Origin of the sequence: Mediterraneibacter gnavus ATCC 29149, from assembly GCF_008121495.1 — a bacterium.
Classification (GTDB): Bacteria; Bacillota; Clostridia; order Lachnospirales; family Lachnospiraceae; genus Mediterraneibacter; species Mediterraneibacter gnavus.
This window is the reverse complement of the sequence record NZ_CP043051.1, coordinates 686,426-744,096: the sequence shown is the minus strand read 5'-3', so window position 1 is coordinate 744,096 and position 57,671 is coordinate 686,426. Positions and strand designations below refer to the sequence as shown.

General features: G+C 43.5%; 50 protein-coding genes, 1 pseudogene, 1 riboswitch and 2 other annotated features (1 of these 54 cut by a window edge). Of the genes and pseudogenes, 36 read left to right on the top strand and 15 right to left on the bottom strand.

The annotated features are described in order from the left end of the window. Positions 1-184: 184 nt before the first annotated feature. Both FXV78_RS18770 and FXV78_RS18145 read right to left on the bottom strand, forming a co-directional pair. Positions 185-433, bottom strand: a pseudogene (locus FXV78_RS18770) (transposase); the annotation flags it as partial. A gap of 166 nt (positions 434-599) precedes the next feature. After that, positions 600-866 (bottom strand): hypothetical protein, encoded by a 267-nt coding sequence (locus FXV78_RS18145; RefSeq protein WP_226970776.1) that lies wholly within the window; start codon positions 864-866, stop codon positions 600-602. A 241-nt stretch (positions 867-1,107) separates the two neighbouring features. Here FXV78_RS18145 and FXV78_RS03665 point away from each other — a divergent pair, with 241 nt between their 5' ends. The 7 genes from FXV78_RS03665 to FXV78_RS03635 all read left to right on the top strand — a co-directional run bounded on the left by FXV78_RS03665 (position 1,108) and on the right by FXV78_RS03635 (position 9,065). After that, positions 1,108-3,768 (top strand): sigma 54-interacting transcriptional regulator, encoded by a 2,661-nt coding sequence (locus tag FXV78_RS03665; RefSeq protein ID WP_023924019.1) that lies wholly within the window; start codon positions 1,108-1,110, stop codon positions 3,766-3,768. Positions 3,769-3,783: 15 nt separating this feature from the next. Beyond that, entirely contained in the window at positions 3,784-5,112 is a 1,329-nt protein-coding gene (gene rpoN, locus FXV78_RS03660; protein WP_004842341.1) for an RNA polymerase factor sigma-54, read from the top strand. Positions 5,113-5,522: 410 nt separating this feature from the next. Further along, positions 5,523-5,927, top strand: a complete 405-nt coding sequence (locus tag FXV78_RS03655) for a winged helix-turn-helix transcriptional regulator (RefSeq protein ID WP_009245180.1) — start codon at positions 5,523-5,525, stop codon at positions 5,925-5,927. Between the two features lie 137 nt (positions 5,928-6,064). Further along, positions 6,065-6,454 carry a transposase gene (locus tag FXV78_RS03650; RefSeq protein WP_009245178.1) on the top strand — a complete coding sequence of 130 codons (390 nt, stop codon included), beginning with the start codon at positions 6,065-6,067 and terminating at the stop codon, positions 6,452-6,454. Positions 6,455-6,803: 349 nt separating this feature from the next. Further along, the gene (locus FXV78_RS03645) at positions 6,804-7,349 is read left to right on the top strand and encodes a biotin transporter BioY (RefSeq protein WP_004842351.1); all 546 of its coding nucleotides are present in this window, start codon (positions 6,804-6,806) and stop codon (positions 7,347-7,349) included. Positions 7,350-7,418: 69 nt separating this feature from the next. Then, entirely contained in the window at positions 7,419-7,850 is a 432-nt protein-coding gene (locus tag FXV78_RS03640) for a DUF2383 domain-containing protein (protein WP_009245176.1), read from the top strand. Between the two features lie 120 nt (positions 7,851-7,970). Next, positions 7,971-9,065, top strand: coding sequence for a helix-turn-helix domain-containing protein (locus FXV78_RS03635; protein ID WP_009245175.1), 1,095 nt, complete (start codon positions 7,971-7,973; stop codon positions 9,063-9,065). A gap of 50 nt (positions 9,066-9,115) precedes the next feature. Here FXV78_RS03635 and FXV78_RS03630 read toward each other — a convergent pair whose 3' ends face one another. The 5 genes from FXV78_RS03630 to pckA form a co-directional block, all read right to left on the bottom strand. Continuing rightward, entirely contained in the window at positions 9,116-10,165 is a 1,050-nt protein-coding gene (locus tag FXV78_RS03630) for a DUF5692 family protein (RefSeq protein WP_039959598.1), read from the bottom strand. Between the two features lie 25 nt (positions 10,166-10,190). Beyond that, positions 10,191-10,535 carry a hydrogenase maturation nickel metallochaperone HypA gene (locus FXV78_RS03625; RefSeq protein ID WP_004842360.1) on the bottom strand — a complete coding sequence of 115 codons (345 nt, stop codon included), beginning with the start codon at positions 10,533-10,535 and terminating at the stop codon, positions 10,191-10,193. Between the two features lie 11 nt (positions 10,536-10,546). Then, entirely contained in the window at positions 10,547-13,243 is a 2,697-nt protein-coding gene (locus FXV78_RS03620) for an FAD-dependent oxidoreductase (RefSeq protein WP_004842363.1), read from the bottom strand. Next, a complete protein-coding gene (gene hypB / locus FXV78_RS03615) occupies positions 13,240-13,926 on the bottom strand; it encodes a hydrogenase nickel incorporation protein HypB (protein ID WP_004842365.1) in 687 nt (228 codons plus the stop codon). Before hypB ends, FXV78_RS03620 begins: the two co-directional genes overlap by 4 nt. Positions 13,927-14,153: 227 nt before the next feature. Then, the gene (gene pckA / locus FXV78_RS03610; protein ID WP_004842366.1) at positions 14,154-15,758 is read right to left on the bottom strand and encodes a phosphoenolpyruvate carboxykinase (ATP); all 1,605 of its coding nucleotides are present in this window, start codon (positions 15,756-15,758) and stop codon (positions 14,154-14,156) included. Between the two features lie 378 nt (positions 15,759-16,136). Here pckA and rpmG point away from each other — a divergent pair, with 378 nt between their 5' ends. The 10 genes from rpmG to FXV78_RS03560 all read left to right on the top strand — a co-directional run bounded on the left by rpmG (position 16,137) and on the right by FXV78_RS03560 (position 28,281). Next, on the top strand, positions 16,137-16,286 hold the full coding sequence (rpmG, locus tag FXV78_RS03605) for a 50S ribosomal protein L33 (protein WP_004842370.1): 150 nt from the start codon (positions 16,137-16,139) through the stop codon (positions 16,284-16,286). A 21-nt stretch (positions 16,287-16,307) separates the two neighbouring features. After that, positions 16,308-16,517 carry a preprotein translocase subunit SecE gene (gene secE / locus FXV78_RS03600; protein ID WP_004842372.1) on the top strand — a complete coding sequence of 70 codons (210 nt, stop codon included), beginning with the start codon at positions 16,308-16,310 and terminating at the stop codon, positions 16,515-16,517. A 26-nt stretch (positions 16,518-16,543) separates the two neighbouring features. Beyond that, a complete protein-coding gene (gene nusG / locus FXV78_RS03595) occupies positions 16,544-17,062 on the top strand; it encodes a transcription termination/antitermination protein NusG (protein WP_004842375.1) in 519 nt (172 codons plus the stop codon). Positions 17,063-17,115: 53 nt separating this feature from the next. Continuing rightward, positions 17,116-17,541: a 50S ribosomal protein L11 gene (gene rplK / locus FXV78_RS03590; RefSeq protein ID WP_004842377.1), complete on the top strand. Its 426-nt coding sequence runs from the start codon at positions 17,116-17,118 to the stop codon at positions 17,539-17,541. 158 nt (positions 17,542-17,699) lie between these two features. Further along, entirely contained in the window at positions 17,700-18,392 is a 693-nt protein-coding gene (gene rplA / locus FXV78_RS03585; protein WP_004842379.1) for a 50S ribosomal protein L1, read from the top strand. A 35-nt stretch (positions 18,393-18,427) separates the two neighbouring features. Then, positions 18,428-18,564, top strand: a sequence feature (ribosomal protein L10 leader region). Positions 18,565-18,598: 34 nt separating this feature from the next. Then, on the top strand, positions 18,599-19,144 hold the full coding sequence (rplJ, locus tag FXV78_RS03580; RefSeq protein ID WP_004842382.1) for a 50S ribosomal protein L10: 546 nt from the start codon (positions 18,599-18,601) through the stop codon (positions 19,142-19,144). Positions 19,145-19,253: 109 nt separating this feature from the next. Further along, the gene (gene rplL, locus FXV78_RS03575; RefSeq protein WP_009245166.1) at positions 19,254-19,631 is read left to right on the top strand and encodes a 50S ribosomal protein L7/L12; all 378 of its coding nucleotides are present in this window, start codon (positions 19,254-19,256) and stop codon (positions 19,629-19,631) included. Positions 19,632-19,911: 280 nt separating this feature from the next. Then, a complete protein-coding gene (gene rpoB, locus FXV78_RS03570; RefSeq protein ID WP_004842386.1) occupies positions 19,912-23,769 on the top strand; it encodes a DNA-directed RNA polymerase subunit beta in 3,858 nt (1,285 codons plus the stop codon). Positions 23,770-23,783: 14 nt separating this feature from the next. Next, on the top strand, positions 23,784-27,449 hold the full coding sequence (rpoC, locus tag FXV78_RS03565; RefSeq protein ID WP_004842389.1) for a DNA-directed RNA polymerase subunit beta': 3,666 nt from the start codon (positions 23,784-23,786) through the stop codon (positions 27,447-27,449). 11 nt (positions 27,450-27,460) lie between these two features. Continuing rightward, a riboswitch (TPP riboswitch) is annotated at positions 27,461-27,567 on the top strand. A 48-nt stretch (positions 27,568-27,615) separates the two neighbouring features. Beyond that, on the top strand, positions 27,616-28,281 hold the full coding sequence (locus FXV78_RS03560) for an energy-coupled thiamine transporter ThiT (protein ID WP_004842391.1): 666 nt from the start codon (positions 27,616-27,618) through the stop codon (positions 28,279-28,281). Between the two features lie 79 nt (positions 28,282-28,360). Here the strand turns inward: FXV78_RS03560 and FXV78_RS17805 are convergent, their stop codons facing one another. The 3 genes from FXV78_RS17805 to FXV78_RS03550 all read right to left on the bottom strand — a co-directional run bounded on the left by FXV78_RS17805 (position 28,361) and on the right by FXV78_RS03550 (position 30,410). Beyond that, entirely contained in the window at positions 28,361-28,510 is a 150-nt protein-coding gene (locus FXV78_RS17805; protein ID WP_004842394.1) for a hypothetical protein, read from the bottom strand. A gap of 123 nt (positions 28,511-28,633) precedes the next feature. Beyond that, the gene (locus FXV78_RS03555) at positions 28,634-29,347 is read right to left on the bottom strand and encodes a response regulator (protein ID WP_004842397.1); all 714 of its coding nucleotides are present in this window, start codon (positions 29,345-29,347) and stop codon (positions 28,634-28,636) included. Then, the gene (locus FXV78_RS03550; RefSeq protein ID WP_009245163.1) at positions 29,340-30,410 is read right to left on the bottom strand and encodes a sensor histidine kinase; all 1,071 of its coding nucleotides are present in this window, start codon (positions 30,408-30,410) and stop codon (positions 29,340-29,342) included. Before FXV78_RS03550 ends, FXV78_RS03555 begins: the two co-directional genes overlap by 8 nt. Before the next feature lie 385 nt (positions 30,411-30,795). Here FXV78_RS03550 and FXV78_RS03545 point away from each other — a divergent pair, with 385 nt between their 5' ends. Then, positions 30,796-32,778 (top strand): sodium-translocating pyrophosphatase, encoded by a 1,983-nt coding sequence (locus tag FXV78_RS03545; protein ID WP_004842401.1) that lies wholly within the window; start codon positions 30,796-30,798, stop codon positions 32,776-32,778. Positions 32,779-32,959: 181 nt separating this feature from the next. Here the strand turns inward: FXV78_RS03545 and FXV78_RS03540 are convergent, their stop codons facing one another. The 4 genes from FXV78_RS03540 to murC all read right to left on the bottom strand — a co-directional run bounded on the left by FXV78_RS03540 (position 32,960) and on the right by murC (position 37,744). Then, positions 32,960-34,144 carry a ribose-phosphate pyrophosphokinase gene (locus FXV78_RS03540; RefSeq protein ID WP_004842403.1) on the bottom strand — a complete coding sequence of 395 codons (1,185 nt, stop codon included), beginning with the start codon at positions 34,142-34,144 and terminating at the stop codon, positions 32,960-32,962. Beyond that, a complete protein-coding gene (locus tag FXV78_RS03535) occupies positions 34,144-35,142 on the bottom strand; it encodes an ATP-binding protein (protein WP_004842405.1) in 999 nt (332 codons plus the stop codon). The genes FXV78_RS03540 and FXV78_RS03535 overlap by 1 nt, the downstream gene beginning before the upstream one ends. A gap of 15 nt (positions 35,143-35,157) precedes the next feature. Then, positions 35,158-36,222, bottom strand: a complete 1,065-nt coding sequence (locus FXV78_RS03530; RefSeq protein WP_004842407.1) for a DnaD domain protein — start codon at positions 36,220-36,222, stop codon at positions 35,158-35,160. A 145-nt stretch (positions 36,223-36,367) separates the two neighbouring features. After that, the gene (gene murC / locus FXV78_RS03525) at positions 36,368-37,744 is read right to left on the bottom strand and encodes a UDP-N-acetylmuramate--L-alanine ligase (protein WP_039959601.1); all 1,377 of its coding nucleotides are present in this window, start codon (positions 37,742-37,744) and stop codon (positions 36,368-36,370) included. A 258-nt stretch (positions 37,745-38,002) separates the two neighbouring features. Here murC and FXV78_RS03520 point away from each other — a divergent pair, with 258 nt between their 5' ends. From FXV78_RS03520 to FXV78_RS03505, 4 genes are all read left to right on the top strand, one after another. Beyond that, complete coding sequence (locus FXV78_RS03520; protein WP_004842413.1) at positions 38,003-39,277, top strand: glucose-1-phosphate adenylyltransferase; 1,275 nt, start codon at positions 38,003-38,005, stop codon at positions 39,275-39,277. Further along, entirely contained in the window at positions 39,274-40,392 is a 1,119-nt protein-coding gene (gene glgD, locus FXV78_RS03515) for a glucose-1-phosphate adenylyltransferase subunit GlgD (RefSeq protein ID WP_004842415.1), read from the top strand. Before FXV78_RS03520 ends, glgD begins: the two co-directional genes overlap by 4 nt. A 45-nt stretch (positions 40,393-40,437) precedes the next feature. After that, entirely contained in the window at positions 40,438-40,722 is a 285-nt protein-coding gene (gene spoVG / locus FXV78_RS03510; RefSeq protein ID WP_009245160.1) for a septation regulator SpoVG, read from the top strand. A 137-nt stretch (positions 40,723-40,859) separates the two neighbouring features. After that, positions 40,860-42,473 carry a potassium/proton antiporter gene (locus FXV78_RS03505; RefSeq protein WP_004842418.1) on the top strand — a complete coding sequence of 538 codons (1,614 nt, stop codon included), beginning with the start codon at positions 40,860-40,862 and terminating at the stop codon, positions 42,471-42,473. Here FXV78_RS03505 and FXV78_RS03500 read toward each other — a convergent pair. Next, a complete protein-coding gene (locus FXV78_RS03500) occupies positions 42,409-43,095 on the bottom strand; it encodes an RluA family pseudouridine synthase (protein ID WP_050785331.1) in 687 nt (228 codons plus the stop codon). The two genes, FXV78_RS03505 and FXV78_RS03500, sit on opposite strands and share 65 nt — an antisense overlap. 173 nt (positions 43,096-43,268) lie before the next feature. Here FXV78_RS03500 and FXV78_RS03495 point away from each other — a divergent pair, with 173 nt between their 5' ends. The 14 genes from FXV78_RS03495 to FXV78_RS03430 form a co-directional block, all read left to right on the top strand. Beyond that, entirely contained in the window at positions 43,269-44,495 is a 1,227-nt protein-coding gene (locus FXV78_RS03495; RefSeq protein ID WP_004842425.1) for a 5-bromo-4-chloroindolyl phosphate hydrolysis family protein, read from the top strand. After that, entirely contained in the window at positions 44,495-45,625 is a 1,131-nt protein-coding gene (locus FXV78_RS03490; RefSeq protein WP_039959602.1) for a toxic anion resistance protein, read from the top strand. The genes FXV78_RS03495 and FXV78_RS03490 overlap by 1 nt, the downstream gene beginning before the upstream one ends. A gap of 49 nt (positions 45,626-45,674) precedes the next feature. Then, positions 45,675-45,883, top strand: a binding site (T-box leader). A 93-nt stretch (positions 45,884-45,976) separates the two neighbouring features. Then, the gene (gene proS / locus FXV78_RS03485) at positions 45,977-47,419 is read left to right on the top strand and encodes a proline--tRNA ligase (protein WP_039959625.1); all 1,443 of its coding nucleotides are present in this window, start codon (positions 45,977-45,979) and stop codon (positions 47,417-47,419) included. 2 nt (positions 47,420-47,421) lie between these two features. Next, complete coding sequence (locus FXV78_RS03480) at positions 47,422-48,330, top strand: AEC family transporter (RefSeq protein WP_004842431.1); 909 nt, start codon at positions 47,422-47,424, stop codon at positions 48,328-48,330. 189 nt (positions 48,331-48,519) lie between these two features. Continuing rightward, entirely contained in the window at positions 48,520-48,939 is a 420-nt protein-coding gene (rpsL, locus tag FXV78_RS03475) for a 30S ribosomal protein S12 (protein ID WP_004842433.1), read from the top strand. A gap of 232 nt (positions 48,940-49,171) precedes the next feature. Further along, positions 49,172-49,642: a 30S ribosomal protein S7 gene (rpsG, locus tag FXV78_RS03470; RefSeq protein WP_207383034.1), complete on the top strand. Its 471-nt coding sequence runs from the start codon at positions 49,172-49,174 to the stop codon at positions 49,640-49,642. A 147-nt stretch (positions 49,643-49,789) separates the two neighbouring features. After that, complete coding sequence (gene fusA / locus FXV78_RS03465) at positions 49,790-51,859, top strand: elongation factor G (protein ID WP_004842436.1); 2,070 nt, start codon at positions 49,790-49,792, stop codon at positions 51,857-51,859. A gap of 118 nt (positions 51,860-51,977) precedes the next feature. Then, positions 51,978-53,171, top strand: a complete 1,194-nt coding sequence (tuf, locus tag FXV78_RS03460) for an elongation factor Tu (protein WP_004842437.1) — start codon at positions 51,978-51,980, stop codon at positions 53,169-53,171. Between the two features lie 293 nt (positions 53,172-53,464). Beyond that, a complete protein-coding gene (locus FXV78_RS03455) occupies positions 53,465-53,713 on the top strand; it encodes a type II toxin-antitoxin system prevent-host-death family antitoxin (RefSeq protein ID WP_004842438.1) in 249 nt (82 codons plus the stop codon). A 1-nt stretch (position 53,714) separates the two neighbouring features. Further along, positions 53,715-54,014 (top strand): type II toxin-antitoxin system RelE/ParE family toxin, encoded by a 300-nt coding sequence (locus FXV78_RS03450; protein WP_004842441.1) that lies wholly within the window; start codon positions 53,715-53,717, stop codon positions 54,012-54,014. Between the two features lie 131 nt (positions 54,015-54,145). Continuing rightward, complete coding sequence (locus FXV78_RS03445; RefSeq protein ID WP_009245150.1) at positions 54,146-54,547, top strand: GNAT family N-acetyltransferase; 402 nt, start codon at positions 54,146-54,148, stop codon at positions 54,545-54,547. Positions 54,548-54,569: 22 nt separating this feature from the next. Further along, positions 54,570-55,040, top strand: coding sequence for a methylated-DNA--[protein]-cysteine S-methyltransferase (locus FXV78_RS03440; protein WP_004842445.1), 471 nt, complete (start codon positions 54,570-54,572; stop codon positions 55,038-55,040). Positions 55,041-55,201: 161 nt separating this feature from the next. Beyond that, positions 55,202-56,716 carry a helix-turn-helix domain-containing protein gene (locus FXV78_RS03435; RefSeq protein WP_004842447.1) on the top strand — a complete coding sequence of 505 codons (1,515 nt, stop codon included), beginning with the start codon at positions 55,202-55,204 and terminating at the stop codon, positions 56,714-56,716. A gap of 113 nt (positions 56,717-56,829) precedes the next feature. Further along, positions 56,830-57,671: the 5' end (the start) of an ABC transporter ATP-binding protein gene (locus FXV78_RS03430; RefSeq protein ID WP_004842448.1), read on the top strand. It continues 865 nt past the right edge of the window; 842 of the gene's 1,707 nt are visible here — the first part of the coding sequence; it begins with the start codon at positions 56,830-56,832; the stop codon falls past the right edge of the window.

The window sequence follows — 57,671 nt, the reverse complement described above, 5'->3', positions numbered from 1 at the left end:
CTTTTCTCTACTTAACCGGTCAGCTTAAGGCAGAGTTGACGGCATGCCGGACGCTTTGTCCGGAACCACAGTCGGACACCTTCTTTTGCATACGACAGTATGCCGGAGATGCCTTTCGCCAGCCGATAATAGCAGAAGCTTACTTTCTCTTTGATCGGATCTGCTTTCTGTATGATAGAAACTTTCAGGGCATTTGTTGGAGGCTCTGATTCCTCCTGGCAATCAGGCGGAGCGCATAATCCTGCTTCTGTTGGTCGAGGAAGAGGAAGATTTTATTGTCATCATAACCCCGATCCATAACGAAAGTAGCTTTCCCGAAAAGAGAGACGGCCTGTCTGATCGCATCAAATGTGATGGTATTTACAGATTTGTAATCTTTCTCAGCAGAAGAATGGAGCCGGGAAAAAATACTGACGGGATGCTTATGAGCAGTTAAAACGCAGGCTTCCGTTACATGATATCCCTTTTTATAAACATTTTTGTCTGTGTGCTTTCTGAACCATCCCGGACAATGCCCAGGGCTTCAAAGTGTTTCCCATCCGGCTTTACAACATCGCTTTCATCAATCAGGACCACCGGATCGGGAGGCGAGAGCTTCTTTACGGTATGGAGATAAGTGGAAGCCGCAGCGGCAGGGGGCCTTCCAAGAGATGTGTGGAAAGTCGTTTTACTGTATTTACTTTACGTGCAGGTTCATGGAGCTGATCGGAAATATCGGTAAGCAGACAGCTCTGAGATGCCAAAATACCGTAAACCATATCTGATATAAACTTGCGGTCTGGTTTCGGAAGACGGCAGGAAATTTTATTTGTAAAAGTTAAAATTTTTCTTTTCAGAGAGTAAGTAGTTGATGTAGAATTAATCATAAGGGATCCCCTTTCTTTTTGTTTAGTAAGTTTTTGGTTTGGTAGCTTAATTTTACATCAAAAAGGAACAGGATTCCTTATATTTTAGGCATTTTTTGAAAGTTGTGGATAACGAAACATAGCAGACTTATCTGAGGAGGATAATTCTGCGGAAACTCAAGAAAAGAAAAGTGTTGTAGAGAAACTCAAAATTTATTATAATAGGGGTATGAAAAAGCAGAAAAACCGGGAGGTACTTTTTATGGAAGCAAAAGACAGGGTATATCAGGCGCTGTGCAGGATGTCGAAGAGTGATTGTCAGATTACGGCGGCAGCACTTGCAGAAGAGCTGAATTTAAGCCGACAGGTAGTCAGCCATTATCTGAACCGTCTTTTGGAAGAAGGTAGTGTGGAAAAGACACTTACCCGGCCGGTATGCTGGAATATCAGGAAACAACAGAGAGAGAATGTGCAGGGTTCTGTCAGTGAAGAAAGAAAAGAAATAGAAGAAGTGCTGCCGGAAGTACGCCGGGAAGACGTCTTTGATACAATGATCGGTGCTGACGGCAGCCAGAAAAATGTAATTGAAAGATGCAAAGCGGCGGTGTCATATCCGCCGGACGGACTGCCAATACTGATTACAGGAGAAAGTGGGGTCGGAAAAAGCTTTCTGGCAAGACTGATTCACCAATATGCAGTTTCCAGTGCAGTTATCAGCGAGAGTGCTCCGTTGGTAGTGCTGAATTGTGCAGATTATGCGAACAATCCAGAGCTATTGTCGGCAGCACTTTTAGGGTATAAAAAGGGAAGCTTTACCGGAGCGGATACAGATAAAGAGGGGCTTTTGCAGGAAGCGGACGGCGGTTATCTTTTTCTGGACGAGATTCACCGGCTGTCTTATGAAAACCAGGAAAAGCTTTTTATTTTCATGGACACAGGAAAATATCGACCGCTTGGTGACAAGAACTGGAAAGCGGCGAAGGTAAGGTTTATTTTTGCAACAACGGAGATTCCGGAAAAAGTCCTTCTGGAAACATTTCGCCGGAGAATTACCGTACAGACTTCAATCGGAAGTATTGCGGAAAGACCGCTGATGGAACGACTACAGTTAATTTATCGGTTTTATCAGAAAGAAGCGGTAAAGATCAACAGGGATATTCTGATTGAAAAGGATGCGATGCAGTATCTGTGCTTTTCAAAGTTACCTGGAAATATCGGAAAACTGGAAAATCTTGTGCGGGTAAGCTGTGCAGAAGCATATTTTCGGCAACAGGAGGAAAAACTGTTGAAAATCTCTTCAAGAGAGCTGCAGAATGAGACACCGGACAAGGGTGATTCTTTGGAAGAAATTGTCTGTCCGATGAAAGTTTTGTGCAGTCAGGAAAGTGAATCTGCGTATGAAGCATGTGTTACGGAACATGCTTTGAATGTTTCAGCTCTCTGGGAAGAGGTGGTGAAGGCTTCCTGGGATAAAACAGATATGTTATATCTACGGTATAAACACCAGATGAAGACTTGGGAGAAATATGTCACAGTGAGTTCTTCGGTGTTCGAAAATACGGTAAGAAAGATGTTTGAGAGCAGCTGCAGATTGGTGCTGAAACGCTATGGAATTCGTGTGACAGACCAATGTCTGAAGGAACTGTACCTGAGTTATAAGATGTTCTCGCAAATGGAATTGGATGCAGAGATGGAGTGGAAATTGTCTGTTTATTTTGAACAGTCTCTTTCAAGGGCACATTATATTGCAAAACGTCTTTTTGAGAAAGTGGTATCGTTGGAACAAGGCTGTGGAAAACACGTCCTGTTTTTGTTTACAGTTGCTCTGCATGAGTATGTTGTAGAGTCTGTTGAACTGGCAGGTTTGATTGCTGCGCATGGAGATACAACGGCGAGCAGTATTGCAAAAGTGGTGAATCAGGCATGTGGAACCTTTGTGTTTGAAGCAATTGATATGCCGATGGACTCTTCTTTTGATGCGATGATTGATAAAGTAAGGAGTTATCTGGAAGATATTCCGGGAGGAAGAGGAGTGATTCTGCTGGTAGATACAGGTTCTCTCAGCAGAATGTATACATTGATCAAAAACAGTCTGTCAGGGGATCTGATGATTATCAATAATGTTTCTACGGCAATTGCGCTCGATATCGGAATTAAAATACTGGGACATAGTTCCTTTACGGAAATTACACAGAGTACAAAGAAAATCTGTAGTTTTGATGTACAGTTTTTTGAAGGTCTTTCACAGGGAAAAAATATTGTCATATCCTGTATGTCCGGAGTGGGAATTGCGGAAAAGATTCAGGAAATGATGAAAAGCGTGCTCGGAGACTGCGGGCTTGATTTTATTACGATGGATTATAAGGAACTGATTCGGGTTTTGGGTGAAAAAGGGGAAAAATCCTTTGAGCAGACACTGTTGATTTTGACGACTTCATCACTTTCAGAAGAAGTAAAAACTCCATGGCTGAGTATGTATGATGTGTTGGATGGAAGTGGAGAACAGGTGCTGTGGGATTCCTTAAAGACAGTAATAAATCCGGAGCAGTTTGAAGTGCTCAAAAGAGAATTTGTAAAGTTTTTCTCAATGGAAGGTATCGTAAGCCGACTGCAGTTTTTGAACCCTGCGGTTGTAGTTCGGGAAGTAGAACTGATTTTGATGCGGTATGAAAAGTATTATGCATTGGAAATGTCGGGGCATGTGAGACTAAATTTGTATATGCACATTGCATTTATGTTTGAGCGTCTGATGATCGCACAGGATGGTTATGAGGAAGAACAACGGGAATTATCTGAGCAAGAGAAGGAGTTCTATCGGATTTCTCGGATTGTATTTGCGGAAGCAGAAAAAAAATACAGAATCAGATTGGATGAATATGAATTGTCGATGCTATACGAATTGTTTAAAAGACTGATTAAGTAGTAAAGAGGAAATTCGATGGGACTGGAACTGAAGGTTGAGCAGAAACAAAGGGTATATCAGAAGCAGATTGAGCAGGCACGCATCCTGCAAATGAATGCACAGGAAATTGCTGTGTATATTCAGGAAGTGGCACTGGAAAATCCGTTGATTGAAGTGGAAGAACTGGCAGAGGCACCGCTGGAAGAACTGGTGAGGGAAGATATGCGTAAGTCTGATGAAACAGGAGTAACGGCATCGGAGGATACCGACTGGAGCTATGCCGGCGGTCATCAGTTGTTAGAAGACTGGTGGACTCTTCAGGAAGAAAGCCTTGTGGATATAATACATCAGCAGCTGTTGACGATGCCAATTGGGGAAAAAGAAAAGAAAATTGTGGAAAAGTTAGCAGGATCATTGGACAGTAGAGGATATCTGGAGATTTCGGTGAAAAAACTGGCAGAGTACATACCATGTTCGGTGCGGGAACTTCGGAGTGCGCTGGAGATACTGAAATCATTGGAGCCGGCCGGAATCGGGGCCGCCGATTTGAAGGAATGTCTGATTCTGCAGTTGAAGCGACAGAAAGACTCCCGGCTTGCGATTACTCTGGTAAAAAATTATCTGGAAGATCTGTCAAAACATAAAATTTCAGCAATTGCAAAAGAACTGGGAGAGGAAGAGGCGGCGGTAAGAGACGCATTTTCCAGAATCAGAACCCTGAATCCAAAACCAGGAAGAATATATGGGAGAAACACAGGGGGGTATGTAATACCAGATATTATTGTGTCAAAAGAACATGGAAAATATATAGCGGAATTGAATGAGGCTGTGTACCGGGAACTGAGGCTGAATGAATTCTATGTAAAACTGCGAGATTCGAAAGAGGCGGAGGTTCGGGAATATATTATGCAAAAGCAGGCGCAGGCAGAATGGCTGAGAGCATGCATAGAGCAGAGAAGTCATACATTGCAGAGGATTGCAGATATACTGGTTGATTTCCAGAGGATGTTTTTGGACTCGGGAAAGGATATGAAACCGATCAGACAGAAGGATGTTGCACAGATTATGGAGGTGAATGAATCAACAATCAGCAGGGCGGTGAAAGGAAAATATCTGCAGTGTGGCTGGGGCGTTTATGCACTGTCAGATTTTATGCCAAAAGGGACGGAGGAAGTCAGTAGCGATTCAGTGAAGCTGATGCTAAGAAATTTCATTCAAAGCGAAGATAAGAAGAAACCGCTGAGTGATCAAAAACTGGCGCAGAAACTGGGAGAAGAGGGAATACAGATCTCAAGAAGAACGGTGGCAAAATATAGGATGCAGATGAATATTCTGGATGCAGCAGGGAGAAGGGGGGAGTTCTGATATTGCACAATAAAAATAGAATTGGTTTATGTGGCTGTACTTTGGTGCAAAGGTGGACTGAAATACAGCCGTTTTTGTTTTTTCTAAAGAGATTTCAATAGATTTACGGTATGACTTCTAAAAAATGTCTTATACCCTGTTGGGTAGAAATGTCGCAAGGAATAGTGCATGTGAATGCGCAGTTCGCATATGCACGTTGACTGTGCATAGTGGCTCACGGCAGATAGACTCTTCACTGATTTTAACCAATGATGTATTACAGACAGGGAAAACGTTATTTTTGTCTGAACGATCAAGATATTTCTTTGTTACCGAAATCCGTTGCTCTGTTTTTCTTTTTTTATAGCAAACCTCTTAAATAATGCAAGCTCTTTACAGAGGTGATAAAATATAGTGTAGGAGATGATAACATGCTACATAATGAAGCTAGAAAACTGGTATTGGAAGCCTGGGATAAAACGCACAATGCCAAGGAGATCGCAAAATATTTTTCAGTAAACCAAAGTACCATATACCGCCTTGTGGAAGAACGTGCACGCACTGGCAGTTATGAGACCAGAACGCAGCTGAGAGGACGGAAACCAATCCTTACAGAAAAGCAGCACCAAGATATTCTGGAACTTGTGCAGAAACAGCCTGATATCACAATGAAGGAAATCATTGAAAGCCTTAATTTGCCTGTAGGCAGCAAAGCCGTCAGGCGTTTTCTGATAAAACAAGGTTATACTTATAAGAAAAAGTCTTTGCATGCAAAAGAACAGGAGCGTCCCCGATGTGCAGGCAAAGCGCAGCGCATGGATAGAAAACATATCTGATGCAAATGCAGAACATCAGATATATCTTGATGAAAGCGGCATTAATACAAACCTCACAAGACACTATGCACGTGCAGTACATGGGAAATGTGCCATTGATGCTGCCCCAATAAACACGCCTGCAGGAATACACCGTTTTGTCGTCCATTCGTCTTAACGGCAGTTTGGTATATACTACGTACCAAGGCGGAACAACCGCACAGCGGTTTCGTGAATACATGGAAAAACAGTTGATACCGAGTCTTGAGAAAGGCAATGTTGTAATTATGGATAATATGCGCTCTCATCATGCCAAAATAGTGACAGAACTTTTGGACAAGGCTGGTATTTCCTACCTGTATTTGCCGCCATACAGTCCGGATTTAAATCCTATTGAAAAAATGTGGTCAAAAATGAAAGCTATTCTCAGAAAGAATAAAATCTGTGTTGCCTCTGAACTGCCTGAAGTTGTAAAAGCGGCCTTAGAAACTATAAGCATGAATGATTGTAAATGGTGGTTTCACGCATGTGGAATTTGCGTTAATTAAGAGGATTACTATAGATGAATGCATATTTATCATACTTGGTTACAATTCTTTGAAATCCTTTTCATTCGCTGGATCAGGTAGATTGGATAGTCGTAAGAATCCACTACCACATGTATCTTGGTGCTTACACCACCTAGGCTGTGTCTGATTTTGCTTGGAAGCTATCCTATCATGAGAAGGCAATAGAAACACATGTTTTGTGCATTTTTAATTTTCAAACACGCTCTATCATATACAGTTACAAGAGTAAACAACCGGAACGAATGTTAACTTACAATAATAAAAGGTTGACAATAGAACGTCTCTTTCGTATACTGGAACAAGAGTGTAAAGAAGGAGAACAAAACACATGGAGACAAAAGCAAAATTTCTCACAACGAAACAAATGACACTGATCGCATTGATGACAGCGCTGACCTGCATTCTGGGGCCGTTAAGTATTCCTCTACCGTTCAGTCCGGTGCCGATCTCATTTACAAACCTGGTGTTGTATTTCTCGGTTTTTGTACTGGGAACAAAATTCAGTACCATCAGTTATATTGTATACCTGTTGATCGGTCTGGTCGGACTTCCGGTATTTTCCGGTTTCAGTGGCGGTCCGGCAAAAGTGGCAGGGCCTACGGGCGGATATCTGGTCGGATTTGTGTTTTTGACAGTGATCGCCGGATTTTTTGTGGAGCATTTTAAAGGAAAACTGTCATTTGCCGTTCTTGGAATGGTACTTGGAACGATCGTATGTTATCTTTTCGGTACAATCTGGCTTTCTATGCAGTTGAATATCGGATTTGTGGCAGGACTTGGTGTCGGAGTATTTCCGTATATTCCGGGAGATCTGGTAAAAATTGCAATTGCCTGCATTATAGGGCCGAAAATCAGACGTGCTGTTGTAAGATAAAGGGATAGAATCTGCACTTTCGGACAGAATAAACAAGACATGATTTGTAATGGAAAGTGGGGAAATGATATGGAAGAACAGACAGGAAAGCTTTTAAAAGAATGCAGCAGTGGCTGCAAGATGGCGATCAACAGCCTGAATCAGGTGCGGGATTTTGTGAAGGATGAAAAGCTTCATCAGCTGCTGGATGAATACGACAAGAAACATAAAGCACTGGAGGAAGATATCAGCAGACTGCTGGAAAAACATGGAGAACAAGAAAAGGATCCTCATCCTGCCGCAGCTGCATTTTCCAGGATTACAACGGATGTGAAGCTGATGCTCCACGATGACAGCTCTCAGATTGCGAAGCTTCTGATGGATGGCTGTAATATGGGAATCCAGTCCATCGGAAAATTTCTCAATGAGTATGAAGAGGCGTCTTCTGAGAGCCGTTCGCTTGCAAAGAAGCTGCTCCATATGGACGAACAGCTGATGAAAGAATTGAAACCATTCTTATAAAAACAGGATAAACAGTTAAAAAACTGACAGCAAAAGTTAACTCTCCATCCATTGGAGAGTTTTCTTTTCTTTGATACAATAAAAGCAGCAAAAGATCAGAGAAAAGAGAGGTGCAGATGGATGGAATTGAAAATTGGAAAACGAATTCAAGATCTTAGAAAGCAAAAAGGACTGACGCAGGAACAGGTGGCAGCAGCACTCAATATTTCAGCGGCAGCAGTGTCCAAGTGGGAGACGGATACGACATATCCGGATATTACAATCCTAAACCCACTGGCAAGGCTTTTGGGCGTGAGTGTGGATGTTCTGCTGGACTTTCAGGAGCAGATGACGGAAGAAGAATGTATGAAGCGGATGGAGAAAGCGGATACACTGTTTTCGACAAGAAACTGGGAAGAAGGACAGCAGTACTGTGAAGAGCTTCTGAAAGAATTTCCGACAGACTTATTTCTGAAATTTCGGGTAGCTTCGACTTATATGCAGTATGCAGGTGCAAGCTTGCAGGAAGAAATTTTGAAGCAGCAGATGGAACGAAGCATTACGTTGTTTGAAGAGAGCACAGCCAGCGAAAATGCGGAGATTTCCGAGACGGCATGGTATGTTTTATCTGGCTTATACTGTATGAATGAGGAATATGAAAAAGGGCTGGAAGCCGTAGAAAAACTGCCGCAGCCGGATTTTGATGCAAGAAGCATGAAGTCCAGTATCCTGTATCAGATGGGAAAACTGGAAGAATCAGAAAAACTGACACAGCGTTGTTTGTATGAAGAAATCCGCAATGCAGGTTTGTCTCTGGTCAGTCTGGCGAAAATTGCCGGAGAAGAAAGTGAGTATGAAAAGGCGTTTCGATTTCTGGATGCCGCACAGGAGCTGGAGACCTTATTTGAAGAAAGCCGTCTCGGAGGAGTCAATGTTATGGTATCCCAGATGAAACTTGGAATTCTGGTGAAGCAGGGGAAAAAAGACCAGGCACTTTCAGAACTGAAGCATCTGGTTATGGGGTATCTGAATATTGTACAAGGAAGAAAGACAGAGACTCCAATTTACTTTGACAAACTGGAATGGAATGAAAGTACTTCACCGAAACGGGGATATCTACTGGAAAATCTTCTGTGGCTGTTGGAGACAGAGGACGTATATGCAGAATTAAGAGCGGAAGATGTGTATCGGGAAATGGTAGAAAAAATTCAAAAGGAACTGGAAAAAAGCAGATAAAATTCGCCCCGCAAAAGTGGAAGAGAGCTTTTGCGGGGCGACCTTGTTTCTTATTTAATCTCAGCTCTTGCAGCTGCATCCTTGTAGTATTTGAAATCTGTAAAGATTTCTTCTTTGTAAGGATTCTTTTTCTTCTTTCTTGCAGTTCTTATAATGTAAATAAATGCTACAATATTTACGATCAGTGCAAGGAGACTGACAATCGTCATCATGGTCGGATCTGCATTTGTGCTTCCGCCGGCAGTGATTCCGTTTAAAGTACCGTCAGCATACAGTTTTGGAATGGTTGCCCATGGGAATACCTGTGTTCCGTCAGAGAATGTCTCCTGGAACAGAGGGAATACCTGCGCGAACATACACCAGATACAAAGCGTGTTGGCACGGTTCATGATCCAGCCGCCTTTGTTCCAGAGCAGTGCTGCGATTGTCGGTGCAAGCAGAAGTGCAACGCCGCAGAACCAGGAATGTGTCGGCAGACAGTTGTAGGTATAGGCGAAATTCCATACATCATAGACCAGGATGTAAACCCAGATCATATCCGGCCAGATCATGTCTTTTTTGTCTTTGGATGTGTAGACAGCCCACCATCCGGTCATACACAAAATATTGATGATTCCGGCAATTCCGTTAAATACGTTGTGCCATCCTCCGTACAGCCATACATCTTCAGAGGACAGCCACCAGGAATACCATCCGTTGATGGCAGATTCAAAATCACTTGCAACGGCGATCAGAATATTGATGGCAACGATTGCAAACGGATACGCTTTGAACCAGTGAGCTTTTCCGATTCCCCATTCATATTTGATCATCATAAATCCGATACATCCTGCAAGTGCGGCATAAAGCTTGGCGTAGTGGAACCATCCATTCATATATAGATATGTCTGGTTATTGAGTGCCCAGGAAGCTCCTGTTTTTGCCCCGACGGCAATTGCAATAAAATAAACAGTCAAAATAGCCGGGATGACAAAAAACATTAAAATACCGCCGGCTTTGGTCCGTCTGGAAACTTCGTTTAACAGAATCAGTGCAGCGAGTACGCCAAGCATCGCGATCCACTGCGGCAGGGCGTTTTCACCGTAAACATGAAATAACATAATCTTTTTCCTCTTTTCATTCCTTTTATTGTGCTTCAATTTCCTTGATATTACATTCATCTCCGCACACGAGATACGTGTTCGGGCTTTTACAATATGGGCACTGTCTGCCGAATTCCACTGTAGGATACGTCTGGCGGCAATCCTCACAGTAAGTAGTGGCAGGGAGTATCTCGATTTTCAGTTCTGAATGTTCGATCAGCGGAAATTTTTTGCGGTAGTATTTCCAGCAGTCTGTCAGGTAATCAGGGACGATTGTGCTCACTTCCCCGATTTCCAGAGTGACAGAGCCGATTTCGCTTAAATTGTTTTCCTTTGCAACATTTTGAAGCGTTTTTGTAATGTGAACAATAATTCCCAACTCATGCATAATGTGTTCCTTTATGATTTCTTTTTCAGTTTGATCTTAATGGCACGTTTGGCTGCATAAGGAAGGATTCCATTTAGCTTGTCTTCTGCAGTACGCATCCGGCTTGCCTCAGGAAGATCCCGGCTTAAATGGATGGCATCAAACTCGCATTTTGTGGTACAGAGTCCGCAGCCGATGCATTTATTTTCATCCACGACAGAAGCTCCGCATCCGAGACAGCGGCCAGCTTCGATCTTGACTTGTTCTTCTGTGAGAGAAGAACGCAGATCGCGGAAGGTTTCTTTTGCGATTCCGGATTTTTTACCCGGTATCTGTCTTTTGGCCGTGTCAAATTCTTCGATGTCAAGGTTGCTTTTATCAAGCTCGACAAACTGACGGAGATCACGGCCAAGTGTCAGCGAGTGGCCTTTATGTACAAAGCGGTGGATAGATACGCAGCCCTGTTTTCCGGCAGCAATCGCATCAATGGCGAATTTCGGCCCGGTAAAGACATCACCGCCGACAAAAATATCAGGTTCTGCAGTCTGGTAGGTGACAGGATCTGCCTGTGCGGTCTGGTTTGGACGAAGTTCCACTTTTGTGTCTTTGAGCAGATTGCCCCAGAGGATCGTCTGCCCGATGGAGAGCAGTACATTTTCACATTCCAAGGTGATACAGTCATTCTCATCATAGACCGGAGCAAATCTGTGATTTTCATCAAATACAGAGATACATTTTTTCAACACGATACCTGTTACAGCTCCGTTTTCAGTGAGGATTTCTTTTGGTCCCCATCCGCACTGAATCTGGATATCTTCTTCTTTTGCCTCTTCTACTTCATCACGGGCTGCCGGCATTTCTGCCTCGGATTCCAGACAGTACATGGAGACAAGCTCACTTCCGGTACGAAGCGCGGTCCTTGCAACGTCGATGGCAACGTTTCCGCCGCCGATCACCACAGTACGGCCATTCAGATGAACAGAATCTTCATTCAGGTTTACACTGCGTAAAAATTCCACACCGGTTGTCACGCCTTTCGCATCTTCCCCCGGGATTCCGGTTTTTCGTCCGCCCTGTGCACCGATCGCAATATAAAACGCCTGATATCCCTGTGCACGGAGTTCAGGGATCGTGATATCTTTGCCGATTTCCACGTTGTAACGGAATTCAATTCCCATTTGTTTTAAAATGTCAATTTCTGCTTCAATTACTGATTTTTCCAGACGGAAGGGTGGGATTCCATTCATCAGCATACCACCTGCACGGGATTCTTTTTCAAAAATCGTAACCGGGTATCCTTTTGTACGCAGATAGTAGGCGGCGGACATTCCGGCAGGACCGGCACCGATCACGGCAATTTTCTGAGTGAATTGTTTTCCTTCATGATTCTCGCAAAGCGGAACAAAGCGGGTATTTTCCTTTAACTCCTGTTCTGCGATAAACCGCTTGATCTCATCAATAGCAACAGCCTGATCAATGGTCGCTCGGGTACATGCATCCTCACAGCGGCGGTTACAGATTGCACCGCAGACTGCAGGGAACGGGTTTTCGGTCTTGATCAGTTTTAATGCGTCAAGATAGCGTCCCTCAGCCGCCATCTTAATATAGCCCTGTACGGGAAGATGAGCAGGACAGGCAGTCTTACAAGGAGATGTACCGGTGTCATAGCAGTTGATTTTGGCATGATCCCGGTAATCCGGAGCCCATTTGTCCGGTCCCCATTTTTCCGTATCCGGAAGCAGGGATTTCGGATAGGAAATCTCGCCTTGTTTTGTACACAGCTTCTGCCCAAGTTTGGCAGCGCCTACTGAACAGACCTCCACACACTGACCACAGGCAACGCATTTGCCTGCTTCCACATGGGCACGGTAGGCAGAGCGGGACATATTCGGTGTGTTGAACAACTGAGATGTACGCAGTGCATTGCAGACACCAGGTGCACAGTTGCAGATGGCGAAGATCTTATCTTCCCCGTCAATATTGGTGATTTGATGTACAAATCCGTTTCTCTCGGCGCGCTCCAGAATTTCCAGAACTTCCTCCTGTGTGATGTAATGGCCTTTTCCTGTTTCTACCAGATAATCTGCCATATCACCGACACCGATGCACAGATCTCCTTCGATTTCGCCGCAGCCTTCGCCACGCACGCGTTGCTGACGGCGGCAGGAACAGGCGCCGACTGCATATTTGTCCTGATATTTTTTCAGCCAGTGGGGGATATGCTCCACACTTGCGGATTCCTGCTTTGCAGGAATTGCCTTTTCTACAGGAATGACATGCATTCCGATTCCGGAGCCTCCCGGCGGTACCATTGGTGTGACCTTTTCCAGAGGCAGTCTGGACATATTTTCAAAGAAATCTGCCAGAATCGGGTGTTCTTCCACCTGCTTGTCATTCATCATCATAAATTCTGCGCAGCCGGGAACAAACATCGGCAGGACATACTGCTTATGATGGTCGGCGTTCTCCCAGTTATATTCGATCATGCCGATCACGGACATTTCATCCAGCAACTTTTGCACACGTTCTGGATCTTTGCCGGATTTTCGGGCAATCTGTTCCAGTGTCATTGGTTTTCTGACCTTCATGGAAAGACAGACCTCTGCCATTTCATCAGTCAGAACTTCCGCGAGTCCCCAATACTCGGGATCCTCCACTGTGACTTTCACACCGACACGGTCAGTGATCATCTGTCCCAGCTTCAGGATCAGTTTACGTTCTTCTTTCATTCCTTTACTCCTTTTTCATTTGATTCATTCCAGGAACTGGTTTCTTCTTTCAGCCAGTCGATCCATTCGTCCATGCCCTCCCCGGTGCGGGCAGAGATCGGGATGATCTTCATATCCGGATTCAGCTTCAGTACCCGCTTTTTACATTCTTCCAGATCAAAGTCAAAGTAAGGAAGAACATCGATCTTGTTGATCAGAAGGCACTGGCATACCTGAAACATCAGTGGATATTTCAGTGGTTTATCGTCTCCTTCCGGAACACTTAAGATCATGGCATTTTTCACAGCGCCTGTGTCAAATTCTGCAGGACAGACCAGGTTGCCCACATTTTCCAAAATGGCAAGATCTACATCACTGGTATCCAGCTCCAAAAGCCCTTGCCTTGTCATATCTGCATCCAGATGACACATTCCCCCTGTGTGCAGCTGAATGACTTTGGCTCCGGTTTCGCTGATCGTATCTGCATCTACAGCGCTGTCAATGTCAGCTTCCATGACTCCGATGCGAAAATCATGTTTCATAGCATCTATTGTTTTAGTCAGAGTGGTGGTCTTCCCTGCTCCGGGAGACGACATCAGATTTAAAAGAAATGTTTTGTCTTTTTTTAATTCTGTCCGCACTTTATCTGCTTCCAGGTCATTGTCAGCGAAGACACGCTGTTTGATTTCATAAACTTTGTACATAATCCTCTCCAGTCCTTTAAATATTAAAAAAGTATAAATAAAGTGTAAAGCAGAACTAAAAGAAAGTTAAATGTTTTTTGGACACAATGTATAAGAATTAACTTTCTAAGAAAGAAAAATAAGACAAATACAACATGATATAGACGAAGTGTTGAGTAAAATAAAAAGAGCCAAAGCTCACGCAATCATTGCGTTTACTTTGGCTCTGATTTTATGAAAATTAGAAATTAAACTTCCGGACCAGCAGAAACTAAAGCTTTTCCAGCTTCATTTCCTTCGTATTTAGCAAAGTTCTTAACAAATCTCTGTGCAAGATCTTTTGCTTTTGTCTCCCACTCAGAAGCATCTGCATAAGTGTCACGTGGGTCAAGAATGTTTGTATCTACACCTGGAAGCTCTGTTGGTACTTCGAAGTTGAAGAATGGGATCTTCTTAGTAGGTGCATTTACGATGTCTCCGTTTAAGATTGCATCGATGATACCGCGAGTATCTTTGATAGAGATACGTTTTCCTGTTCCGTTCCATCCTGTGTTCACCAGGTATGCTTTTGCTCCGTTTGCTTCCATTTTCTTAACAAGTTCTTCTGCATATTTTGTAGGATGCAGCTCTAAGAATGCCTGTCCGAAGCAAGCTGAGAATGTTGGTGTAGGCTCTGTGATTCCACGTTCTGTACCAGCAAGTTTTGCTGTGAATCCAGACAGGAAGTAGTATTCAGCCTGCTCTGGTGTCAGAACAGATACCGGAGGAAGTACTCCGAATGCATCTGCAGACAGGAAGATTACATTCTTAGCTGCCGGTGCAGAAGAAACCGGACGTACGATGTTCTCGATGTGGTTGATCGGGTAAGATACACGAGTATTTTCTGTAACACTCTTGTCATTAAAGTCGATCTTTCCTTCTGCATCCAGAGTTACGTTCTCAAGAAGAGCGTCACGTCTGATTGCATTGTAGATGTCCGGCTCAGATTCTTTGTCAAGGTTGATAACTTTTGCGTAGCATCCGCCTTCAAAGTTGAATACTCCGTTGTCATCCCATCCGTGCTCGTCATCACCGATCAGAAGACGTTTCGGATCTGTAGAGAGTGTTGTCTTACCTGTTCCTGAAAGTCCGAAGAAGAGTGCTGTGTTCTCTCCGTTCATGTCTGTGTTTGCAGAACAGTGCATAGAAGCGATACCTTTCAGCGGCAGGTAGTAGTTCATCATAGAGAACATACCTTTTTTCATCTCTCCGCCGTACCATGTGTTTACGATAACTTGCTCACGGCTTGTGATGTTGAACATAACAGCTGTCTCAGAGTTAAGTCCGAGCTCTTTGTAGTTTTCAACTTTTGCTTTAGAAGCGTTGTAAACAACGAAATCTGGTTCAAAGTCTTTTAATTCTTCTTCTGTAGGCTGGATGAACATGTTTGTAACAAAGTGTGCCTGCCAAGCAACCTCAACGATGAAACGGATTGCCATACGTGTATCTTTGTTAGCTCCGCAGAATGCATCTACAACGAACAGTCTCTTGTTAGAGAGTTCTTTCAATGCGATGTCTTTTACTGTAGACCATGCTTCTTCAGAAGCCGGGTGGTTATCGTTCTTATATTCATCAGAAGTCCACCATACAGTATCTTTAGAGTTCTCATCCATTACAATGAATTTGTCTTTAGGTGAACGTCCTGTATATACTCCAGTCATTACGTTTACTGCACCGAGTTCACTTTCCTGACCTTTTTCAAAACCTTCCAGTTCAGGTTTTGTCTCTTCTTCAAATAATGTCTCGTAAGAAGGATTGTACACAATTTCTGTAGTTCCAGTAATGCCATACTTGGTTAAATCAATCTGTGCCATGTTACGTTAAACCTCTTTTCTTATATAGTAATAATGCAATGAACTGCAAATGCAGACATAGCAATATCCCTACCACAATTATACATATTTGATGGACAAAATCAATAAAAAAACGATAAAATATTGAATGACAGAGGGAAAAGTATTTCTCCAAAAAAGAAAATCAGGGTATTTAAAATAGGAAGAGTTTTCAGTGTATATAAATTTTCATAAATTTTCATATGTAAATTGAAAGAAGAAACACCTTGACTTCCCTATTGCCATATGATACAATTTTCTGGCGAATGGAAGTAGGTCTTTTTTTTATGCCTAAAATTAGATGGGGTCGCAGCCATCAAAGTAACATGTAAAAAGTAAATAAAAAGCGAGGTGGAAGTTGTGCGCACAAGAATCACATTGGAATGTACGGAATGCAAGAATCGTAACTACAACATGACTAAGGATAAGAAAACACATCCGGACCGTATGGAGACAAAGAAGTACTGCAAATTCTGTAAATCACACACACTGCACAAAGAAACGAAATAATCGTTGGAAGGAAGTGGATGTATGAGTGGAAAGACAGGAAAAGCAGAAAAAGCTCAGAAGTCAAGCTGGTTTAAAGGAATGAAGGCCGAATTTAAAAAGATTGTCTGGCCGGATAAGAACACACTTGCAAAGCAGACAGCTGCAGTTGTAATCGTTTCTGTATTGATGGGCGCATTGATCTCTGTGATCGATGTACTGATGAAATATGGGATTGACTTTCTGATAAAATAGCTGGTCAGAAGCGGAAAGGTGATTTTATGTCAGATGCAAAATGGTATGTAGTTCATACTTATTCCGGGTATGAAAACAAAGTAAAAGCAAACATTGATAAGACAATTGAGAACCGTCACCTGGAGGACCAGATTCTTGAAGTCAGAGTTCCGATGCAGGAAGTCGTGGAATTAAAGAATGGTGTTCAGAAAGCAAGTCAGAAGAAGATGTTTCCTGGGTATGTCCTGATCCATATGATCATGAATGATGATACCTGGTATGTCGTAAGAAATACCAGAGGTGTGACAGGATTTGTCGGACCTGGATCCAAGCCGGTTCCGCTGGAAGAAGAGGAAATGGCAAATCTGGGAATCAAACAGGAAGACATCGTAGTTGACTTCGAGGTTGGCGATACAGTGACCGTATTGAGCGGAGCATGGGAAGGTACTGTTGGTATGATCCAGGCGATCAACGAACAGAAACAGAGCCTGTCGATCAATGTAGAGCTGTTCGGCCGAGAGACTCCGGTTGAACTGAATTTCTCAGAAGTAAGAAAGATGGATTAAAAAACCGTGGGAGGGATGAAAATCCCGCCAATACCACAAGGAGGTAATGAAAAATGGCAAAAAAAGTAGAAGGATATATTAAATTACAGATTCCAGCTGGTAAAGCAACTCCAGCACCACCGGTAGGTCCTGCACTTGGACAGCACGGTGTAAATATCGTTGAATTTACAAAACAGTTCAATGCCAGAACAGCAGACCAGGGTGACCTGATTATTCCTGTTGTTATCACAGTTTACAATGACAGAAGCTTTAGCTTCGTTACAAAGACTCCACCGGCAGCAGTTCTTATTAAGAAAGCATGTAACCTGAAATCAGGTTCCGGTGTGCCGAACAAAACAAAAGTTGCAACAATCACAAAAGCTCAGCTTCAGGAAATCGCTGAGATGAAAATGCCAGACTTAAATGCTGCAACAGTAGAAGCAGCTATGAGCATGGTGGCAGGAACATGCCGTTCTATGGGTGTAGTGGTTGAAGAGTAAGAGATAACTGCCAGATAAAAAAGCAGAGATTTAAGAAAGTCTGAACAATTCTTTTCGGTGTCTTCGAAAAGGAGGAAGAGACAATCTATGTTATATGTAAATTCACGAAAAAGTGGGAGGGGCACGTTCCCGCCAATACCACAAGGAGGTTATTTGAAATGAAACGAGGAAAGAAATATATCGAAGCTGCAAAACTGATCGAAAGAGGAAATCTTTACGAGAAAGCAGAAGCAGTTGCATTAGTGAAAAAATCAGCAGTAGCTAAATTTGACGAGACAATCGAAGCTCACATCAGAACAGGTTGTGACGGACGTCACGCTGACCAGCAGATCCGTGGAGCAGTAGTGCTTCCTCACGGAACTGGTAAAAAAGTTCGTATCCTTGTATTTGCAAAAGATGCAAAAGCAGAAGAAGCAAAAGCAGCCGGAGCAGATTACGTAGGAGCAGAGGATCTGATTCCAAAGATCCAGAACGAAGGATGGTTTGAATTCGATGTTGTTGTTGCTACACCTGACATGATGGGTGTTGTTGGACGTCTCGGACGTGTACTTGGACCAAAAGGTCTGATGCCAAACCCGAAAGCCGGAACAGTTACAATGGACGTAACAAAAGCAATCAACGATATCAAAGCTGGTAAGATTGAGTACAGATTGGACAAAACAAACATTATCCATGTGCCGATTGGAAAAGCTTCATTTACTGAAGAACAGTTAGCGGACAACTTCCAGACGCTTATCGATGCAATCAACAAAGCTAAACCGGCAGCAGTAAAAGGTCAGTACTTAAAGAGCGTAACACTGACATCTACAATGGGACCTGGTGTAAAAATCAACCCAATGAAACTGGTTTAAAAAACTGTTGACATTGACAATATAAAGTGCTATTATAATATAGCAATTGACTGCCGAAGACAGCAGGTGCCGTAAGGCATAAGGAGAAAACGCCTGCCGAGGAAGTATGCGAATTCAATTTCGGATTTGTAAACCTCTGTGTCTTTGGATACAGAGGTTTTTATTTTGGCAGTACACGCACAATAAAATAAGGAGGTGTACCGAACATGGCAAAAGTAGAATTAAAACAGCCAATCGTTGAGGCGATTTCAGAAGAACTGAAAGGAGCTCAGTCAGTTGTTCTCGTAGATTACCGCGGACTGACAGTTGCTCAGGATACAGAACTTCGTAAAAAGCTCAGAGAAGCAGGTGTTACTTACAGAGTATATAAGAACACTATGATGAAGAGAGCATTCGAAGGAACTGAATTCGAAGGTCTTGAAGGATGTCTGGAAGGACCAAGCGCGATTGCAATTTCTAAAGAAGATGCAACAGCACCAGCAAGAATTCTTTGCGAGTTTGCAAAAGGAGCAGACAAGCTTGAATTAAAAGGTGGTGTAGTGGAAGGAACAGTTTATGATGTGGCAGCACTTTCAGAACTGGCTAAGATTCCATCCAGAGAAGTATTGCTTTCCAGATTACTTGGAAGTATGCAGTCACCAATTACAAACTTCGCTCGCGTTATCAAACAGATCGCAGAAAAAGATGGCGAAGCAGTTGCAGAGACAGCTGAAGCTCCTGCAGAGGAAGCAGCTGAGACAACAGCAGAGTAATTGGAATTACATTTTATACCCGGCAGGATATGCCTTTATGGGGTAGCCGTATGATGTACGGCAGAGTATAAAAATAATCAGAATATCAATGAATATGGAGGATATGAAAATGGCTAAATTGACAACAGCTGAAATGATCGAAGCGATCAAAGAGTTATCAGTATTAGAATTAAATGAATTAGTAAAAGCTTGTGAAGAAGAATTTGGTGTTTCTGCAGCAGCAGGTGTTGTAGTTGCAGCAGCAGCTGGAGACGGAGCTGGAGCAGCAGAAGAGAAAGATGAGTTCGACGTAGAATTAGTATCTGCTGGAGCATCTAAAGTTAAAGTTATCAAAGTTGTTCGTGAGATCACAGGACTTGGACTGAAAGAAGCAAAAGAAGTAGTTGACGGAGCTCCTAAGGTAGTAAAAGAAGGTGTTTCTAAAGCAGAAGCTGAAGAAATCAAAGCTAAATTAGAAGCAGAAGGTGCAGAAGTTAACCTGAAATAATTGCTGATAAAAGCCAGATGAGACCGCAGAAGATGAACGCTTCTGCGGTTTTTGCGTTAATACCATAGATGAGAAAACTTGTCAAGAGTTTTTTGAGAAAATAAACCAAAATATGTTGACAGAAAAAAGAGTTTTGTGATATAGTTAAAAATGCGCTATTATGGAAAGGTATGCCATGAAGTGAAGAGAAATATTGTCACAGGGCTCTTTTCCTATTTACTGGAACCTATTGGAGGGTACTTGCTGCCCGCAAAAAAATATATGAGGAGTGAAACGTCATATGGAGAAAAACAGAATTCGTCCCATCACAAGTGGAAAAAGTTCTCGCATGAGCTATTCCAGACAAAAAGAAGTATTAGAGATGCCGAATCTAATCGAAGTCCAGAAAGATTCTTATCAGTGGTTTCTGGATGAAGGATTAAAAGAGGTATTTGATGATATTTCTCCGATTTCTGACTATGCAGGTCATTTCAGTCTGGAATTTGTAGATTTTACACTTTGCGAGGATGACGTGAAGTACACGATTGAAGAGTGTAAAGAACGTGATGCAACTTATGCTGCACCTTTGAAAGTGAGAGTCAGACTCTACAACAGAGAGACTGATGAGATCAACGAACATGAGATTTTTATGGGGGATCTCCCATTGATGACAAAGACAGGTACATTTGTGATCAATGGTGCTGAACGAGTTATTGTAAGTCAGCTTGTTCGTTCACCGGGAATTTATTATGGAATCGCACATGACAAGCTTGGAAAAGAGCTGTATTCTTCTACAGTAATTCCAAACCGCGGTGCGTGGCTGGAATATGAGACAGACTCCAATGACGTTTTCTATGTACGTGTAGACAGAACAAGAAAGGTGCCGATCACAGTATTGATCCGTGCACTTGGTATCGGAACAAATGCAGAGATTATTGACCTGTTTGGTGAAGAACCGAAGATCCTTGCAAGTTTCGGAAAAGATACAGCAGAGAACTATCAGGAAGGTCTGCTTGAATTATATAAGAAGATCCGTCCGGGAGAGCCGCTTGCAGTGGACAGTGCAGAAAGTCTGATTACAAGCATGTTCTTTGATCCGAGACGTTACGATCTTGCAAAAGTCGGACGTTACAAATTCAACAAAAAACTGGCACTGAAAAACCGTATTAAAGGGCAGAAAGTGGCAGAGGATGTTGTGAATGAGCTGACAGGAGAGATTGTTGCAGAAAAAGGAACTCTGATCACAGCTGAGATTGCAGATGCGATCCAGAACAGTGGTGCTCCGTTTGTATGGGTAGAGGGAGAGGATGAGTCCCGCAATATCAAGATTCTGTCTAATATGATGGTAGATCTGCAGGCAGTTGTGGATATCGATCCGGAAGAAGTCGGAGTGACAGAGCAGGTATACTACCCTGTACTGGCAGGACTTCTGGAAGAATCTGCAGGAGATGTGGAAGAACTGAAATCTCTGATCAAGAGAGATATTCATGATCTGATTCCGAAACATATTACAAAAGAAGATATTTTAGCTTCTATTAACTATAACATCCATCTGGAATACAGAATGGGTAACGATGATGATATCGATCATCTGGGCAACAGACGTATCCGTGCGGTTGGAGAGCTTCTCCAGAATCAGTACAGAATCGGTCTGTCCAGACTGGAGAGAGTTGTTCGTGAAAGAATGACAACACAGGATCAGGACGGAGTTTCTCCACAGTCTCTGATCAATATCAAGCCGGTGACTGCAGCCGTGAAAGAATTCTTTGGTTCTTCTCAGCTGTCTCAGTTCATGGATCAGAACAACCCTCTTGGAGAGCTGACTCACAAGAGACGTCTGTCTGCACTTGGACCTGGTGGTCTTTCCAGAGACCGTGCAGGATTTGAGGTCCGTGACGTTCACTATTCTCACTATGGAAGAATGTGTCCGATCGAGACACCTGAAGGTCCGAACATCGGTCTGATCAACTCGCTTGCAACTTATGCGAGAATCAACGAATATGGATTCATTGAAGCTCCATATCGTAAGATTGACAAAACAGATCCGATGAACCCGATCGTTACAGAAGATGTTGTGTATATGACAGCAGATGAAGAGGACAACTATCATGTAGCACAGGCGAATACACCACTGGATGAGGAAGGACACTTCCTGCATAAGAATGTATCCGGTCGTTATCGTGAAGAGACACAGGAATATGAGAGAAGCAAATTTGATTATATGGACGTGTCTCCGCAGATGGTATTCTCTGTTGCGACAGCATTGATCCCATTCCTTGAGAATGACGATGCCAACCGTGCGCTGATGGGATCCAACATGCAGCGTCAGGCAGTGCCGCTTCTTACAACAGAAGCTCCGGCAGTCGGAACAGGTATGGAAGTAAAAGCAGCGGTAGACTCCGGTGTATGTATGGTTGCAGAGAGAGCTGGTGTGGTAGAGAGCTCTACATCTACAAGCATTACGATCAAACATGACGATGGAACAAAGAAAACATATAAACTGACAAAATTCTTAAGAAGTAACCAGAGCAACTGCTACAATCAGGTGCCGATCGTAGACAAGGGAGAACGTGTGGAAGCCGGACAGGTGATCGCAGACGGACCGTCTACATCCAATGGAGAGATGGCTCTTGGAAAGAACCCGCTGATCGGTTTCATGACATGGGAAGGTTACAACTACGAGGATGCTGTTCTGTTAAGCGAGCGTCTCGTTGCAGAAGACGTTTATACATCTGTTCATATCGAAGAATATGAAGCAGAAGCAAGAGATACAAAACTGGGACCTGAGGAGATTACAAGAGATATCCCTGGTGTCGGTGACGATGCACTCAAAGATCTGGATGAGAGAGGTATCATCCGTATCGGTGCAGAAGTACGTGCAGGAGATATTCTGGTCGGAAAGGTAACTCCGAAGGGAGAGACAGAGCTGACAGCAGAAGAGAGACTGCTTCGCGCGATCTTTGGCGAAAAAGCACGTGAAGTAAGAGATACTTCTCTGAAGGTACCGCACGGTGAATATGGTATTATCGTAGACGCAAAAGTATTTACAAGAGAGAACGGAGACGAACTTTCACCTGGAGTAAACCAGTCCGTACGCATCTATATCGCACAGAAGAGAAAAATTTCTGTTGGTGATAAGATGGCCGGACGTCATGGTAACAAGGGTGTTGTCTCCAGAGTGCTTCCGGTAGAAGATATGCCATATCTTCCAAATGGACGTCCTCTGGATATCGTGCTGAACCCACTGGGTGTGCCTTCCCGTATGAATATCGGGCAGGTGCTCGAGATCCACTTAAGTCTTGCAGCAAAAGCACTTGGCTTTAATGTTGCAACACCGGTATTCGGCGGAGCAAACGAGAATGACATCATGGATACGCTGGATCTGGCAAATGATTATGTAAATATGGAATGGGAAGACTTTGAAAAGAAACACGGAGAGGAATTACTTCCGGAAGTGCTTCAGTATCTGTCTGACAATCGTGAACACAGAGCGCTGTGGAAAGGAGTACCGCTTTCAAGAGACGGTAAAGTACGCCTGCGTGACGGACGTACCGGAGAATATTTTGACAGCCCGGTAACAATTGGACACATGCATTACTTAAAACTTCATCATCTGGTAGATGATAAGATCCATGCACGTTCAACAGGTCCTTACTCACTGGTAACACAGCAGCCGCTGGGTGGTAAAGCTCAGTTCGGTGGACAGCGTTTCGGAGAGATGGAGGTTTGGGCTTTAGAGGCCTACGGTGCATCTTATACACTGCAGGAGATCCTGACAGTCAAATCCGATGATGTTGTAGGACGTGTCAAGACATACGAAGCAATCATCAAAGGAGAGAACATTCCGGAACCAGGTATTCCTGAGTCCTTCAAGGTACTGCTCAAAGAGCTTCAGTCCCTTGCCTTGGATGTGCGTGTACTTCGTGATGACAACACAGAAGTGGAAATCATGGAGGCTGTAGATTACGGCGAGACAGACCTGCGCTCGATCATCGAAGGAAAGAAATACCGCGATGAAAAAGAATCTTTCGGAGCACATGGATTTACAGAGCAGGAATTCGTCGGGGAAGAACTGGAGAACGTAGAACCACAGGAGGAAGAGGATTTCGCTCCTGATATGGAATTGGAATTTGATGAATTCATGGATGATGAAGAATAGGAGGAGCCGTTTATATGCCAGCAAGCAATAATGAACAACAATATCAGCCGTTAACTTTTGATGCGATCAAAATCGGACTGGCTTCACCGGAAAAGATCATGGAATGGTCAAGAGGCGAGGTTACAAAACCGGAGACCATTAACTATAGAACGTTAAAACCAGAAAAAGACGGTCTTTTCTGCGAGCGAATTTTCGGACCAAGTAAGGACTGGGAATGTCACTGTGGAAAATACAAAAAAATCCGTTACAAAGGTGTTGTTTGTGACAGATGTGGAGTGGAAGTAACAAAAGCATCTGTACGCCGTGAGCGCATGGGCCATATCGCCCTTGCGGCTCCGGTATCCCATATCTGGTATTTCAAGGGAATCCCAAGCCGTATGGGACTGATCCTGGACATCTCCCCAAGAACACTGGAGAGAGTTCTTTACTTTGCATCTTATATCGTACTGGACAAAGGGGAGACAGACCTTCAGTACAAACAGATCCTGTCAGAGGCAGAGTATCAGGAAGAAAAAGAAAAATGGGGAAGCAAAGCATTCCGCGTAGGTATGGGAGCTGAGGCAATTCAGGAATTGCTGCAATCCATTGATCTGGAAAAAGAATATGCAGAACTGCAGGCAGGACTTGTCAATGCCACAGGTCAGAAGAGAGCAAGAATCGTAAAACGTCTGGAGGTTGTAGAAGCATTCCGTGAATCCGGAAACAAACCGGAGTGGATGATTCTTTCCGCGATCCCGGTCATTCCGCCGGATCTGCGTCCGATGGTACAGCTGGATGGTGGACGTTTTGCAACATCTGACTTAAATGATTTGTACAGAAGAATTATCAACCGTAATAACCGTCTGAGAAGACTGCTTGAACTGGAAGCGCCGGATATTATCGTACGCAACGAGAAACGTATGCTTCAGGAAGCAGTTGATGCTCTGATCGATAACGGCCGCCGCGGTCGTCCTGTTACAGGTCCTGGAAACAGAGCTCTGAAATCTCTGTCAGACATGTTAAAAGGTAAGTCCGGACGTTTCCGTCAGAACCTGCTCGGAAAACGTGTTGACTATTCCGGACGTTCCGTTATCGTCGTAGGACCGGAATTGAAGATCTATCAGTGCGGTCTGCCGAAAGAGATGGCGATTGAATTATTCAAACCGTTTGTTATGAAAGAACTGGTGGCAAACGGAACTGCTCATAATATTAAGAATGCCAAGAAAATGGTAGAGAGACTCCAGCCGGAGGTTTGGGATGTGCTCGAAGAAGTGATCAAAGAGCATCCGGTTATGTTGAACCGTGCCCCCACACTGCACAGACTTGGTATTCAGGCGTTTGAGCCAATCCTTGTAGAAGGTAAGGCGATCAAGCTGCATCCATTGGTATGTACAGCTTACAACGCCGATTTCGATGGTGACCAGATGGCTGTCCATGTACCGCTGTCAGTAGAAGCACAGGCAGAATGCCGTTTCCTGCTTCTTTCACCGAACAACCTGCTGAAACCGTCCGATGGTGGACCGGTAGCCGTTCCTTCTCAGGATATGGTACTTGGTATTTACTATCTGACACAGGAAAGACCGGGAGCAACAGGTGAGGGTATGTTCTTTAAGAACTTAAACGAAGCACTCCTGGCATATGAAAATGGATATGTGACACTGCATTCCAGAATCAAAGTCCGTGTTTCCAGAGAGATGCCGGACGGAACGGTGAAGACAGGCACGATCGATGGAACACTTGGAAGAATGTTGTTCAATGAGATTATTCCGCAGGATCTTGGATTCGTAGACCGTGAAGTAGATGGAAACGAACTGCTTCTGGAAGTAGATTTCCACGTAGGAAAGAAACAGCTCAAACAGATCCTGGAAAAAGTAATCAATACACACGGAGCAACTCAGACAGCAGAAGTTCTGGATGATGTAAAAGCGATTGGTTACAAGTTCTCTACAAGAGCAGCGATGACCGTATCGATTTCTGATATGACAGTACCGCCGCAGAAACCGGAGATGATCCAGACTGCACAGGATACTGTAGACAAGATCACAAAGAACTACAAACGTGGTCTGATCACAGAAGAAGAACGTTACAAAGAAGTTGTTGAGACATGGAAAGCAACCGATGACAAATTGACAGAAGCTCTGCTTTCCGGGCTGGATAAATACAATAACATCTTCATGATGGCAGATTCCGGAGCCCGTGGTTCTGACAAGCAGATCAAACAGCTTGCAGGTATGCGTGGTTTGATGGCGGATACAGCAGGTCGTACGATCGAGCTGCCGATCAAGTCCAACTTCCGTGAGGGTCTGGACGTACTGGAATACTTTATGTCTGCGCATGGAGCTCGTAAGGGAATGTCCGATACCGCGCTTCGTACAGCCGATTCAGGATACCTGACAAGACGTCTGGTTGATGTTTCTCAGGAGCTTATCATTCACGACAGTGACTGTGCGGCAGAAGGAAAAGAGATTCCGGGAATGTATGTAAAAGCATTCATGGACGGAAATGAAGAAATCGAAAGTCTGCAGGAGCGTATCACAGGAAGATTCTCTTGTGAAGATCTGAAAGACAAGGATGGAAATATCATCGTCAAAGCAAATCACATGATCACACCGAAGCGTGCAGAAAGAGTCATGAAGAAAGCGGTTGACGAAAACGGTGAACCACTGGATACAGTGAAGATCCGTACAATCCTTACATGTAAATGTAAGAATGGTGTTTGTGCAAAATGTTACGGTGCAAACATGGCAACAGGGGAAGCCGTTCAGGTTGGTGAAGCAGTCGGTATCATTGCTGCTCAGTCCATCGGTGAACCTGGTACACAGCTGACCATGCGTACATTCCATACGGGTGGAGTTGCCGGTGACGATATCACACAGGGTCTTCCTCGTGTCGAAGAGCTTTTTGAGGCAAGAAAGCCGAAAGGACTTGCGATTATCACAGAGTTTGCCGGTACGGCAACAATCAGCGATACAAAGAAAAAGCGTGAGATCATTGTAACAAATGATCAGACAGGAGAATCCAAAGCATACCTGATCCCATACGGTTCCCGTATCAAGATTCAGGATGGTGTATATCTGGAGGCCGGAGATGAGCTGACAGAAGGTAGTGTAAATCCTCACGATATCCTGAAGATCAAAGGACTTCGTGCCGTACAGGATTACATGATCCAGGAAGTACAGCGAGTTTACCGTTTGCAGGGTGTAGAAATCAATGACAAGCATATCGAGGTTATTGTACGCCAGATGCTGAAGAAGATTCGTATCGAGGAAAGAGGAGATACCGAATTCCTGCCTGGAACTATGGTAGATGTTCTGGAGTTCAACGAAGTGAACGAGCAGATGGAAGCAGAAGGAAAAGAGCCTGCAACAGGTGAACAGATCATGCTTGGTATCACAAAAGCATCTCTGGCTACAGAATCCTTCCTGTCTGCAGCATCCTTCCAGGAGACAACAAAAGTCCTGACAGAAGCTGCGATCAAAGGTAAGGTGGACCACCTGATCGGTCTGAAAGAGAACGTCATCATCGGTAAACATATTCCTGCAGGTACAGGTATGAAGAAGTACCGTGATGTTCAGTTAAACACAGAACTGGAAGCAGAAGAAGAGGCTGAAGAACTGGATGAAAGCGATGCAGTGGAAACAGAAGCAGTGGAGACAGCAGAATCAGCAGATTTGGAAGAAGTAGTTCTGGACGAAGAATAAAATAAAATACGATTGATAACAAGGGGAGCTTGTGTGACAGGCTGAGAGGAAGTTGTGAACTTCGACCTATAACCTGATTTGGATAATGCCAACGTAGGAACTGTAATCTCGTTTATACAAGGAACTCCTCCTTGTTTTCAATCACGAAAACAAGGAGGAGTTTTTTATGTTGAACTTTATGGTAAATGCAGAAGGCGGTCTGACGACTGCAGGATATGCAATTTGTATTGTGCTGGGAATCGTTGTATTTGGTATTGCATTGTTTTTTGCCGGTAAAAATTCAGAAAAAAATAAAATGTCCGCGAAACAGCTTGCGTGCTGTGCGATGGCAATGGCACTTGCTTTTATTACTTCCTATATCAAGATTTTCTCTCTGCCATGGGGCGGCAGTGTGACACTGTGCAGCATGCTCTTTATCGTGCTGGTAGCAAACTGGTATGGAGTAAGAACAGGAATTTTGGTTGGATTTACATATGGAATGCTCCAGTTTTTACAGGAGCCATACGTACTTTCTCTGTTCCAGGTATGCTGTGATTATGTATTGGCTTTCGCAGCACTTGGTGTGGCAGGTTTCTTTGCAAAGCAAAAGAATGGACTGCTCAAAGGCTATATCGTAGCTGTTCTCGCCAGGGGAGCGTTTCATGCGCTGGGAGGATATTTGTACTGGATGGACTACATGCCGGACAATTTCCCGAAATCACTTGCAGCCGTATATCCGATCGCATATAACTACAGTTTCCTTCTGGCAGAAGGACTGATTACAATCGTGATCATCTCCATTCCGGCAGTACAGAAAGCACTTGGACGGGTAAAAAAAATAGCAGTAGAATAAAGCGAAAAACAACGACTGTAAGATTCTCGGGAATTTTACGGTCGTTGTTTTTATAAGGTAAGAGGTTTAATAAAATTAGTTAATCGGTTAATTTATATCCGTAACGTGCTTTGCGGATAAATTTTTGGATAATGGTTACCGGCAGACTGATCAAAATGAACAGTGTGGAAAAAATTCCTGCAGAACCACCGATGATCATCAAAAGTATCATTACGATATTATTGCCCATTACTGTCACTCCTTTGAATGAAATTGCCCTTGTATCGGACCAGATTCTATTTTAGTGACAAAGGCATAAAAAGAAAAGAGATTTGAGGCCTTTTTAGCGCAATCTTAGCATAAGAGATTACTGCTAATCGTTTTCTGATGAATCCTCCTGCATTCGGTATCCAACGCCTACTTCTGTAAAGATATATTTAGGCTGTGCAGGGTCTTTTTCCAGCTTTCTTCGGATATTTGCCATATTGACGCGCAGGATTTTATTGTCGTCGTCTGCGTATGGTCCCCAGACATTGGAAATGATGGCGGCGTATGTCATGACTTTTCCGGAATTCTGTGCCAGATAGGATACAATTTTGTATTCAATAGGGGTCAGATGAACCGGCTGTTTGTCTAAGGTCAGTTCCCGTTTGGAAAAATCCAATACCAGATCTTCGTAGCGATAGGGCCGGATATAAAGAGAATCTGTAGTATATAAGCGGTTGCTGTGTCTTAAGGAGGTACGGATGCGGGCAAGCAGTTCTGAGGTTCCGAATGGCTTGGTAATGTAATCATCCGCTCCCTGATCCAATGCGAGAACCTTTTCCTTTTCGGCACTTCGTGCGGAGATGACAATGATCGGGGTACTGGTCCAGGTCCGGACTTCCTGGATAATATCATTTCCATTCATATCAGGCAGACCAAGGTCTAAAATAATTACGTCTGGACATTGGGAATGGATCAGATTCAGTCCTTCTTTCCCGCAGTCCGCATACAGTACACGGTAATCCTGTTTTTTCAGGATCTTTCCTACAAAGGTCTGAATATTTTTTTCGTCTTCTATAATCAATACAGTGAATTTAGGCATAGTTTGCGTTCTCCTTTTCTTTTGGAAGGGTAAAGGAGAATTCGGCTCCTTTATCCAGATTGGCAGCGTGGATCACGCCGTCGTGAGCATGAATGATCGTCCGGCAGATAGACAGTCCGATGCCGATTCCTTTGTGTCCGTCAGCGGTATCAGAGCTGTACTGTCCGTCAAAAATAAAAGGGATCTGGTCGGGATCCAGTCCGATTCCATAGTCCCGGACTGCAAATGTGACACAGTCCGGCTGATCGGTGATCAAAAGGTCGATGGGATCAGAGCTCGAGGAATGGACATAGGCATTTTCCATCAAGTTGATCAGCACCTGTTCGATCAAAGTAGCATCCATTGGGATCATCAGAAAATCTTCCGGCATAGAAACCCGGATCTGGATTTTAGGAAGGCGTTTCTGAAGTCGGACAATTGATTCGGAGACGACTTCTTCCACAATTTCCTGCGACTTTTTGACTTTGCTGGATTCATTTTGAATCTTCGTTACAGAGAGCAGGTTTTCCACCATATTCAGCAGCCACTGTGCATCCTCGTTAATATTCGAAATCAGCTCCATACGTTCTTGCTCGGACATATTCTGGGCATCGTCCAGATAAGAGGCAGAAGAGCCGATTATGCTCGTCAGAGGGGTACGCAGATCATGTGATACGGCGCGCAGAAGATTGGCATGAATTTTCTCGCGCTCTGCTTCTGCAAGCTTTCGTTCCCGTTCGGAGGCAATGGCTTTTTGTTTTTTGAGCATACTGGCGGTCGCGCTGGTGATAAGAGAAATAGCCAGCATGCCGATAAATGTGACCGGATATCCGTCCAGTATGAAGTTTAGTTTGAAATAGGGATATGTAAAAAAATAGTTTGCTGCGATGACACAAAAAACGGAGGCGGCAGCACCATACCAGTAACTGGTCGTATTCTGAGCGATCAGGATCAGAGCCAGAATATAAATCAGGGCAGTGTTGACAGAATTTTTTTGTCCTAGGTTAAAAAAGAAAAATGCCAGTATCGTGGAGATACCAAGGCAAAGGAAAGTAAACGTCAGATTTTTAAAAAATGTCTTCATACATATAACACCTCTCTGCAACCAGATTACCATAATAAAAGGAAAAAATCCATACTGTGTAATAAAAAACAAAAAATGAAAGAAATAAAAAATTAACTTGCAAAAATGAGATAATACTGTAAAGAAAAAGATTGAGAAATAAATAACAAATATACAAAATAAACAAAAAATGGACATATAAAAAGGATAATGGATTTTAAATATCAATTTTAGATGGAAAAATAAACAAAACAGCTAAAAAGAAAAATAAGAGGAATGAATATAAAATGAATTTCTATGTTGAAAATTATTCATTTGTTTGGTAAACTATAGAAGCAGTGTCATCTGTATAAGATGGAGGTACAGATGCACAGAAAATCCCAAAATTGAGATTGAGGAGGAGAAAATGGAAAATTTAATGTACGTAGTTCCTGTCGTATCGGTTCTCGCGTTACTATTTGCCGGATATCTGGCTGTAAAAGTTGCGAAGCAGGAAGAAGGAACAGAGAAAATGAAAGAGATCGCATCTGCGATCAGTGAGGGTGCACGCGCATTCCTTACTGCAGAATACAAGATTCTGATCGTATTTGTGATCGTATTGTTTTTACTGATCGGATTTGGGATCGGTAACTGGGTAACAGCAATCTGTTTTGTTGTGGGAGCTTTGTTTTCTACACTGGCAGGTTACTTTGGCATGAATGTTGCAACAAAGGCGAATGTAAGAACAGCGAATGCTGCCAGAGAAAGTGGAATGAATAAGGCGCTTTCCATCGCATTTTCAGGCGGAGCCGTTATGGGAATGTGTGTAGCAGGTCTGGGAGCGCTTGGAGTCAGCGTTGTATATATTCTGACGAAAGATGTAGACGTGCTGTCCGGATTCAGTTTGGGAGCATCTTCAATTGCGCTGTTTGCGCGTGTTGGCGGTGGTATCTATACAAAAGCTGCAGACGTAGGGGCTGATCTGGTTGGAAAAGTAGAAGCCGGAATCCCTGAGGATGATCCGCGTAACCCTGCAGTAATCGCAGACAACGTAGGGGATAATGTAGGAGATGTTGCAGGAATGGGAGCCGACTTATTTGAATCTTATGTAGGATCTCTCGTTTCTGCACTGACACTTGGTGTTGCGGTTTCTGCAATTTCCGGAGTTGTATTCCCGCTTGCGATCGCGGGATGTGGACTTGTAGCATCCATTATCGGTACATTCTTTGTAAAAGGGGATGAGAAAGTAAGTCCGCAGAAAGCCCTGAAGATGGGAAGCAATATTGCGGCACTTCTGGTTGTGATCGTGTCTCTTGTACTGAGTAAGGTTTTATTTGGAAACTTTGACGGAGCGATCGCCGTAATCGCAGGTCTGATCGTAGGTGTTCTCATTGGTCTGATTACAGAATGCTATACATCAGCAGATTACAATCCGGTGAAGAAGATCGGAGAGCAGTCTGAGACAGGACCGGCAACCACGATCATCAGTGGAATCGCAGTCGGAATGCAGTCAACAGCAATCCCGCTGATCCTGATCTGCATCGGTATTTTTGTAGCATATCAGGTAGACGGATTGTACGGAATTGCTCTGGCAGCAGTGGGAATGCTTTCTACAACTGGAATTACAGTTGCGGTGGATGCATATGGTCCGATCGCCGATAATGCCGGCGGAATCGCAGAAATGTCAGGTCTGGACAAATCGGTACGTGAAATCACTGATAAACTGGATTCTGTAGGAAATACAACAGCAGCTATGGGAAAAGGCTTTGCAATCGGTTCTGCTGCGCTGACAGCACTGGCACTGTTTGCTTCGTATTCTCAGGCAGTACATCTGGAAAGTATCAATGTGCTGGATTATCGTGTGATCATCGGATTGTTTATCGGAGGAATGCTTACATTCCTGTTCTCTGCATTTACCATGGAATCCGTATCTAAGGCAGCATATAAGATGATCGAGGAAGTAAGACGTCAGTTCCGTGAGAAACCGGGAATTATGAAAGGAACGGAAAAACCGGATTATAAGTCTTGCGTATCTATCTCTACGACAGCTGCACTTCATGAGATGCTTCTTCCGGGAGCAATGGCAGTTGTTGTGCCGATCCTGGTCGGAATCGTGTTAGGAGTGGAAGCTCTTGGCGGACTTCAGGCAGGTGCGCTTGTGACAGGTGTTCTCATGGCGATCTTTATGGCAAACTCAGGTGGTGCCTGGGATAATGCCAAGAAGTACATCGAAGAAGGAAATCACGGCGGAAAAGGAAGCGAGGCTCACAAGGCAGCGGTTGTCGGAGACACTGTTGGAGATCCGTTTAAAGATACATCAGGACCATCCATCAATATCCTGATCAAACTGATGACAGTTGTGTCACTTGTATTTGCGCCATTGTTTATGGCGATCGGTGGATTACTGTAAGATATTTCATAGAACAGTCGATTTTCAGCTTGAAAATTGGCTGTTTTTATGCTGATTCTGCTGGCTGCAAGAAACACTGGTGGATCGGATTTTGTTATCAGGGGGAATGAAAACCAGATTTCCACCATATGAAATAAAGAGGGAAACTGTCAATTAATGAAACAGTTTCCCTCTTTTTTAATTAAATCGTTTCTCCGTTTTTATATTTCTGCAGTACATGCTGGATTCTCTCATCCGGGCTTAAGATACTGCTGATAGAACCGTCGTGGTTCAGTGTATCGATGATCAGAGCGATATATTTGCTCATGTCACAGTTGATATAGTATGGTCTTGATAATAATTCCGGTGTCTGATAGATCAGGTTAGTTGTCAGAATACCGGAGATTGTTCCGTCCTCATATGCCTGATCGAACTTGTCCAGACCGTTTGTGAAAAGACCAAATGTAGCTGCAGCAAAGATTCGTTTTGCTTTTCTGCGTTTCAGCTCTGTTGCAACTTCGATGATAGAATCTCCGGAAGAGATCATGTCATCGATAATGATCACGTCTTTGCCTTCTACAGAGCTTCCTAAGAATTCGTGGGCAACGATCGGGTTGCGTCCGTTGACGATCTGTGTATAATCACGGCGTTTGTAGAACATACCCATATCCAGTCCAAGTACGTTTGCAAGGTAGATCGCACGGTTCGTACCACCTTCATCCGGGCTGATCGCCATCATGTGGTCACTGTCGATCTGCAGATCTTTTACATTGCGCAGAAGTCCTTTGACAAACTGGTAAGTTGGAGGAACTGTCTCAAATCCGCTCAGCGGGATGGCATTGGATACACGAGGATCGTGCGCATCAAAAGTAATGATGTTATCAACGCCCATGCGTACCAGTTCCTGAAGTCCGAGTGCGCAGTCTAAAGACTCGCGGCTTGTTCTTTTGTGCTGACGGCTTTCGTAAAGGAATGGCATGATCACATTGATGCGGCGCGCCTTTCCTCCGACTGCAGCGATTACACGCTTTAAGTTCTGGAAATGGTCATCCGGTGACATATGGTTTGTGTTTCCTGTCAGAGAATAGGTGAGGCTGTAGTTGCATACGTCGACCATCAGATAGAGATCTTTTCCACGAACAGACTCTTTGATGATTCCTTTTGCCTCTCCGGAACCGAATCTCGGAACATCGGCATCAATGATAAAAGTATCTCTGTCATAACCGGTGAAAGCGACATCTCCTTTATGTTCAGAACCGCTTTCTTTGCGCCATTTTACCAGATAATCATTGACCTTGTCTCCAAGACCTTCGCATCCTCTGACCGGAATCAGTCCGAGCGCTCCTACTGGAATATTTTCTAAGTTTCTTTCTTTTCGACGTAACATTAATTTTCCTCCCTGTTTTTTAATTTCTTTTTGATTCGGATGTCATCGCCTATCAGTTTCAACATGATATAATTACTTGTGATTCTGGAAAAGGACCGTTCTGTATAAAGATCAGCCAGAGTGTCCAGTGACAAGTTTGTTGATATAATTGTAGAACGGCTGTTAAGCAGTCGTTCGTTGATGCATGTGAAGAACTGGGATGCAATAAAATTGTTCGTATATTCGGTTCCCAGATCATCAATGATCAGACAGTCACAGTTGTAGATCAGTTCAAACATATTCTGCGCATCTACATCTTGCTTGTCAAACGCATGTTTTGCAAGACTGGAAAAGAACTTGGATGCAGAAAAGTAAAGAACAGAATACTCTTTATCCATCAGTTCCTTTGCAATGCAGTTGGACAAAAAGGTCTTGCCCACACCAACATCTCCATACAGAAAAAGATTCTGGAAATCTGTTCCGAAAGAGGTGACGAAATTCCGGCAGATCCGCAGGGCATCTTCAATTACCTGGCGGGAAGAACGGCCGGTCTTCGGGTCAATAAAGTTGGTGGAATAGTAGTCCAGAGCAAAGTTGCTGAAGTTTTCTTTTTTGAGAATTTCTTTTAAGTTTGACTGTTCATAAAGTAAGTCAATGATGGCTTTTTTGAAACAGTGACATTTTTGGTTTCCGATATATCCGGTATCTTTACAATTCGGACAATCATAGACCGGTTCCAGATAATCAGCCGGAAAACCACTGGATCGTAAAAGCTCCTGCTTGCTGGCGCGTAAAATGGCAAGCTCTTCTTTTAAAGAAGAAATTGCTTTTTGATCGCCGTTTAACAGGCGTTTTCCATATTGAACAGACAAAATGGAAATGGAATCATCCAGTGATTTAAATTCAGGCAGCTGACGGTAGACCTCTTCATAATGCTGTGTCAGTATATCATGGTTTCGGAGTTGTTTTTGCTCGTACTTACGCATAATCGCCTGATATTGTGAATTTTTTAGTCCCACGACAGTGCTCTCCTTCTAATTGCTGTTTAATAGTTGCTCCTCCAGAGAATCCATGTCATATGAACGGCGTTCGAAATTGTTCAGATTTCTGGAGACAGGTTTTGCCTTTGGAGCTGAGGCAGCCGAAACGGCTTTTTGTTTCTGATATGCATCATCCAACACCGAAATATCTTTCAAATGATGTACATGGCTGTTGTGCCATCTGGTCAGGATCGTGTCTGCATATTCAAAGCTTGGCTGATGAGTTGCAGAAATTGTTCTGCTGCAGGCTTCTTCGATGATGTCCAGAGTAAATCCATAGGTATCGGTCCATTTCTGGATATACGAAACCTCAGATGCGGCAGGTCCCCGATTTTTGATTCCGAAAGCATTCAGAACAGTGTAGCAGTTTTTGTTATAACTGCGGGATTGCTGTTTTGCCTGCTCTTTGGTAGTGATCCCGCTGTCTGCCCAGGATAAAGCGACCTTCTGAATATAATGAATACTTTTGTGGCCGTTTTCCACGCAGGATTCGATCAGATATTCGATCAGGTCAGCCGACATGCCGAGATGATCATAAAAATAAGTGATCGCATCCATATCTGTCTTTGTCAGAGTCTTACCAAGATACTGTTCCGCAATGAACAGGAGCGATTTTAGCTGCTTTTGCGCCTTTGCGGCATCTGCGTGCGCCGCCGGGCGGGAAACAGAAGCTGCCACAGCTTTGGGAGTAGCAGGCTTGACAGAGACGACCGGTGCGGAAGGCTTTTTGGCCGCAGTGATCGGTATCTGTGCTTGGGTCTGGGGAATCTGGATCAGTTCCAGTTCACAGACATGTCCCTCTGCATCACATTCCATCTGAAGAAGTCCTTTGGATTCCCAGTATTTGAATGCGCGCAGGATATCATTTTCTGTGTTGTTCAGACAGTCTGCAACTGCAGAAACTGTCAGAGAAGAGCCGGCATTATCCAAATGTCTTAAAAGGAACAGATATACTTTTACAAATTCGCCGTTTGCCTGCACCATATAGTGATCGATAAAGTCGTTCGCAACCAGTGTGGCATTTGTCTGGAATTTATTTTTTAACGTAAATGTCTTCATAGTCCTCTCCCTGTTTTCCGGAATTCATACGCTGCTCTCTCATGCGCAAAGGTATTATAGCATCTTATCTGAACGGGCAAAAGCCTTTTTTCAAGGGAAAATCTGCTTTTTTGTGAATAACCCATGTGGATAATGTGGATAAGTCCTATTTTAAGAGATCTTCTCCAATTTTTACCACATCTCCGGCACCCATTGTAAGAACAAGATCTCCTGCATTCCAGTTTTCTTTGAGAAATGTTTCGATCTCTGCAAAGGATGGAAAATAGTGAGAATCTGTTCCAAGGCTGCGGATCGCGTCTGAGAGCGCTTCAGAGGATACCCCAAGAGTATCTGTTTCCCGTGCGGCATAAATATCGGCAAGAATCACATGATCTGCATGGGAAAGAGCTTCTGCAAATTCCTGGAAAAATGCTTTGGTCCTTGTGTATGTGTGCGGCTGGAATACGCACCAGAGTTTGCGGTGCGGATAGTGCTTCGCAGCCTTTAAAGTTGCTTTGATCTCTGTCGGATGATGTGCATAGTCATCTACGATGGTGACATCATCGATCGTTCCCTTGTATTCAAAACGGCGGTCTGTTCCGGAGAAGGAAAGCAGGCCTTTCTGAATCGTATCCATGGAAAGTCCCAACAGCTCCGCTGTTGCGATCGCGGAAAGGGCGTTGGACACATTGTGATCTCCGGTCACGGAAAGGACGATGTGTGTGTCCAGCTTTCCGTTTCGGAAGAAATCAAATGCAACCCGACCTTTTTCATCGTAGGTGATATTCTGCGCACTGTAGTCAAATTCTGGAGACATTCCGTAAGTCACCACGCTGCAGTCCAGACCTTCGCAGATTTCCTGATACTGATCGATCTCTCCGTTAATGATCAGTGTTCCGTCAGATGGCAACAGGGCTGCAAACTGATGAAAGGAGTGACGGATATCTTCCAGATCTTTAAAGAAATCCAGATGATCGGCTTCAATGTTCAGGATGATGCTGATCTTCGGGAAAAAGTGCAGGAAGCTGTTTGTATATTCACAGGCCTCTGTGACGAAGATGCCGGAGCTTCCGACCCGGATATTTCCGCCGATGGCCTGCAGAATCCCGCCCACAGAGATGGTAGGATCTGTGTCACCTGCCAGCAGAACATGAGAGATCATGGAAGTTGTTGTCGTCTTGCCATGAGTTCCTGATACTGCGATCGGAGTTTTGTAATTAGCCATCAGCTGTCCAAGCAGCTCCGCACGGGTCAGCATTGGGATTTTTTTTGCAACAGCTTCCATCAGCTCTGCATTTTCTCTGCGGATCGCGGCAGTGTATACGACGCAGTCGATCCCGTCGATGATATTGGATGCTTTCTGACCATAAAAAATCTGAGCCCCTTTTGCTTCCAGATGTTCGGTAAGCGGAGAGACTTTCGAGTCAGAACCGGATACGGTAAATCCTTCTTTTAGAAGAATCTCGGCAAGACCGCTCATGCTGATGCCGCCGATACCGATAAAATGAACGTGAATAGGCTGTTTGAAATTGATTTTATACATATGATGATTACCTTCCCTTACTATGAAAATAGTTGAAAATCTTGTGTGTTTTATTTTAAAAGTAAAAAGTTTATTAAATTTAGTCATAAAATTTCTTTGCAGTTTATATTATACTATATATGGGGAAAATTAAAAGAAGTTCTTTTTGTACCAAATAAACAAAAAGGAAAAAGATTATGCAAAATTTTTGTAAAAAACATGTACGGATGAGAAAAATATGGTATAATAACAGCAATCAACTAGAAATGAGGTGACTACATGATTAAGAAGGAAATGATTGCCATGCTGCTTGCAGGCGGACAAGGCAGTCGATTGGGAGTTCTCACTGCAAAGGTTGCAAAACCGGCAGTGGCTTTTGGAGGGAAATATCGGATCATTGATTTTCCATTGAGTAACTGTATTAATTCAGGAGTAGACACGGTGGGTGTATTGACGCAGTATCAGCCGCTGCGTTTGAATACCCATATTGGAATCGGGATCCCGTGGGATCTGGACCGTAATATCGGCGGAGTTACAATCCTTCCTCCTTATGAGAAGAGCGCGAACAGCGAGTGGTATACCGGAACGGCTAATGCCATTTATCAGAATCTGGATTACATGGAGACTTACAATCCGGATTATGTGCTGATTCTTTCAGGAGATCATATTTATAAGATGGATTATGAAGTAATGCTGGATTTCCACAAGGCAAATCATGCGGATGTTACGATCGCAGCGATGCCGGTGCCGATGGAAGAGGCAAGCAGATTTGGAATTGTAGTCACAGATGAAGAAAGCAAGATTAAAGAATTTGAAGAGAAGCCGGAGAAGCCAAGCAGTAATCTGGCATCCATGGGAATTTATATATTCAGCTGGCCGGTATTGAAAGAAGCTCTTCTGAAATTATCCGAGCAGCCGAATTGTGATTTTGGAAAACATATCATTCCATATTGTCACGAAAACGGAAGAAGAATGTTTGCTTATGAATACAACGGATATTGGAAGGATGTCGGAACATTGAGTTCTTACTGGGAAGCGAATATGGAGCTGATTGACATCATTCCGGAATTCAATCTGTATGAAGAGTTCTGGAAGATTTATACAAACAGTGCCAATATTCCGCCCCAGTATATCTCGGATCAGTCTGTGGTAGACCGTTGCATCATCAGCAATGGTTCTGAGATTTACGGAGAAGTACATAATTCCGTATTAGGCGGAGGAGTTACGATCGGAAAAGGCAGTATCGTGCGGGATTCTATCCTGATGCGTGATGTTGTGATCGGAGATAATTGCGTGATAGACAAGGCGATTATTGCGGAAGGCACTGAGATTGGCAACAATGTTGTGATCGGAATCGGAAGCGAGGTTCCGAACAAAGAAAAACCGAATATTTACAGTGGCGGACTGGCTACGATTGGAGAAAACTCCAGAATTCCATCCAATGTACAGATTGGCAAAAATACTGCAATCAGTGGTTATACCGTGCCGGAAGATTACAGCGATGGAGTACTTGCAGGCGGCGAGACATTAATAAAGGCAGGTGAACGTTCATGAGAGCAGTAGGGATTATCTTGGCAGGTGGAAGCAGCAGAAAAATGAGGGAGCTGACAGCGAAACGTGCAGCTGCGGCGATGCCGGTGGCAAGCAGTTACAGAGCGATTGATTTTGCACTCAGCAATATGACAAATTCGCATATACAGAAAGTGGCAGTTCTGACACAGTATAATGCGAGATCTTTAAATGAACATCTGAATTCCTCAAAATGGTGGGATTTCGGAAGAAAGCAGGGTGGTCTGTATGTATTTACACCGACGATCACTGCGAATAACGGGGACTGGTACAGAGGAACAGCCGATGCGATCTATCAGAATCTGGATTTCCTGAAAAAGTGTCACGAACCATATGTGATCATTACATCCGGAGACGCGGTGTACAAGCTTGATTATAATAAAGTCCTTGAATACCATATTGCAAAGAAAGCGGATATTACAGTTGTGTGTAAGGATCTGGATGACAGAGAAGATGCGACTCGTTTTGGTACGGTACGCATGAACGAATCTGCCAGAATTGAAGAGTTCGAAGAAAAGCCTATGGTGGCAAAATCCCAGACGATCTCTACAGGAATCTATGTAATCAGAAGAAGGCTTCTGATCGATCTGATAGAGCATTGCGCAGAGGAAGAGAGACATGATTTTGTAACCGATATTCTGATTCGTTATAAGAATCTGAAGAAAATTTACGGTTATAAGATAAACAGCTACTGGAACAACATCTCAACAGTGGATGCATATTACCAGACAAATATGGATTTCCTGAAGCCGGAAGTGAGAAAGTATTTCTTTAAGGATGCTCCGAGTGTGTATTCCAAGGTGAGCGATCTGCCGCCTGCAAAATACAATCCGGGAGCAGCCGTCAAGAACAGCCTTATAGGAAGCGGAAGTATCATCAATGGAACTGTGGAAAACTCCATTATCTTCAAAAAAGTATTTGTCGGCAATAACTGTGTGATCAAAAATTCAATCATTTTAAATGATGTATATCTCGGGGACAATACATATATTGAAAATTGTATTGTAGAGAGCAGAGATACGATCAGAGCCAATACACGTCATGTTGGTGAGAGTGGTGTAAAAGTGGTAGTTGAAAAAAACGAGAGGTATGCATTATAAGGAATTGAGACAGTAATGCAGGCGGAGAAAGGAGACTTGAACAGTATGCAGATTACAGATGTTCGTGTGCGCAAGGTGACAAAAGAGGGAAAATTAAAAGCAGTTGTTTCGATTACGATTGATAATGAATTCGTAGTTCATGATATCAAGGTGATCGAAGGGGAAAAAGGCTTGTTTATCGCAATGCCGAGCAAAAAAGCTCTGGATGGGGAATATCGCGATATCGCACATCCGATCAATTCCGGTACAAGAGAAAAGATTCAGAATACGATATTGGATCGGTATCAGGAATCTCTGGAAGCAGATACGGAAGAATCTGGGGAAATGTAAGAAGAGGAAAATAAGAGCAGCGGCTGTCTCATGGATAAACGATGAGGCAGCCGCTGTTTTTAAAAAGAGAGAAAAATTGCGAAAGAACGGAATTCCTGTTAAAATGGTAAAGTATTAAAATCAGAAGGAGGGACAGGATGAATCAATTGTTATTACTGGCAGGAGTGGTGATCGTGGCCTGCATTTTAATGAACCGCATCGCTGCTAAACTTCCGCTGCCGTCACTGTTATTGTTTATCGGTCTTGGAATGTGCTTTGGAGTAGATGGTTTTTTCAAGATTCCGTTCGATGATTATGAACTGTCAGAGGCAATCTGTTCGGTCAGTCTGTTGTTTGTCATGTTCTATGGTGGTTTTGGAACAAATCTAAAGACTGCAAAACCGGTAATGGGAAAAGCATTCTTACTTTCCACAGCCGGCGTAGTGATGACCGCAGCGCTGGTAGGGGCAGCAGCGCATGTGCTGTTGGGAGTGGGCTGGATGGAAGGGATTTTGATCGGATCGGTCATTGCATCTACAGATGCAGCGTCCGTATTTAATGTACTGAGATCCAAGCAGCTCTCTCTGAAGTACAATACAGATTCTCTGTTGGAGCTGGAGTCGGGATCTAACGATCCGATATCTTACATGATGACGATCCTGATGATCTCTCTTGTTTCCGGAGAGCAGATCTCGGTAGCCGGTCTTCTGCTGAAACAGATTCTGATCGGAGCAGCCTGCGGCTTCTTGATCGGAAAAGCTTCTGTCTTTATTTTGAATCAGATTGATTTTGGGATGAAACAGGGAAGAACGATCTTTTTATTTGCAGCAGTGATCGTTGGATATGCGTTGCCGTCTGTTGCCGGTGGAAATGGATATCTGAGTGTATATCTGTGCGGAATTCTGATTGGAAATCGGTTTATACCGGACAAAAAAGAGATGGTCCACTTTTTTGATATTCTGACAGAGATTGCACAGATGGTTATTTTCTTCTTGCTGGGATTGCTTGTAACGCCGTCACAGCTGCCGGAAGTGTTTGTTCCCGCATTGCTTTTATGTCTTTTTATGCTGTTTATCGGGCGTCCGGTGTCAGTGCTTGCGATATTAAAGCCGTTTGGTGCATCCTGGCAGCAGATCGGCGTTGTTTCCTGGGCCGGATTGCGGGGAGTGGCATCGATTGTGTTTTCTATTTATGTTGTCTTATCCGGCATTCCGATGACATACAATTTGTTTAACATGGTATTTGTGATTGTACTGCTGTCTCTTGCGGTTCAGGGTACCTTACTTCCGGCTGTATCCAGAAAGCTGGAAATGATCGATAAGAATGCCAATGTCATGCGGACGTTTAATGACTATCAGGATGAAAATGATATTTCTTTTGTCAAGATCAAGATTACTGACAATCATCCGTTTGCAGGAAAAACACTAAAAGAAATCGAAATGCCGCCGGGAGTTTTAGTGGTACTGCTGTTTCGGGGACAGGAGACAATGATGCCGAATGGTGATACATCTTTAGAAGGCGGCGATCTGCTGATTTGTGCAGCCCCGGCCTTTGAAGACCGGGAAAATCTGACATTGTATGAGGTGGAAATTGACAAAAATCATAAATGGCGGGATAAACCAGTGAATGAGCTGGACCAGAAAGCAGGGGTGCTCATTGTCATGGTCAAAAGAGAAGGAAGCACTCTCATTCCCAATGGAAATACGATTATCCGACAGGATGATCTGCTGGTGTTTCGTCGGCAAAAACACGCAAAACAGGCGCATGGGTAAATTCCATGTGCTTTTTTGTTTTTGGATGTGCGAATTCCAGACGGCAGGCAAAGAGCTGCAGTTGGGAAAAAGAAGTCTGGTTCGGATCATATTTTCGGTCTCCTGCGATGGGACAGCCAAGGTGAGCCATTTGTACCCGGATCTGGTGATGACGTCCGGTATCCAGATGAATCTCTGCCAGTGAAAATTCCGCTGTTGTTTTTGCAATATGGTAGGAAAGGCGTGCAACTTTGGCGCCCGGCGTCTCTTCTGTACAGATTCTGGAAGTGTTCGTGCGCCCGTCTTTGACAAGATAATCTTCTAAAATTCCGTCAGCAGTCTGTGGGCATCCGAGAAGAACCGCCTGATAATATTTGCCGAAGCCAAAACTCTGGAGCTGACGGTTCAGCTCTTTGGCAGCGGCAGGTGTTTTGGCAAATACAAGCAGCCCTTCTACCGGCTGATCCAGCCGATGGATTACTGCAAGGTAAGGTTGTTTTTTGTGTGCGCTGTTCTGATAGATATGATTTTTTAAAATGCTGACCATATCCGGAAGCCCGGGGCGGCTTGTCTGAGTCGGGATACCGGCAGGTTTCAGACATACGATGATGTCCTGGTCTTCATATAAAATATGTGGCTTCATTTTGATACGCTCCTCTTGTGAAATCTGCTACAATTATCATATAAAACAAAAGAGTGGTCAAGGGATTCTTGACTTTTACAGAAAACATCTCTAAACTAATTTACATAGAGTGATCTGCTGGAAATCAGAGACAGGATACTTTAGGAATTGACTGGCGGCAGGAGGTTGAAGATATGAGGACAAATTGGGAGTGGGAACAGTTCGGTGAGGATATCAGACGGACCGTGCAGGATGCAGTGGACTCCAGAGATTTTCGGAGATTGAATCAGACCATTACAGATACAGTAAACAGTGCCTTTCATGAATTTACAGACGGGATGAGAAACCCCCGCGGAGGATATCAGTATCAGAAAGCGGACTATGGTACCGGGAGGCAAAAGGACAGGACAAAGGGTGCCTGGCAGAATCTGGATTTGAATCAGTTAAAACGCCCCACATTGTATGCCGGGACGAGAGCGAAAAAAGCAGCAGGACTGACGATGACGATCACAGGTTATACGATTGCAGGATGTCTTTTGATCGGCGGACTGATCACAGGTGTGACCGGGATGCTGCTTGGAGCGGGAGTCGGCGTATCCGTCGCACTTAGTATACAGGTGATCCTTCTGGCAGTATTTACCGCGCTTGGAATCACCGGGACAAAACTTTTAAGCAGGGTGAAGCGGTTTCAGATTTATATAGAAGAGCTACAGGGCAGAGAATATGGAAATGTGAAAGATCTGGCGCTGAGGGTACAGAAAAAAGAAAAATTTGTAGTAAAAGATCTGGAAACTATGATCAGAAAAGGATGGTTTCTTCAGGGGCATCTGGATGAGCAGAAAGCGTGTCTGATGACCAGCAGGGAAGCATTTGAGCAGTATCAGGAACTGATGGCACAGGCAAGGCAACAGAAAGCCAGAGAGCAGGAGTCAAAAGAGAGACAAAAAGCAGACGCTGACAGAAGAGCAGGTCTGGATCCGAAAGTACAGGAAGTGATTGAAGCGGGAAATGCATATATCCGCAAAATCCGGGAATGTAATGATGCAATTCCGGGAGAAGTGGTATCAGAAAAGATGTCCCGAATGGAGCTTTTGACAAAACGGATCTTTGCGCGGGTAGAACAGAACCCGGAAGTGGTGACCGATATTCGCAGGCTGATGGAATATTATCTTCCGACGGCAGTCAAGCTTTTAGAGGCATATGAGGAGCTGGATGCACAGCCTGTGCAGGGGGAGAATATTCTTTCTTCGAAAAAGGAGATTGAGGATACACTGGATACATTGAATATCGCATTTGAAAAGCTTCTGGATGATCTGTTTCAGGAGACAGCGTGGGATGTGTCCTCTGATATTTCTGTGCTGAAGACAATGCTGGCGCAGGAAGGACTTACGAAAAATGACTTTTCAACAGGAGGAAAATGATGAGCGAAGAATTGAAAGATTTTCAGACAGCACCGACACTGACACTGAATCCATTTGCGGAGGAAGAAAAAGCACAGCCGGAAGTGAAAAAAGAAGAGCCTCTGATGGATGAAAATGTTCTGTCAGAAGAAGAGAGAAAGATGGCAGATCAGTTTGCAAATCAGATCGATTTGACCAATTCTGCCATGATCCTGCAGTATGGTGCGGGAACTCAGAGCAAGATGGCGGATTTTTCAGAGACTGCACTGGAAAATGTAAAGACGAAGGACTTGGGGGAAGTGGGAGAACTTCTCGGGAATGTTGTGAAGGAGCTGAAAAATTTTGACGAGGAAGAAGAAAAAGGATTTTTCGGAATCTTCAAAAAGCAGGCAAATAAGATTCAGGCACTGAAAACAAAATATGCCAAGGCGGAGACGAATATCAACCAGATCTGCCAGGCTCTGGAGGGACATCAGGTACAGCTGATGAAAGATGTTGCGATTCTGGATAAGATGTATGAATTGAACCTGACATATTTTAAAGAGCTGACGATGTATATTCTGGCAGGAAAGAAAAAGCTGGAAGAAGTGCAGGAGGGACAGTTGAAGGAACTCCTGACGAAAGCGCAGGCCAGCGGACTTGCAGAGGATGCACAGGCGGCCAGAGATCTGGAGGCGATGTGCGGAAGATTTGAAAAGAAGGTTCATGATCTGGAACTGACGAGAATGATCTCCATCCAGACAGCACCGCAGATCCGACTGGTACAGAACAATGATACCGTGATGGTGGAAAAGATCCAGTCCACGATCGTGAATACAATTCCGCTGTGGAAGAGCCAGATGGTACTGGCGCTCGGTGTGGCGCATTCTGCACAGGCGGCAGCAGCTCAGAGGGAAGTGACGGATATGACAAACGAACTGCTGAAAAAGAATGCGGATACATTGAAGATGGCGACGCTGGAAACTGCAAGAGAATCTGAGCGTGGAATCGTGGATATGGAAACACTAAAAGCGACAAATGAATCCTTAATCTCTACGTTGGATGAAGTGATGCAGATTCAGCAGGAAGGAAGGCAAAAACGTCAGGAAGCAGAGGCAGAGATGCAGCGTCTGGAAAATGAATTGAAACAGAAATTGCTGCAGGTGCGCTGATTGCTTGACAATCGTGAGAAATTCAGTTAGAATTCACGATGAATATGTTAGATGGGTGAAGAACAGGATTAGTATATATCAGAGAACGGCACAGAGAAGAAGCAGTCAGGTGAGAGGCTTCTGCGGAAAGGGTATAGAACCGGCCTGGGAGCTTTCGTATGAAAATGCGGCGTAGAACCGGCGTTAACGGTGTAAGAGAGAATCACAGAGATACTGTGGTTAATCAGGGTGGTACCGCCGAGTCTTTCGGTCCCTTATCGGGAAGGAAGGCTCGGCTTTTTTACGAAAAAATACAGGGCAGGATACTTCCCAGAAGAAACAAAAACAGAGAAGAAAGAAGAGGAGAACATTATGGCAAAAGAAAAAAAACTGGTAGAATCCATTACGGCCAGAGAAGTAGATTTTGCACAGTGGTACACAGATGTGGTGCGCGAAGCAAAATTGTGTGATTATTCAGGAGTAAAAGGATGTTTGAATTATCTTCCGAACGGATATGCGATCTGGGAGAATATTCAGGCAAATCTGGACAAACGTTTTAAAGAGACAGGTGTAGAAAACGTGTATCTTCCGGTATTGATTCCGGAAAATCTGCTTCAGAAAGAAAAAGATCATATCGAAGGATTTGCACCGGAAGTAGCGTGGGTAACACATGGAGGAATGGAAGAACTGCAGGAGAGATTCTGTATCCGTCCGACATCTGAGACTTTATTCTGCGATCTGTGGAGCAAAACAGTACAGTCTTACAGAGATCTTCCAAAAGTTTGGAATCAGTGGTGCTCTGTGCTGAGATGGGAAAAGACAACAAGACCGTTCCTTCGTTCCAGAGAATTTTTATGGCAGGAAGGTCATACGATCCACGCAACATATGAAGAAGCAGAAGAAAGAACACTTCTGATGCGTGATGTATACAAGAGTTTCGTAGAAGACGATCTGGCAATTCCGCTTGTGACAGGAAGAAAGACACCAAGTGAGAAATTTGCAGGAGCACAGGATACGTATACAATTGAAGCGCTGATGCATGACGGAAAAGCACTCCAGTCAGGAACCAGTCATTTCTTCGGAAATGCGTTTGCGGATGCGTACGGAATCAGCTATTCTGATAAAGAAAACAAACTGCACAGCGTATATGAGACATCCTGGGGACTGTCCACACGTATCATCGGAGCTATCATCATGGTGCATGGAGATGACAGTGGTCTGGTACTTCCTCCGCACATTGCACCGGTTCAGACAAGAGTGATCCCGATCGCACAGCACAAAGAAGGTGTGCTTGATAAAGCTAATGAACTGCTTGCAGCATTGAAGGCAGCAGGATACAGAGCTTCCATCGATGATTCTGAAAAGAGCCCGGGATGGAAATTCAGCGAGCAGGAAATGGTCGGAATCCCGACACGTATCGAAATCGGACCAAAAGATATTGAAAATGGTCAGGTTGTTGTCGTTCGCCGTGACACAAGAGAAAAAATTGTAGTGGCAATGGATGAGCTGACAGAAAAACTGTCCGAAATCCTGGAGACAATTCAGAAAGATATGTTTGAGAGAGCGAAAGCATTCCTTGATTCTCATATCCACACAGCAGCAAATATGGATGAGATGGTGAAAGTGGCACAGGAAGAGATCGGATTTATCAAAGCAATGTGGTGTGGAGATGATGCCTGTGAAGAAGAAATCAAAGCTCAGACAGGCGGAGTGACATCCAGATGTATTCCAGAGGAACAGGAACAGATTTCAGATGTGTGTGTATGCTGTGGAAAACCGGCGAAGCACATGGTATATTGGGGTAAAGCGTACTAAAAATGGCATTTCAGAATATGGTGAACATGCAGCTGATGATGTTTCTGTTGGTTGCAGTCGGATTTCTGGTGAGAAAAAAGAATATCATTGGAGAGACAGGACGCAAAGACATGGTCAATTTCTGTCTGTATGTTACACTGCCGTTTAATATCTTCCATTCCTTTCAGATGGAATGGGAGTGGAGCATGCTCAAAAGCTTTGCCCAGGTTCTGTTTCTTGCGACAGGGTATTGTATTCTTTCTATAATAATGAGCTGTATCTTTTACAGAAAGGCTGAACCGGATAAGAGAAAGCCGCTTCGATATGGAACAATCGTTTCAAATGGCGGTTTTCTCGGAAATCCTGTGATCGAAGGGATTTATGGAACGAACGGATTGTTTTATGCTTCCGTGTTTATGCTTCCGGTGAGGATCGTTATGTGGAGTGTGGGAACATCCTGTTTTATGAAAGAAAAAAGTGAAAGTCTGGTAAAAAAGGTGCTGACACATCCATGTATTGTGGCCATCTATCTGGGACTTTTCGTCATGATCGCAGGAATGTCCTTCCCGGTAAGTGTGGAAAATACGATTTCAGGGATCAGCAGCTGTAATACACCCCTCAGTATGATGTTGGTGGGCATGATGCTGGCAGAGATGAATCCGAAAGGAATACTGGATGGAACAATGGTGCTTTACACCATTGTCCGACTGATCCTGATCCCGGCAATTTTATTCGGGCTTACCGCACTGCTTCCGATTCCTGCATTACTTCGGGGAATTACGGTTATTATTGCGGGGATGCCGACACCGGTGACAACTGCACTGCTGTCTGCCAAATATCATGGGAATGAGGGATATGCAACAGGAATGATCTTTGTCACGACCATCCTGTCATTATTCACACTTCCGGTATGGTGCTGGCTCCTCGGATAAAAAAGAGAGAATAGTTGCAGAAAATCTTAGAAAATCCCTTGACTTTCGGGAAAAAACGTAATACACTAATTTAGCGTGCACAGGAGAAATTCTGTTTTTGTGCGCAAATATCAGATAATGAACCATTATCTGCAGCCCTTTCGGCATAAGCCGGAAGACAACGAGTGAAATCATAGGAGGTGAAAAAGAATGCCAACATTTAACCAGTTAGTTAGAAAAGGACGTCAGACTTCTGAAAAGAAATCTACAGCACCGGCACTTCAGAAAGGATGGAACTCCCTTCAGAAGCGTGCAACTGATGTATCTGCACCACAGAAGAGAGGTGTTTGTACAGCAGTTAAGACAGCTACACCTAAGAAGCCTAACTCAGCTCTGAGAAAAATCGCCAGAGTTCGTCTTTCTAACGGAATCGAAGTAACAAGCTACATCCCAGGAGAAGGACACAACCTTCAGGAGCATAGCGTTGTTCTGATCCGTGGAGGAAGAGTTAAGGACCTGCCAGGTACAAGATACCACATCGTCAGAGGTACACTTGATACAGCAGGTGTTGCTAAGAGAAGACAGGCTCGTTCTAAATACGGCGCTAAGAGACCAAAAGACGCTAAATAAGAAACAGAGCGCTTAGCAAAGAAGTAACTAAATAGTTAAATCGTATCACAAACAGAACTATGATTATCGTACCTTATTGGACGATACGTTCAATAAGTTAGGGCTGCGGATTTAGATACAATCGTCCCGCGGCCGCGACACATGAATTGTGATTCCATAGAAAGACACATGTGAGTACCGATGAATTAATCCCGGAAAGAATCCGGAAATTATGATTAAGGAGGGAAGGACCGTGCCACGTAAAGGACATACTCAGAAAAGAGACGTATTAGCGGATCCAATATACAACAATAAAGTTGTTACCAAACTTATCAACAACATCATGTTAGATGGTAAGAAAGGTGTAGCACAGAAGATTGTATACGGAGCATTTGAAAGAGTTGAAGCAAAAGCTGAAAAATCGGCGATCGAAGTATTCGAAGAGGCTATGAACAACATCATGCCAGTACTCGAAGTAAAAGCAAGACGTATCGGTGGAGCTACTTATCAGGTGCCGATCGAAGTCAGAGCTGACAGAAGACAGGCTCTCGCACTTCGCTGGATCACATTGTACTCCCGTCAGAGAGGCGAGAAGACAATGGAAGAAAGATTAGCTAACGAAATCCTGGATGCTGCTAACAACACAGGAGCATCTGTAAAGAAAAAAGAAGATATGCACAAAATGGCAGAAGCAAACAAAGCGTTTGCTCACTACCGTTTCTAAGAGCCAAAGCGGCAGCCGCAGATTGGCGGCTTAAGCAAATGGCATGTTCTCCGGGACTTTTTGTTTCGGGGAACTACAATATATTAGGAGGAAAAAACCTTGGCTGGAAGAGAATATCCATTAGAGAGAACCAGAAATATCGGTATTATGGCTCATATTGATGCAGGTAAAACTACAACAACAGAGCGTATTCTTTACTATACCGGTGTTAATCATAAGATTGGTAATACTCATGAAGGTAATGCTACCATGGACTGGATGGAGCAGGAACAGGAAAGAGGTATTACAATTACTTCTGCTGCTACAACTTGCCACTGGACTCTGCAGGAAAACTGCAAACCAAAAGAGGGCGCTTTAGAGCACCGTATCAACATCATTGATACTCCGGGACACGTTGACTTTACAGTAGAAGTTGAGCGTTCCCTTCGTGTACTGGACGGCGCTGTCGGCGTTTTCTGTGCAAAGGGTGGTGTTGAGCCACAGTCTGAAAACGTATGGCGTCAGGCAGACACTTACAATGTACCAAGAATGGCATTCATCAACAAGATGGACATCTTAGGTGCAAACTTCTACGGAACAGTAGAACAGATCAAGACAAGACTTGGTAAAAATGCAATCTGCATTCAGCTTCCAATTGGAAAAGAAGATGAATTCAAAGGAATCATCGACCTTTTTGAAATGAAAGCATATATCTACAACGATGATAAAGGTGATGATATTTCTATCATTGATATCCCGGAAGAGATGCAGGAAGATGCAGAACTGTATCATACAGAGCTGGTTGAAAAGATCTGTGAATTAGATGACGATCTGATGATGGCATATCTGGAAGGAGAAGAGCCTTCTGTAGAGGAACTGAAAGCGGCACTGAGAAAAGCTACATGTACATGTGATGCGATTCCGGTTTGCTGTGGTACAGCTTACAGAAATAAAGGTGTTCAGAAACTTCTGGATGCAGTTATCGAATTCATGCCATCTCCATTAGACATCCCGGCTATCACAGGTGTGGATGAAGATGGAAACGAAGTAGAGAGACATTCTTCAGACGACGAACCATTCTCTGCTCTCGTATTTAAGATTATGACAGACCCATTCGTTGGAAAACTGGCATACTTCAGAGTGTACTCAGGAACAATGAACTCAGGTTCTTATGTTCTGAATGCAACAAAAGAGAAAAAAGAGCGTGTTGGACGTATCCTTCAGATGCATGCCAACAAGCGTGAAGAACTTGATAAAGTTTACTCAGGAGATATCGCAGCTGCAATCGGATTTAAATATTCTACAACTGGAGATACAATCTGTGACGAGCAGCATCCGGTTATCTTAGAGTCCATGGAATTCCCAGAGCCGGTTATCGAGCTCGCTATCGAGCCTAAGACAAAAGCTTCTCAGGGTAAACTTGGAGAATCTCTTGCAAAACTTGCAGAAGAAGATCCAACATTCCGTGCGCATACAGATCAGGAAACTGGTCAGACAATCATTGCTGGTATGGGTGAGCTTCACCTTGAGATCATCGTAGACAGACTTCTGCGTGAATTCAAAGTAGAAGCAAACGTAGGTGCTCCACAGGTTGCTTACAAAGAATCCATCACAAAAGCAGTGGATATCGACAGCAAATATGCAAAACAGTCCGGTGGACGTGGACAGTACGGACACTGTAAAGTTAAATTCGAGCCAATGGATGTCAACGGTGAGGAAGTATACAAATTTGAATCTACTGTTGTCGGTGGTGCAATTCCGAAAGAATACATCCCAGCAGTTGGCGAAGGTATCGAAGAGGCAATGAAATCTGGTATCCTTGGAGGATTCCCGGTTGTCGGTGTACACGCAAATGTATACGATGGTTCTTACCATGAAGTCGATTCCAATGAAATGGCATTCCACATTGCCGGATCTCTGGCATTCAAGGATGCTATGAAACAGGCTTCTCCTGTACTTCTTGAGCCAATCATGAAGGTAGAGGTAACAATGCCTGAGGAATACATGGGAGATATCATTGGAGATATCAACTCCCGTCGTGGACGTATTGAAGGTATGGATGACCTTGGTGGTGGTAAGATCGTTCGTGCATTCGTTCCATTGTCCGAAATGTTTGGATATTCTACAGACCTTCGTTCCAGAACACAGGGACGTGGTAACTACTCTATGTTCTTCGACAGCTATGAGCAGGTACCGAAGTCTGTACAGGAAAAAGTATTATCCAATAAAAATGCGTAAAAATCGCAAAAATGCTTGCTATTCGGCTGATTTTGAAATATAATCAGAATTAGCCGATTTAAAAGCGAAACCAATAAAATTGCCGTTTCAGGCGACAGATTTAAGGAGGATATTCAAAATGGCTAAAGCTAAATTTGAAAGAACAAAACCACATGCTAATATTGGTACTATCGGTCACGTTGACCATGGTAAAACAACATTAACAGCTGCTATTACAAAAACTCTTTCTGTAAGAGTAGAAGGAAACGCAGCAGTTGATTTCGAAAACATCGACAAAGCTCCAGAAGAGAGAGAGCGTGGAATCACAATCTCTACAGCTCACGTTGAGTACGAAACAGAGAAACGTCACTATGCACACGTTGACTGCCCAGGACATGCTGACTATGTAAAGAACATGATCACAGGTGCTGCTCAGATGGACGGAGCTATCCTTGTTGTAGCTGCTACTGACGGAGTTATGGCTCAGACAAAAGAGCACATCCTTCTGTCTCGTCAGGTAGGTGTACCTTACATCGTAGTATTCATGAACAAATGTGACATGGTAGACGATGAAGAACTTCTTGAATTAGTAGAAATGGAAATCCGTGAACTCCTGAACGAGTACGAATTCCCAGGAGATGACACTCCAGTTATCCAGGGATCTGCTCTGAAAGCTCTTGAAGATCCAAACGGAGAGTGGGGAGATAAGATCATGGAACTTATGGACGCTGTTGATGAGTGGATTCCAGACCCACAGCGTGACACTGACAAACCATTCCTGATGCCAGTAGAGGACGTATTCTCTATCACAGGACGTGGTACAGTTGCTACAGGTAGAGTTGAGCGTGGTGTTCTTCACGTATCTGACGAAGTTGAAATCGTTGGTATCCACGAAGACGTTAAGAAAACAGTTGTTACAGGAATCGAAATGTTCCGTAAACTTCTTGACGAAGCACAGGCTGGAGACAACATCGGAGCTCTGCTTCGTGGTGTTCAGAGAACAGAAATCGAAAGAGGACAGGTTCTCATCAAACCAGGCAGCGTAACATGCCACAAAAAATTCACAGCTCAGGTTTACGTTCTGACAAAAGATGAAGGTGGACGTCATACACCATTCTTCAACAACTACAGACCACAGTTCTACTTCAGAACAACTGACGTAACAGGTGTTTGCGAGCTTCCAGAAGGAACAGAAATGTGCATGCCTGGAGATCACGTAACAATGACAGTTGAACTGATTCACCCAGTAGCTATGGAAGAGGGTCTTGGATTCGCTATCCGTGAAGGTGGACGTACAGTAGGATCTGGAAAGGTTGCTACAATCATCGAGTAATACAATCTGAATATAGATTTGTTATCGCAAGATGACATTATGTTCAAATATAAGATACCCCGGAAACCGTAAGGTTTCTGGGGTTTTTCTGTTTTTGATGAAATCAATGGCAGGAAAGTGTGTAAGACCATGATAAAACCAGGGGGAAAGTTTCTGGATTTATTCAATTGAAAAAGAAAGCCCTATCAACCATGAGACAAAAGCTGTAAAAATCTACGTTGAATTTTACAGCTTATTGTGTATAATAGAAGTATCAGAAACAATTTAAAATCAAAGGAAGGGGTTGAAAGAATATGGCAAATATTTTACCAGTATCTGATTTGAGAAATTATAATGAAGTCCTGAAAAACTGTCATAAAGGAGAGCCGGTATATTTGACTAAGAATGGCAGAGGACGTTTTGTAGTCATGGATATTGAAGATTATGAACGTGATCGAGCAGAGAAAAAGCTTCTGATGAAGTTACAGGAAGCTGAAGAAGCAGTGAAAGATGGAGATGGTTGGTTGAATCTAGATGAATTGAAGGCACTGATGGGGGAATAAAATGTTAAAACTGCGGATTAATCCGATTGTTGTAAGAGATCTGAAGAATATCAGGGATTATATTGCCGAAGATAACGAAGAATATGCTACGAAGACTATAAAAGAGCTTTATGGTAAATTTGAGAATCTTCAGATGTTTCCGAAAATGGGATCGAATCTCTCCAAACGAGTCAGCTTTCGGACAGACTATAAATATGCGATATGGGAAGAATATGTGATTCTCTACAAGATTGGTAACGAGTACGTAGAGATTTATCGTATAATCAACCGATATCAGGATATCACAAGACTTTTTGATTGATAACAAAATTCCTAAAAACCACATGGACACAGTGGAAAATCCGGATTTTACCCCAAAAATCATACCGTAAAAGCTGTTCTTTGAGCAAAGCTGAATTGATTATAAAATGGATACCAACAGGAGGAATTTGCATGGAACTACGGGAATACACAGATTTCAATCAGGAAGAAATTTTATCACTTTACACCAGTGTTGGCTGGGAAAATTATACAAGGAATCCTCAAATGCTGGAGCGTGCATATGAGAATTCATTTTTAAAGATTGCTGCTTTTGAAGGAAAGCAATTGATCGGCATGGTCAGAGTTGTTGGGGATGGTGCATCGGTCATTTTAATTCAGGATTTACTGGTGCGTCCGGAATATCAACGAAAGGGCATCGGGAGTCAACTAATGCGTGCGGTTTTAGAGCGATGTGAGGATGTGTATCAGATTGAACTGATGACAGACAATACAGAAAAGACGATTTTATTTTATCAGTCGTTGGGACTGAAAAAGGTAGATGAAATCGGTTGTTGTGCTTTTTTGAAAATGTGATGAGCAGTAGGAGGAACAGGATATGACGGATTCATATACATTCAACACCCCGATTGGTTTTCTTACCATACGGGAAGAAGAAAAGAAGCTGACAAAGCTCTTTTGGGAAGCAAATTCTGTGCAAACCATGAAGAATGAATTGCATTCTGATTTTCTGTATGAGGTCTATACGCAGGTGAATGAATATTTGACGGGTAGAAGGAAGCAATTCGATGTGCCGTTGAAATATCAGGGAACGCAATTCCAACAGAGTGTCTGGCAGGAGCTGCAGAAGATACCATATGGAGAGACGAGAAGCTATCAGGAGATTGCGGCTGTAATCGGAAATGAGAAGGCAGTACGTGCTGTAGGGCAGGCCAATAATAAGAATCCGATTTTGCTGATTATCCCATGTCACAGAGTAATTCATAAGAGCGGAGATATTTCAGGATTTGCTTGTGGAGTAGAGGTAAAGCGATATCTGTTGGAATTAGAAAAAGGGATGAGAATTTAGGGAAATGGAAAATATGTTTTCAGGATTTCTGAGAAAAGAGCGGGAAAAGCGGGGGATCAGTCAAGAGCGGTTATGCAGAGGAGTATGCGTATTTTGAGTGGAAAAGCAAGGTAAAAGAGACTTTAAGAAAGAAAAATATTGCTCTGGTACAGGAACTCATTTTGAGAAAAGAAGCACGGGACGCAAGTGTCAACCTGGTTTTGCAGGAGCAGTTTTATCAGTATATACAGGAAATCGTCAATGGGAAAGAGGGGGAGATTTCTTCTCTGGAGGAGGCGATCCGGTTGACAAATCCAGATTTTACAGGAAGGATTGCTGCTGAGGGATTGTTTAGTATACAAGAATTAGAACTTCTGCTTTTATATGCACAGCGTCAGATGGAAACGCGGGCAGGACAGGGTGCCAAATTGCTGGAAGATGTTCTAAGTTATATTCAGGAACATATGACGGATATTCAGGCAAAAAATCAGATTTTTCCGCGAGCGGTGTGTCTATATTGTCGGTATGTGACTGGAGAGGCAAATGCACAGAAACGGTATTTGTTGTGCAGAGAAGCATTTGAAAACAGCAGAAAAGATCAGAGGTTTGAGTATACGGTGGAATTGCTTGGGTATATGAGGAAGGATGCAATCTGTCTGGGAAAAGAGTTCGAGGCTGTTTCTTATCAAGTTTGGAAAAAGATTTTGGAAGCGATGTATCAGGAATATGGCGTGGAAATTCCGCAGGCAGAATGGGGAATTGAGATCCCACAGAATCTTTTTTTAATACCTGAAATTTTGCTTTCAGCCAGAGTGGAGCAAGGAGCGTCTCAGGAAGAAATCAGCGAAGGAATCTGTACGCCGGAGACGTATTCCAGAATCGAAACAGGAAAGCGAAGTCCGAGTCTGAAAAATCTGGAAGCATTGAAGTCCAGGTTGAAAATACGGTCGGGGTACTATATGGGAGAGGTGTGGACTGAGGATTTTGCGGTGCTGGAGTTGGTGCAAGAACTAAGAGCAGCGGTGTCGGCTTCCAATCTGAAAGCCTGGGAGATGTGCCAGCAAAGGCTGGAAGAAAAACTGGATTTGAGTAAAAAGATTAACAGACAGTATACGGAAGGATACAGAACCTGTCTGGAGTACCAAAAGGGAAAGTTTTTAGAAGATGAATGGATCAGACGGCATAGAAAAACATTGTCTTACACACGGAAAGAACCGATGGAACAACGGATGTTTTGTGAAGAGCGTGCACATGTATTTACAAATACAGAGACAATACTTTTGCAGCAGATTGCTCTTGCAGAAAAGATCCGTGGTGAAAAAGAGAAAGCAGTAGAAATCTGGGAGCTGCTTTTGAAGGATTATGGAAGAAGTAGGATCAGGATGGAAAATCATTTCAAAGAAGTGATGCTGATCTGGAGCAATCTGGCAAACACACTTCCTGATGTTGGAAAAACCAAAGAAGGAATTGCACTGGCAGATCAGGGAATCCGAATGGTTTTGGAAAAAGGACAGGGACCGTTGAATATGCTGTTTGCAAACCGGATCTATGCCATGAAAGAGGCCGGGCAGGATGTGAGAAAAGAGCAATTTGAACAGGCATATGCTTTGAGTGAAATGTTCGGTGATCTGGAATTGCAAAATTCTTTGAAATATTATATACAGAAAAACTGGCCATCGAAGGAAAAGATACATTAACATACAATAAGAAAGAATTCCATGACGAAATCGGGAAAGATGTTTTTCGATTACGTCATGGGATTTTTTTGCGTTTTCTTTGATAATGAGAACTGTGAAAGGGGAAATGTGATATGCAAGAACAGATTTTCGTACACGGCTACTTCGGAAGAAATAAGGGGATCCTTACAGGATTTGTTATTTTTTCAATCATGAGTGGAACCTCTTACATGCTCTGGTCATTTTTATTTGAACAGGCCAGTGGATTTGCAGGAGGAACGGCAGACACCTCCATCCAGCAATTATGTCTGTCTGCAGGATTGTGTCTGCTGTATTTTGTGGTCAGTCAACAGCTGATGTTTTATTTTCAGAGAAGGTTGTTAAAACAGATCAATACACAATTGAAACAGGATGTATTTCATGCGCTGATGAAAAAAGGTGTGGCAAAGTTTACGGAGAAAAACAGCGCGGTATATCTGTCTGTGTTAAACAATGACGTAACAAATCTGGAGAACAACTATTTTGCGAAGATTCCGGAGATTTTACAAAATGGATTTGTATTTCTGACTTGTGCGGGTGTACTCTGCTATTATGACGTCAGGATCGTGTGTCTGGTGATTTTGACGGCATTACTCCCGGTGGCGGTTCCATTTTTAATCGGAGAGAAATTGTCACAGAAGACCAAAGCATTATATGAAGAACTTGAGAATTACAATCGGAAGCTGAAAGACTGGATGGGTGGTTTTGAAGTGATTCATAGTTTTCAGGTTGAGGACGAAGTGAAAAAACGGTTTGCGAAAAGTGTGGAAGATGTGGAGAAACGGCGTTATGAGGGAAGACGATATCAGAATCCATACGGAATATTGACGTTATTGCTGACGTATCTGATCTTGAGTATACAGCTAGTTGTCTCAGCGTATCTGGTATTTATCGGAAGTATTTCAGAGCGGATGCTGCTGAGTATTTTTTATTTGAT

Excerpts from the sequence above, each read along its gene's own strand:
- FXV78_RS18145 (WP_226970776.1), bottom strand. The coding sequence starts at position 866 with ATGATTAATTCTACATCAACTACTTACTCTCTGAAAAGAAAAATTTTA.
- FXV78_RS03665 (WP_023924019.1), top strand. The coding sequence starts at position 1,108 with ATGGAAGCAAAAGACAGGGTATATCAGGCGCTGTGCAGGATGTCGAAG.
- rpoN (WP_004842341.1), top strand. The coding sequence starts at position 3,784 with ATGGGACTGGAACTGAAGGTTGAGCAGAAACAAAGGGTATATCAGAAG.
- FXV78_RS03655 (WP_009245180.1), top strand. The coding sequence starts at position 5,523 with ATGCTACATAATGAAGCTAGAAAACTGGTATTGGAAGCCTGGGATAAA.
- FXV78_RS03645 (WP_004842351.1), top strand. The coding sequence starts at position 6,804 with ATGGAGACAAAAGCAAAATTTCTCACAACGAAACAAATGACACTGATC.
- FXV78_RS03640 (WP_009245176.1), top strand. The coding sequence starts at position 7,419 with ATGGAAGAACAGACAGGAAAGCTTTTAAAAGAATGCAGCAGTGGCTGC.
- FXV78_RS03635 (WP_009245175.1), top strand. The coding sequence starts at position 7,971 with ATGGAATTGAAAATTGGAAAACGAATTCAAGATCTTAGAAAGCAAAAA.
- FXV78_RS03630 (WP_039959598.1), bottom strand. The coding sequence starts at position 10,165 with ATGTTATTTCATGTTTACGGTGAAAACGCCCTGCCGCAGTGGATCGCG.
- FXV78_RS03625 (WP_004842360.1), bottom strand. The coding sequence starts at position 10,535 with ATGCATGAGTTGGGAATTATTGTTCACATTACAAAAACGCTTCAAAAT.
- FXV78_RS03620 (WP_004842363.1), bottom strand. The coding sequence starts at position 13,243 with ATGAAAGAAGAACGTAAACTGATCCTGAAGCTGGGACAGATGATCACT.
- hypB (WP_004842365.1), bottom strand. The coding sequence starts at position 13,926 with ATGTACAAAGTTTATGAAATCAAACAGCGTGTCTTCGCTGACAATGAC.
- pckA (WP_004842366.1), bottom strand. The coding sequence starts at position 15,758 with ATGGCACAGATTGATTTAACCAAGTATGGCATTACTGGAACTACAGAA.
- secE (WP_004842372.1), top strand. The coding sequence starts at position 16,308 with ATGAGTGGAAAGACAGGAAAAGCAGAAAAAGCTCAGAAGTCAAGCTGG.
- nusG (WP_004842375.1), top strand. The coding sequence starts at position 16,544 with ATGTCAGATGCAAAATGGTATGTAGTTCATACTTATTCCGGGTATGAA.
- rplK (WP_004842377.1), top strand. The coding sequence starts at position 17,116 with ATGGCAAAAAAAGTAGAAGGATATATTAAATTACAGATTCCAGCTGGT.
- rplA (WP_004842379.1), top strand. The coding sequence starts at position 17,700 with ATGAAACGAGGAAAGAAATATATCGAAGCTGCAAAACTGATCGAAAGA.
- rplJ (WP_004842382.1), top strand. The coding sequence starts at position 18,599 with ATGGCAAAAGTAGAATTAAAACAGCCAATCGTTGAGGCGATTTCAGAA.
- rplL (WP_009245166.1), top strand. The coding sequence starts at position 19,254 with ATGGCTAAATTGACAACAGCTGAAATGATCGAAGCGATCAAAGAGTTA.
- rpoB (WP_004842386.1), top strand. The coding sequence starts at position 19,912 with ATGGAGAAAAACAGAATTCGTCCCATCACAAGTGGAAAAAGTTCTCGC.
- rpoC (WP_004842389.1), top strand. The coding sequence starts at position 23,784 with ATGCCAGCAAGCAATAATGAACAACAATATCAGCCGTTAACTTTTGAT.
- FXV78_RS03560 (WP_004842391.1), top strand. The coding sequence starts at position 27,616 with ATGTTGAACTTTATGGTAAATGCAGAAGGCGGTCTGACGACTGCAGGA.
- FXV78_RS17805 (WP_004842394.1), bottom strand. The coding sequence starts at position 28,510 with ATGGGCAATAATATCGTAATGATACTTTTGATGATCATCGGTGGTTCT.
- FXV78_RS03555 (WP_004842397.1), bottom strand. The coding sequence starts at position 29,347 with ATGCCTAAATTCACTGTATTGATTATAGAAGACGAAAAAAATATTCAG.
- FXV78_RS03550 (WP_009245163.1), bottom strand. The coding sequence starts at position 30,410 with ATGAAGACATTTTTTAAAAATCTGACGTTTACTTTCCTTTGCCTTGGT.
- FXV78_RS03545 (WP_004842401.1), top strand. The coding sequence starts at position 30,796 with ATGGAAAATTTAATGTACGTAGTTCCTGTCGTATCGGTTCTCGCGTTA.
- FXV78_RS03540 (WP_004842403.1), bottom strand. The coding sequence starts at position 34,144 with ATGTTACGTCGAAAAGAAAGAAACTTAGAAAATATTCCAGTAGGAGCG.
- FXV78_RS03530 (WP_004842407.1), bottom strand. The coding sequence starts at position 36,222 with ATGAAGACATTTACGTTAAAAAATAAATTCCAGACAAATGCCACACTG.
- murC (WP_039959601.1), bottom strand. The coding sequence starts at position 37,744 with ATGTATAAAATCAATTTCAAACAGCCTATTCACGTTCATTTTATCGGT.
- FXV78_RS03520 (WP_004842413.1), top strand. The coding sequence starts at position 38,003 with ATGATTAAGAAGGAAATGATTGCCATGCTGCTTGCAGGCGGACAAGGC.
- glgD (WP_004842415.1), top strand. The coding sequence starts at position 39,274 with ATGAGAGCAGTAGGGATTATCTTGGCAGGTGGAAGCAGCAGAAAAATG.
- spoVG (WP_009245160.1), top strand. The coding sequence starts at position 40,438 with ATGCAGATTACAGATGTTCGTGTGCGCAAGGTGACAAAAGAGGGAAAA.
- FXV78_RS03505 (WP_004842418.1), top strand. The coding sequence starts at position 40,860 with ATGAATCAATTGTTATTACTGGCAGGAGTGGTGATCGTGGCCTGCATT.
- FXV78_RS03500 (WP_050785331.1), bottom strand. The coding sequence starts at position 43,095 with ATGAAGCCACATATTTTATATGAAGACCAGGACATCATCGTATGTCTG.
- FXV78_RS03495 (WP_004842425.1), top strand. The coding sequence starts at position 43,269 with ATGAGGACAAATTGGGAGTGGGAACAGTTCGGTGAGGATATCAGACGG.
- FXV78_RS03490 (WP_039959602.1), top strand. The coding sequence starts at position 44,495 with ATGAGCGAAGAATTGAAAGATTTTCAGACAGCACCGACACTGACACTG.
- proS (WP_039959625.1), top strand. The coding sequence starts at position 45,977 with ATGGCAAAAGAAAAAAAACTGGTAGAATCCATTACGGCCAGAGAAGTA.
- FXV78_RS03480 (WP_004842431.1), top strand. The coding sequence starts at position 47,422 with ATGGCATTTCAGAATATGGTGAACATGCAGCTGATGATGTTTCTGTTG.
- rpsL (WP_004842433.1), top strand. The coding sequence starts at position 48,520 with ATGCCAACATTTAACCAGTTAGTTAGAAAAGGACGTCAGACTTCTGAA.
- fusA (WP_004842436.1), top strand. The coding sequence starts at position 49,790 with ATGGCTCATATTGATGCAGGTAAAACTACAACAACAGAGCGTATTCTT.
- tuf (WP_004842437.1), top strand. The coding sequence starts at position 51,978 with ATGGCTAAAGCTAAATTTGAAAGAACAAAACCACATGCTAATATTGGT.
- FXV78_RS03455 (WP_004842438.1), top strand. The coding sequence starts at position 53,465 with ATGGCAAATATTTTACCAGTATCTGATTTGAGAAATTATAATGAAGTC.
- FXV78_RS03450 (WP_004842441.1), top strand. The coding sequence starts at position 53,715 with ATGTTAAAACTGCGGATTAATCCGATTGTTGTAAGAGATCTGAAGAAT.
- FXV78_RS03445 (WP_009245150.1), top strand. The coding sequence starts at position 54,146 with ATGGAACTACGGGAATACACAGATTTCAATCAGGAAGAAATTTTATCA.
- FXV78_RS03440 (WP_004842445.1), top strand. The coding sequence starts at position 54,570 with ATGACGGATTCATATACATTCAACACCCCGATTGGTTTTCTTACCATA.